Source organism: Burkholderia sp. AU19243 (assembly GCF_018148075.1).
In the GTDB taxonomy this organism is placed as follows: domain Bacteria; phylum Pseudomonadota; class Gammaproteobacteria; order Burkholderiales; family Burkholderiaceae; genus Burkholderia; species Burkholderia latens_A.
Window position 1 is genome coordinate 1 of record NZ_JAGSTV010000010.1, and the last position, 57,523, is coordinate 57,523.

Here is a 57,523-nt window from a genome sequence, read left to right on the forward strand (position 1 = left end):
CCTGTGCGGCCATCACGGCCGGGCTCGTGTAGTTCTCCGACGCGATCAGCTCGATGTGATCTTCCTGGCGGCGGTTTTCCTGCTCGATCGCTGCAAAGAGTTCGGGATCGACGTTCGCGATGGTGCTTTGGGCTCTGTCAAACATACGGTTTCCGTTAAGTGTGTACAGGTTGACCGGTGCGGCCGAGTACATTGCGCTGCTGGCGGGGCCAGCTCGACGTGGCGGAAGAATCCGTATGACGCGAGACAGGACAGCCACCGGCAATGCACGCAACGGCGCACAACGGCTGCCCAGGCGAACGGCAAAAACGGCGCCCCGCGCTTCACGGTGGGATGCTCCACCTTGAACCCGAAGGGTTCTATCGCCAGTCACGCAGGGGTGATGAGCGCGTTAGTTTATTGGATGCGCCATGAATAGGCAACCGCGCGCCAGGCATGTAGAAATAATAAGGGCCAGGCTATACGCTCCCGCTCAGACGCGCTTCGGCGCCTTGCCGCGGTGCGGCAATCTCAGTAGGCTTGCGGGATACTATCCGCCAATTCGTTACCGACCAGGAGCAGCAATGATCGTGTTCGTCACAGGCGCGTCCGCCGGCTTCGGCGCCGCCATCGCCCGCGCGTTTGTCAAGGGCGGCCACCGCGTCGTCGCCACCGCCCGCCGCAAGGATCGTCTCGATGCGCTCGCGGCCGAGCTGGGTGATGCGCTGCTGCCGTTCGAGCTCGACGTGCGCGACCGCGCCGCCGTCGAGGCCGTGCCGGCTGCACTCCCCGCCGAGTTTGCAGCGCTCGACGTGCTCGTCAACAACGCAGGCCTCGCGCTCGGTGTGGAGCCTGCCCAAAAGGCGAGCCTGGACGAATGGCAGACGATGATCGACACGAACTGCTCTGGCCTCGTGACGGTCACGCACACGCTGCTGCCAGGGATGATCGAGCGCGGCCGCGGCCATATCTTCAATCTCGGTTCAGTCGCCGGCACCTATCCGTATCCGGGCGGGAACGTCTACGGCGCAACCAAGGCTTTCGTCAGACAATTCAGTCTGAATCTGCGCGCGGACCTGATCGGCACGCCCGTGCGCGTCACTGATATCGAACCCGGCCTGTGCGGCGGCACGGAATTCTCGAACGTGCGCTACCGCGGCGATGACGCGAAGGCTGCGAACGTATATCAGAACGTCCAGCCGCTCACCGCCGAGGACATCGCCGACACCATCTACTGGATCGCAACGCGTCCCGCGCACGTCAACATCAACACGATCGAGATGATGCCGGTTGCTCAAGCCCCCGCCGGCCTCACGATCCATCGCGGCTGACCCGTCTCGGCAGGCCGCCGGCCCCGCGCCGGCGGCCTGCCGCGTACTACATTCCGTTACGAATCCGTCCGCGGCCTTCCGGTAGAATGCGCGCCATGACTCAGCCTACCCGCTCCCCGGACGCGCCCTGCGGCTTTATCTGGCCGGTTCGCGTGTACTACGAGGATACCGATGCAGGCGGCATCGTCTTCTATGCCAACTACCTGAAGTTCTTCGAACGCGCCCGCACCGAATGGCTGCGCGCGTGCGGCATCGACCAGCGCCGCCTCGCCGACGACACGGGCGCCATCTTCATCGTGCGCAGCACGTCGCTCGACTACCGCGCGCCGGCGCGACTCGACGACGCGCTGACGATCATGAGCCGGCCCGGGCGCATCGGCCGCGCATCGGTGGAATTCACGCAGGAAGCGTGGCGCGGCGACACGCTGCTCGTCGCCGGACACATCCGGCTGGGTTGCGTGGACCAAACCGGCATCCGGCCTGCGGCGATCCCGCCAGCCGTGCTGGAGGCACTACAACGCGGGCCCGTCATCGACGCCGGGCAAACTGTATTGTCAACGAAGCTCGAATGAGCACCGTTTAGACAAAACCTATGAACTTGCCCTCCTGAATCGATACTAAGCAAGGTTCGGCGCCAGGCCACGCCGGCGCGCCGCGCCGCATGCATGCCGCGCGCCTTCGCCGGGCACCCCGAAGGGACGTTACTCAAACTCTATGAACACTTCTCAAGACCTGTCGATCATTTCCCTCGTCCTCAACGCGAGCGTGCTGGCCCAGGCCGTGATGGGGCTGCTGTTGCTGCTGTCGCTGATGTCGTGGACCTTCATCTTCCGCAAGTGGTTTGCGATCCGGCGCGCGCGCGCGCAGACCGAACGCTTCGAGCGGGATTTCTGGTCCGGCGGCGACCTGCAGGCGCTGTATCAGAGCGCGGCCAACAACCGCCACACGATCGGCGCGCTCGAGCGCATCTTCGAATCGGGGATGCGCGAGTTCCTGAAGGCGAAGGAAAAGCGTCTCAGCGATCCCGGTCTCGTGCTCGACGGCGCGCGCCGTGCGATGCGCGCGTCGTTCCAGCGTGAAATGGACGTGCTCGAAGCGAACCTCGCGTTCCTCGCGTCGGTCGGCTCGGTCAGCCCGTACATCGGTCTGTTCGGCACCGTCTGGGGGATCATGAACTCGTTCCGCGGTCTCGCGAACGTGCAGCAGGCGACGCTCGCGAACGTCGCGCCGGGCATCGCCGAGGCGCTCGTCGCCACCGCGATCGGCCTGTTCGCCGCGATTCCGGCGGTAGTCGCGTACAACCGCTACGCGCACGACATCGACCGCCTCGCGATCCGCTTCGAGACCTTCATCGAAGAATTCTCGAACATCCTGCAGCGTCAGGCCCAGTAAGGAGCGCGCCATGGCAGGAAGTCCCATTCGATCCAGCATGCGGGGCGGCCGTTCGCGCCGCGCGATGGCCGACATCAACGTCGTGCCGTACATCGACGTGATGCTGGTGCTGCTCGTGATCTTCATGGTCACGGCCCCGCTCGTCGCGCCGTCGATCATCAATCTGCCGACCGTCGGCAACGCCGCGCCGCAGGAACAGACGCCGCCCGTCGTCGTCAACATCAAGGCCGACCGCACGATGAGCGTCAAGTACAAGAGCGACTCCGGCGCGACGCAGGAAGACACGATGACGAAGGCCGAGCTCGACAGCTTCATCGCTGCGCGGCAGGCCGACCATCCCGACCAGCCGGTCGTGATCGCGGCCGACAAGACCGTGCAGTACGATTCGGTCATGACCGTGATGTCGGATCTGAAGGCGCGCGGCGTCAAGCGCGTCGGCCTCCTCGTCAAATCGCAATGAACCGGCAGCAATCCACGCGCGACCACGCCTACCCGTCTCAGCCCCCTCGCGAGCGCGGCACCTGGCGCGCGTTCGCGCTCGCCGCGCTGATGCACGTGCTGCTCGCACTGTTCCTCTATCACGGCGTGCAGTGGCAGAACAGCACGCCGGCCGGAGCCGAAGCCGAGCTGTGGACCGAGGTGCCCGACGTGCCCGCGCCGCGCCCCGTGGTTACACCCACGCCGCCCGCGAAAGTCGCGCCGCCCGCTCCGCCGGTCCGGGACGAGCAGGCGGACATCGCGCTGCAGCAGAAAAAGCGCCAGCAGGAAGCAGCCGCGCGCGAAGCGCTGCTCGAGCAGCAGCGCCGCGCCCAGCAGTTGAAGCAGCAGGAAGAGGAAGCGCGCCGCGCGCAACTTGCGGCGCAGCAGGCTGCCGCGCTCGCCGCGGAAAAAGCCGCTGAACGCGAAAAGCAGAAGCAGGCCGCGAAACTGAAGCAACAGCAGCTCGCCGAGCAGCAAAAGCTCGAACAGCAGAAGCTCGAGCAGCAAAAACTGCAACAGCAGAAACAGGCGCAGCTGGAAGCACAGCAGGCGGCGAAGGCCAAGGCAGACGCCGCCGCGAAAGCGAAGGCGGAAGCGAAGGCAAAGGCCGAAGCGGCGGCGCGCGCGAAGGCCGATGCGGCAGCGAAGGCGAAGCTCGACCGGGAACGGAATGCGCGCCTCGCTCAGATGCAGGGCCTCGCGGGTGCCGGTGAAGGCGGCGGCCAAGGCCTCGCGAAAAGCGGCACCGGCACGGGTTCCGGCGGCAACGCCGCCTCTCCGGGCTATGCCGACAAGGTACGCCGCCGCGTGAAACCGAACATCGTCTGGGCCGGCGAGCGCGCGGGACTCACGACAATCGTCAAGATCCGCTGTACGCCTTCTGGCGACCTGTTGAGCGTCTCGGTATCGCGACCGAGCGGCAATTCGGGGTGGGATCAGGCGGTGGTCAATGCGATCCAGGCGTCGGTTCCGTTACCGCCCGATACTGACGGTCATACCCCGTCGAGTATTACGATTACCTTCAAGGCGGCGGAGTGAGCGCAAATGCGCTTACACTCCGTGCGTCGCTGCCGGACGGGAACGAATCGGGTATTTTTACTGTCTCTGCGGTTGCGCAGCGATCCAAGTCACATGGGAAGCAGAAGCATGAGTTTGATGACGAAACTAGGTTTCAGGGCACTCGTGGCCTCGTGTCTGATTGCGGCCGGCGGCGCCGCTAATGCGCAGGTCAACGTGCTGATTACCGGCGTCGGTTCGACCCAGTTCCCCATCGCCACCGCGAACTTCGCGAACGAGGCGGGCCTGCCGCAGCAGGTCACGTCGATCGTCCGCGCGGACCTCGCCCGCAGCGGCAAATTCACGAATATCGATGCGGGCAGCACGCCCGTGCCCGAGACCGCATCGGTCGATCTCGGCGCATGGAAGGCCAAGGGCGCGAACGCGTTCGTCGCCGGCAGCGTGAACCGCGAAGCGAACGGCCAGTACAAGGTGAATTTCATCCTGTACGACACCGTGAAGCAGCAAAGCCTCGGCGGCCTGTCGCTGACGGCGAACGACAACACGCTGCGCACGGCCGGCCACAAGATCGCCGACTACATCTACCAGAAGCTGCTCGGCGTGCGCGGCGTGTTCGCGACGCGGCTGTCGTACGTCATCAAGACGGGCAACCGCTACCAGCTGCAGATTTCGGATTCGGACGGCCAGAACGCGCGGATCGCGCTGTCGAGCACGGAGCCGATCATCTCGCCGGCGTGGTCGCCGAGCGGCACGAAGGTCGCGTACGTGTCGTTCGAGCGCAAGAAGCCGATCGTCTACATCCACGATCTGCCGACCGGTCGCCGCTACATGGTCTCCGACCAGAAGGGCAACAACAGCGCGCCGGCGTGGTCGCCGGACAGCAACACGCTGGCCGTCGCGCTGTCGCTGACGGGCAATACACAAATTTATTCGGTCAACGCCAACGGCGGCGGTCTGCGCCGGCTCACGCAAAGCAGCTCGATCGACACCGAGCCGTTCTACTCGCCGGACGGCCGCTGGATCTACTTCACGAGCGATCGCGGCGGCGCGCCGCAGATCTACCGGATGCCCGCGCAAGGCGAAAGCGCCGGCGCGGCGCAACGCGTGACCTTCAACGGCAGCTACAACACCAGCCCCCGCGTCAGCCCGGACGGCAAGCTGCTGGCCTACATCTCCCGCACGGGTGGGGGGTTCAAGCTGTACGTTCAGGATCTGCAAACCGGCGCGGCGAACGCCATCACGAACACCAATCGCGACGAATCGCCGAGCTTCGCGGCAAACGGCCAGTACATTCTGTACGCTACCCAGTCGGGTGGTCGCAACGTGCTGGCAGCAGTGCCCTCCGACGGCAGCGCGCCGCCGCAGATCCTGTCCGTCCAGGGCGGCTCCGTTCGTGAGCCGTCGTGGGGGCCCTTCATGCAATGACCACAAGGAGAGTAACCATGATGTCGAATAAAGCTCGTCTGGCCCTGGCCGTGATGATGATCGGCGCGCTCGCAGCGTGTAAGTCGGGCGTGAAGCTCGACGACAAGGCCAACGCGGGTGCGATGAGCACGCAGCCGAGCGCCGACAACGTCGCGCAAGTGAACGTCGATCCGCTGAACGATCCGAACAGCCCGCTCGCGAAGCGCAGCATCTACTTCGACTTCGACAGCTATTCGGTGAAGGACGAGTACCAGCCGCTGCTGCAGCAACACGCGCAGTATCTGAAGAGCCACCCGCAGCGTCACGTGCTGATCCAGGGCAACACCGACGAACGCGGCACGAGCGAGTACAACCTCGCGCTCGGCCAGAAGCGTGCGGAAGCCGTTCGCCGCGCAATGGCGCTGCTCGGCGTGAACGACTCGCAGATGGAAGCCGTGAGCCTCGGCAAGGAAAAGCCGCAAGCAACGGGTCACGACGAAGCATCGTGGGCGCAGAACCGTCGCGCCGATCTCGTCTACCAACAGTAAGTAACGGAAGAATTGCCGTATGACGCACCGTGTATCCTGGCTGCGCGTGGCCGCAGCATTTTGCGTCGCCGGCGCGGCGTGGTCGGCCGCGCCGGCGCACGCCGGCATGTTCGACGACAATGAGGCGCGCCGCGCCGTGCTCGATCTGCGCAGCAAGAGCGACAACCTGGCCAACCAGTTGTCGGCCGCCCAGCGTACGATCCTCGATCAATCCGGCCGTATCGACCAGCTGAACCAGCAGGTCGCGACACTGCGCGGCGAGAACGAGGATCTGACGAACCGGCTGACGACGCTCGAGCGGCAGCAGAAGGAGTACTACCAGGATCTCGACACGCGGCTCAAGAAGTTCGAGCCGCAACAGGCGACGATCGACGGTGTCGAGGGCACCGTGCAGCCAGGTGAAACGGATGCGCTCAGCGCAGCACAGCAGCAATTCCGCAACGGCAATTTCAAGGCCGCCGCTGCGTCCTTCCGCAGCTTCATCGCGAAGTATCCGCAGAGCCCGTATCAGCCGACCGCGCAGTACTGGCTCGGCAATGCGCAATACGCGCTGCGTGACTACCGCGGCTCGACCGCGACGTGGCAAGCGATCGTGAGCAAGTATCCGCAACATCCGCGCGCGGCCGACGCACTGGTCGCCATCGGGACGAACCAGCTCGAACAAGGCCAGAAAGCGGCCGCCAAGAAGACGTTCGAGCAGGTCGTGTCGCAGTACGCCGGGTCGAACGCGGCGCAAACGGCGCAGGGCAAGATCGAGAGCATCAAATAAATCGTCGTGACGGGTTGTTGACAGTCCAGCGATCCACCGCTATAATTTTTTGCTCTTTGGGTCGTTAGCTCAGTTGGTAGAGCAGCGGACTTTTAATCCGTTGGTCGCGTGTTCGAGTCACGCACGGCCTACCAAGATGTAAAGAAGGGGCTTCCGGGAAACCGGAAGCCCCTTCTTCATTTGCGCGACTCGCCGCATGCGAATGCGTGCGCACGAGCGCTTCCCCCTCTTCCGATGCGTATCCACCGCGTCGCAGACATCGCGGTCGCCGTCCGCGCACCGGCCATCCCTCATTGAATCTCCATCGCAGCGCGATCGCGTCTCGGACAGCGACGACGCAGCCGCCTGGACAACGCCAGAATCCCGGAATGCAAACGACGGCGGCTGGATCGCGGGTGGTTCATTGCTTTTGCCCGCTCTTACTCTCCTGTTGGCTGTCGGCCGGAATCGTTTTCGCTGGAATACGCTTCGCGCACGGTAGCAGCTTTGCCGCGCCGCTCGACGCTCGGGCGTGCTGCCTTACGCGCCACGCTGCGCGCGCCGCCAACGTCCGGGCGTCGTGCCGAGCACGGCGCGAAACGCCTTGCCGAACGCCGCCTCCGACTGATAACCGACCGCCTGCCCGATCTCCGCCTGCCCACGCTGCGTGTCCTGCAGCAGCGTGCACGCGTGCATCATCCGGATCTGCGCGACGAATGCACCGACACTCATTCCGGCCTTGTCGCGAAAATGCCGCGCATACGTCGCGCGCGACATCGCCGACGCCGCGCCGAGCGACTCGACCGTCCACGGCCGCGCCGGCGCTTGCAACACGGCCTGCACCGACGGCCCGAGCCGCGCATCCGCCGCCAGGGCGAGCCAGCCCGCCGGCACGCGCGCATCGCGGCCGTACGCGCGCAATGCGTATGCGAGCAATGCCTGCCCGAGCGCATTCACGATCGCACGCGCACCCGGCTGGGCATTCGATGCCTCGGCGCGCAGCACATTGGTCAGCGGCTGCAGCGACGCGAGCCCCGATGCATCACGGAGCCCGACGTGCAGCACACGCGGCAGCGCGCGCGTCAGCAATTCGCCGGCGCCGCGCGCATAGACGAAGCGACCGCAAAGCACGTCCACGCTCGCATCGACCGATTGCGACGCATCGCGATTCGACTTCACCGGCAGCACCGCGCCGCCGCCCGTGCCCGCCTCGCGCAACGGCATGACCCGTCGCGTTCCACCCTCATTCGCATCGAACAGATCGTGTGCATCGCCACCCGGAAGCAGCACGAAATCGCCTTCGGTCAGCCGCAGCGTGCGCCCGTCCGCGGTACGCAGCCGGCAGGTGCCTGCCAGCAGCAGATGAAATGCCGCCTCGCCGGGCGGCAATCCACCGTGCGGCATCGCGAACGGGCCGTCGAGCAGGCAGCGCACGTCGAGCTCGACGTGGCTACGGCCCAGCGACAACAGTTGACTCAATGCGTCCATGAGACGTTCGCGCTAAAAATTGACACTCTAGCGTATCGAAACCCTCAGCGCGAGCGCTCAGAATAAGTCCTGCATCGCCGGGGATCGCGGCATCCGCCGCCCGACCCACCTCTTCTCGAAAGGACGCATCATGCTGAACTGGAACGAATACCGAAAGGAACTCTCGACCCGCATCGGCGACATCGCGAAGCTGTCGCCCGACACGCTTGCCGGCTACAAGGCGTTGTCGGGCGCCGGTGCGAAGACGGGTCATCTCGACGCGAAGACACGCGAACTGATCGCGCTCGCAGTCGCCGTCACGACGCGCTGCGACGGCTGTATCGCCGTACACACGGCCGAAGCCGCGAAGCATGGCGCGACCAAGGAGGAAGTGGCCGAAGCGCTGGGCGTCGCGATCGCGTTGAATGCGGGCGCGGCGCTCGTCTACTCCGCGCGCGTGATGGATGCGCTCGGCGACTGACGCGCGCATGAAGGATGCGGCGCCCCGCCGCATCCTTCGCCATGTCGTCTGTCGCGGCCAATCGCGCGCGGCCGCCGGCCGCGGCGCGAAGTCGGCTACCATGCGCGAAGATTGACCGCGAAGGAGCGCTCCATGTGCCGCTGGCTCGCTTATACGGGTAACCCGATCCAACTCGAGACCGTACTGTTTCGTGCGAAGCATTCGCTGATCGACCAGAGTCTGCATTCGGAGCTGGGCGCGACAACGACCAACGGCGACGGCTTCGGTATCGGCTGGTACGGACACCCGGACGAACTGCCGTTTCGCTACCGCTCCGTGCATCCGGCGTGGAACGATCGCAACCTGCGCGAAGCCGCGCGCGCGATCCGTTCGCGGATGTTCATCGCGCACATTCGTGCGGCAACCGACACGCCCGTCCAGGAAACCAACTGCCATCCGTTCCGCCACGGCCGCTGGCTGTTCGCGCACAACGGGCTGATCCGCGATTTCCACAAGCTGCGCCGCGACCTGACGATGAAGGTCGACCCGGCGCTGTTCCCGACGCTCGAGGGCTCGACCGACTCCGAGCTGATGTTCCGTCTCGCGCTCACCTACGGCCTCGAGCAGGCGCCGCTGCCCGCGCTCGAGCGGATGGTCGGCGTGATCGAGGAAGCCGCCGTGCGATATCGCGTCGCCGAGCCGCTCAACATGACGATTTGCGCGACCGACGGCGAGCGCATCATCGCGGTGCGTTATTCGAGTGAGCGGCAATCGCGCTCGCTGTTCCACAGCACGTCGTTCAAGCATCTGCACGCGCTCTATCCGCACAATCCGCGTATTGCGGAAGCGGGTGACGACGCGTTCATGGTCGTGTCGGAACCGCTCGTCGATTTGCGCGGCGCGTGGGCGGCAGTGCCTGAAAGCACGGCCATCGTCGCTCATGGGGCCGATGTGCGGCAGCAGGCGTTCGAACCGCGGCACAAATAGGCTTCGTTGCGCACGCATCGAGTTGCGTACGTCGCCGCCGCATCGCCGACGCACGCGATATCGAATCGGGCACGCCATCGCGATTCGCGCGGCGCGGTTGTCGCTGCGCAGCAGTCGAGTTATAAACGTCCGATCGTTCGGAGCCGAACACCTCCATTTTTCGCGCCACTGCGCTCATCTACCGGGGAGAACGCATGATCGACCTTCACACTGCGCAGCAATTCCTGATGACCCGCGGCCTCGACTTCGGCCTGAACCTCGTTGCCGCAATCGTGTTGTGGTTCGTCGGCCGCTGGGCCATCCGCATCGGCACCGGCGTGCTCGGTAGAGTCGTGCGCCGCAGCGGCAAAGTCGATCCGACGCTCGCCGACTACCTGACCTCCGTCGTCAGCGTGTTGCTGACGGTCCTGTTGATCCTCGCGATCCTGCAGATCTTCGGCGTGCAGACCACGTCGTTCGCCGCACTGCTCGCGGGCCTCGGCCTCGCGATCGGCACCGCGTGGGGCGGCCTGCTCGCGCACTTCGCCGCCGGCGTGTTCATGCAGGTGCTGCGTCCGTTCAAGATCGGCGACGTGATCACCGCGGGCGGCGTGACGGGCACCGTGAAAGAGCTCGGCCTGTTCGGCACGACGATCATCACGGCCGACAACGTCGTGACGATCGTCGGCAACAACAAGATCTTCTCGGACAACATCGCGAACTACAGCGCGACGCCGCATCGCCGCGTCGACCTGACCGCGAAGATCGCGAACAGCGTCGACGCGGCCGACGCGATCAACCGCCTGAAGACGCAAATCCAGCTGATCCCGAACGTGATGAAGGTGCCGGCGCCGGACGTCGGCGTGCTGCAATTCACGCCGGAAGGCCCGCTGTTGTTCGTGCGCCCGTCGACGCAGCCGGAGAACTACTGGCAGGTGTACTGCGATACCAACCGCGTGATTCTCGAGACGTTCCGCGAGGCCGGGTATCCGACGCCCGAAACGCCGATTTCGCATCGCAACGCCTGACGCGCGCCGCAAGCCAGCCGAAACGGACAAAAAAAAGCGTGGCAGCCCGGGGCCGCCACGCTCTTTTGCCGAGCCGAAGCAAAGACGCCGGCTCAGCGCCCGCTCGTCTTCTGCGTATTGTCCGAATGCCGCCCGCGCACCAGCTTCCACAGCGCGCCGAGCGCGACCGGTACGATCGCCGCGCCGATCCCCACGAGCACGATCACGTTCAGGTACTGGCGAATGAACGGGATATTGCCGAAGAAGTAGCCGAGCAGCACCAGCAGCAGCACCCAAACCAGCGCGCCGATCACGTTGAACAGCTGAAAGCGCGTGAAGCTCATCGACGACGCGCCGGCCACGAACGGTGCGAAGGTGCGCACGACCGGGATGAAGCGCGCGAGGACGATGGTCTTGCCGCCGTGCTTGTCGTAAAACGAGTGGGTCTTCTCCAGTGCCGCGCGATCGAGAAAGCGCTCGAGCACCGGGATATGGGTATTGAAGACCTTCGGCCCGATCCAGCGGCCGATCAGATAGTTCACGGTATTGCCGGCAATCGCTGCAACGAGCAGCAGTGCGATGAGCGCGCCGACGTTCATGTCGCCGGTCGCCGCGAACGCGCCGCCGATGAACAGCAGCGAATCGCCAGGCAGGAACGGCAGCACGACGAGCCCCGTCTCGCAAAACACGATCAGGAACAACACCAGATACACCCATGCGCCGTACTGCCGGATGAAGTCGCCGAGGAACGCGTCGATATGCAGGACCAGGTTGACGAAATGAAGCAGCGTATCCAAATGCGATTCCTCGAAGGCGAAATGGCCGAAACGGCCGAAGAAGGCGGAAGCGCCCGCCGGACAAGGCGGCACGCGAAACGCAGTCATGATACCGAAAGTCCCTTAAGGCTCCGTGAAAAAACGTAACGGGGCACAGCGCCGGCAGCCCGGCGCCGCCTCGCTATAATTCGGCCATGTCCGAAATCACCGAAACGGCCACGGGCGCCGCGTCCGCCCCCGCTCCGCGCCCGCTGCGCGCGATCCAGCCCCTGCCCGACCAGTTGATCAGCCAGATCGCTGCGGGTGAGGTCGTCGAACGCCCGGCATCGGTCGTCAAGGAGTTGCTGGAGAACGCGATGGACGCCGGCGCGACGACGCTGCGCATCGTGCTCGAGGAAGGCGGCGTCAAGCGGATCTCGATCACCGACGACGGTTGCGGGATTCCGCCCGACGAGCTCCCGCTCGCGCTGATGCGCCACGCGACGAGCAAGATCCGCTCGCTCGAGGAGCTCGAGGCAGTCGCGACGCTGGGTTTTCGCGGCGAAGCGCTCGCGTCGATCGCATCGGTCGCCGAGATGTCGATCACGAGCCGCACGGCCGACGCCGCGCACGCGACGAAGATCGACGCGACCACGGGCGCGCTGTCGCCAGCCGCCGGCGCGGTGGGCACGACGATCGAGGTGCGCGAGCTGTACTTCAACACGCCGGCGCGCCGCAAATTCCTCAAGAGCGAGCAGACCGAGTTCGGCCACTGCCTCGAGATGATCCGTCGCGCGGCGCTCGCACGGCCGGACGTCGCGATCTCGGTCCTGCACAACGGCAAGGCCGTCGAGCACTGGAACGCGACCGAACCCGCGCAGCGCGTCGCGAAAATCCTCGGCGACAGCTTCGCGACCGCGCACCTGCCGCTCGACGAGCAGGCCGGGCCGCTCGCCGTCTACGGCTGCGCCGGCTTGCCGACCGCGAGCCGCGGCCGTGCCGACCAGCAATATTTTTTCGTGAACGGCCGCTTCGTGCGCGACAAACTGCTCACGCACGCTGTACGCGCCGCGTATGAGGACGTGCTGCACGGCGACCGTTACCCGTCGTACGTACTGTTCCTCGACCTGCCGCCCGAGGCGGTCGACGTGAACGTGCATCCGTCGAAAATCGAAGTGCGGTTCCGCGATTCGCGCTCGATCCATCAATACGTATTCCATGCGGTGCAGCGCGCGCTCGCACGCCACGCGGGCGCGTCGCCGGAGACCACCGCGGGCGGCCATGCGGCGCACATCGAGGCCGCGCCCGGCGGCCCGGCTTCGTTCCAGACCACGCCGCTCGGTCAGCGCACCGCGTCCGGCACGGGTGGCAGCGGGTTCTCGCCGGCGGCGTCTTCATCGTCGTCCGGCACCACGTGGATGCGCCAGGCGCGCACGACGCAGGGCACGCTGCCGGTCGCGCAGCCGCTCGCGCTGTACGACGCGCTGTTCGGCCGCAAGGACACGGGTTCGGGCGCGCCGGACGGCACGGCCCGCGTCTCGGGCGATGCAGGCGGTTCGGCCGCCGCGCCGATCGCACCGCTGCCCGGCTTCGGCGGGTCGCCCGTCGTTGCCGCCGCGCACGACGACCAGCCGCTCGGTTTCGCGCTCGGCCAGATTCACGGGATCTACGTGCTCGCGCAGAACGCGCACGGCCTCGTCATCGTCGACATGCACGCGGCGCACGAGCGGATCCTGTACGAACAGTTCAAGAATGCGCTCGCGGACCGAACGGTCGCGGTGCAGTCGCTGCTGCTGCCGGTATCGATGACGGCGACGCCGGTCGAGATCGGTACGGCCGAGGAAGAACGCGAGACGCTCGAATCGCTGGGCTTCGACCTCGCGGTGCTGTCGCCGACGACGCTCGCGATCCGCGCGGTGCCCGCGCTGCTGAAAGATGCGGACTTGCAGTCGCTCGCGCGCGCGGTACTCGCCGATCTCCACGCGTTCGGCGGCTCGCGCGTGCTCACGGAACGGCAGCACGAACTGCTCGGCACGCTCGCGTGCCATCACGCCGTGCGCGCGAACCGGCGCCTGACGCTCGACGAGATGAACGCGCTGCTGCGCCAGATGGAAGCGACCGAACGCGCGGACCAGTGCAATCACGGCCGGCCGACGTGGTATCAGCTCACGCTGAACGACCTCGACCGCCTTTTCATGCGCGGACAATGAGCGCGGCACCGCAGTCTCGTCCGACGACGATCGCCTGTCTGCTCGGCCCCACCGCATCGGGCAAGACGGCAGCCGCGCTCGCGCTGGCCGCGCGCCGTCCGATCGAGATCGTCAGCGTCGATTCGGCGCTCGTCTACCGCGACATGGATATCGGCACCGCGAAGCCGACGCGCGACGAGCGTTCGAGCGCGCCGCACCATCTGATCGACATCATCGACCCGGCCGATGCCTATTCCGCAGCCGAGTTCCGTGCCGATGCGCTGCGCCTGATCGCCGAGATCATCGCGCGCGGCCGCACGCCGTTGCTCGCGGGCGGCACGATGCTGTACTACAAGGCGCTTACGCAGGGCCTCAACGACCTGCCGACCGCCGATCCGGCCGTGCGCGCGGAACTCGACGCCGCCGCCGCACGCGACGGCTGGCCGGCGCTGCATGCACGGCTTGCCGCGGTCGACCCGGCAACGGCCGCGCGGCTCGCGCCGAACGACTCGCAGCGGATTCAGCGCGCGCTCGAAGTATTCATGCTGACCGGGCAGCCGATGTCGGCGCTGCTCGCCGCGCCGCGCATCACCGACGATGCGGCTGCCGCATACCGCTTCGTGCCGGTCGCGCTCGAACCGTCGGACCGCTCGGTGCTGCACGCGCGCATCGCGCAACGCTTCGATGCGATGCTCGACGCAGGCTTCATCGACGAAGTCGAACGGCTGCGCCGCCGCGACGATCTGCACATCGGCCTGCCGTCGATGCGCTGCGTCGGCTATCGCCAGGCGTGGGAATATCTCGACGGCGTCACCGATTACCGGACGATGCGGGACAAGGGTATCTTCGCGACACGCCAGCTGTGCAAGCGGCAGATCACGTGGCTGCGTGCGATGCCGGAGCGAGTCGTCGTCGACTGTGTCGCGCCGGATTCGACCGCGCGCACACTGGACGCACTCGAGCGCGTACTCGACGACCGCGCGCCAACCTGACGCAAACGACGCAGGCCGGGTGCGCCGCATTTCCGGGCGCGCTGCATCACGCCATTCACTCGGGCCGACGCGCGCCATCGACGGTCAGCGCCACGGGCGTGGGCTTCATCGCGGGCCCGCTGATCGGCGTGGGCGGCCCCGCCCGTCGTCACGACGATCTACGCAACCACCTGCGGCACGTGGCCCGCATTCGTGTGGGCCGCCGCCGCGCTGCTCTATCTGCTGGTGCCGCCGCTGCTCGCCGGCGCGCGCGACCCTGGCGCGGCGCGCGCGTCCGTGCAGGCGGCGGCCGGCGCCCCGCACGCCACCGCACTCACTGCACGGGCGTCACGAGATTCGCATCGCGCGTGAGCCGCCAGCGGCCGTCGGTCTTGCGGAAAATCGTCAGCGTATGGCCCGAACGGCGCAGCGTGTCACCATCGGGCGGCGTGACGTCGATCTCGATGAAATTGCGCATGTAGGCCCAGTCACCGGCCACGCGCAATTCGTCGATCCGGTAACGGCCGTCGACTTTCGGCGCGGCGCCGTCGCGTGCCGCATTCGCGTCGCGCGACGCGGCCGCGAACGCTGCCTTGTCGAACGGCGGCTTGCCGGCCACCATGAAGATCGCGTCGTCGGCGATCAGATCGAGCACGGTCGCCAGGTCACCGCGCCGGCTCGACACGAACCAGGTTTCCACCAGCTCCCGGATCGCGCGTTCGTCTTCCGTCATCGTCGTTGCTCCTTCAAGCGGCGCGCTGCGACGCCCGCGGCCACGCCAGAAAAAAAGCCGCCCGGGTCGGCCCCGGGCGGCTTTCGTTACTGCATCCTGCTTGCGGTGCGTCAGACCACGACCGTCTGCGCCTCGCCTTCGCGGCTCGCACGCACGGTGCCGATCTTCCACACCTGTTCGCCGGCGGCCGTCAGGTCGGCGATCGCGGCATCGGCATCGGCCGCCGCGACGATCACGGCCATCCCGATTCCGCAGTTGAACACGCGGTGCATTTCCGCGTCCGCGACGCCGCCGTGCTCCTGCAGCCACTTGAACAGCGGCGGCAGCGGCCATGCGTTCTGGTCGAGCTCGGCGGTCAGGCCTTCGCGCAGCACGCGCGGAATGTTCTCGACGAGGCCGCCGCCGGTGATGTGCGCCATGCCCTTTACGGTCAGCTTTTGCATCAGCGCGAGCAGCGGCTTCACGTAGATGCGCGTCGGGGCCATCAGCGTGTCGGCCAGCGAGCGGCCGTGGAAATCGGCGGACAGATCCGGGTTCGCGCGCTCGATGATCTTGCGCACGAGCGAGAAGCCGTTCGAATGGATGCCGCTCGACGCGAGACCGAGCACCACGTCGCCGGCGGCGATCGTGCTGCCGTCGATGATCTTGCTCTTCTCGACTGCGCCGACCGCGAAGCCGGCCAGGTCGTATTCGCCATCGGGGTACATGCCCGGCATTTCGGCCGTTTCACCGCCGATCAGCGCACAGCCCGACAGTTCGCAGCCATGCGCGATGCCCTTGACGACGGTCGCGGCCGTGTCGACGTCGAGCTTGCCGCACGCGAAGTAGTCGAGGAAGAACAGCGGCTCGGCGCCCTGCACGAGGATGTCGTTCACGCTCATCGCGACCAGGTCCTGGCCGACGGTGTCGTGTTTGTTCAGATGAAACGCCAGCTTGAGCTTGGTGCCGACGCCGTCGGTGCCCGACACGAGCACCGGCTCCTTGTACTTCTTCGGCACTTCGAACAGCGCGCCGAACCCGCCGATGCCGCCGAGCACGCCGTCGCGCAGGGTTTTCTTCGCAAAAGGCTTGATCTTGTCGATGAGCGCGTCGCCCGCGTCGATGTCGACGCCTGCGTCGCGGTAGGACAGACCCTGAGCGTCGGGAGCGGATTTCGGAGGATTCATGGGGGAATGCGAGAAGGTCGGTAAAATGCGATTTTACCCGAAGCCGGCCCGTTGGCCGGAATTCCCAGCACCGAATCGTCAGGGATTGCATCTTGGTCGACACGTCCCCGTTTTCATCGCCCCGCATGCCGCGCCGGAACCCGCGCGCCGCCGTGCGTGCGACCTTGCGTGCAACGACCGGCGCAGTTCCCCGCGCGTGCCCGGCGTACGGCGCGCGTTTCATCAACCGACCCGCATTGTGACTGTTGTGTCCCGTCAACTGACGCTCGATCTCGGCACGCCGCCGCCCGCCACGTTCGACAACTTCATCATGAATGAGGAGAACGACGAGCTGATCTCGCGGCTCCAGAAGCTCGACCTCGCGCTCGCGGCGGGGCCCGTGCCGGACCGGTCGTTCTATATCTGGGGCGAGCCCGGCAGCGGCCGCACCCATCTGCTGCAGGCGCTCGTGAGCGACGCATCGTACGGCTACGCACGCTACCTGACGCCGCAGAGCCCGCTCGGCGCGTTCACGTTCGACCCGCGCATCGGCATCTACGCGATCGACGATTGCGACAAGATGAGCGACGCGCAGCAGGTTGCGCTGTTCAACCTGTTCAACGAGGTGCGCGCGCATCCGTCGAGCGCGTTCGTGGCCGCGGGCCCCGCCGCCCCGCTCGCGCTCGACGTGCGCGAGGATCTGCGCACGCGGCTCGGCTGGGGGCTCGTGTTCCATCTGTCGCCGCCGTCTGACGCCGGCAAGATCGCCGTACTGAAACTGGCGGCCAAGGAGCGCGGGATCGCGCTCACCGACGACATCGCCGCGTATCTGCTGACCCATTTCCGCCGCGACATGCCGAGCCTGATGGCGCTGCTCGACGCGCTCGACCGCTTCTCGCTCGAGCAGAAGCGCGCCGTCACGCTGCCGCTGTTGCGCCGGATGCTGGCCCGCCCCGGCGACGACACCGCACCGCCGGGCACAGGCCCGAACCGCTTCGAGTAAAATGCGCTTCCATGACTAATCTGGCACTCTTTGACCTCGATCACACGCTGATCCCGACCGATAGCGACCACGAATGGGGCCGCTTCATGGTGAAGCTCGGCATCGTCGATGCGGAAAGCTTCTCGCGTCAGAACGATCAGTTCTTCGCCGACTACAAGGCCGGCAAGCTCGACATCCACGCATACCTGTGCGCGATGCTCACACCGCTCGCGAAGTATTCGCGCGCGCAGCTGGCCGAATGGCACGAGCAGTACATGCACGAGGTGATCCGCCCTGCGATGACGCCCGCCGCGCTCGAACTCGTGCGCAAGCACATCGATGCCGGCGACCTGTGCTGCGTCGTGACGGCCACCAACGAATTCATCACGCGTCCGATCGCAACCGCGTTCGGCGTCGACACGCTGATCGCGTGCGAGGTCGAAACGACCGACGGGCATCCCGATTCGCCGTACACGGGCCGGCCGACCGGCACGCCGAGCTACCGCGAAGGCAAGATCGTGCGCACCGAAGCATGGCTCGCCTCGCTCGGCAAGCGCTGGGAAGACTTCGAGCACAGCTACTTCTACAGCGACTCGCACAACGACATCCCGTTGCTCGAGAAAGTCACCGACCCGATCGCGACCAACCCCGACGACACGCTGCGCGCGCATGCAAGCGCCCGCGGCTGGCGCATCCTCGATCTCTTCTGAACGTCGTGATCAAAAAATTCATTCGCAAGCTGCTCGGCCAGGACGGCGCCGAACAAACGTCGCCCGCCGAGGCGCCCGCGGCCGCAGCGTCCGCTGCCTCGCGCCCCGCGAAGGGTAGCCGCGGCGGCGCCGCCGCAAAACCGCGCGGCAATCACGAACCGACCGTCGTGCCCGCCAGCGTGCACCGGATCGATCCGTCGCTGATCTCGAAGAACGCGGTGCGCGTGACCGACACGCTGCAGCAGGCGGGCTTCCGTGCGTTCATCGTCGGCGGCGCCGTGCGCGACCTGCTGCTCGGGATCGCGCCGAAGGACTTCGACGTCGCGACCGACGCGACGCCGACCGAAGTGCAGCGCCTGTTCCGCCGCGCGCGCCTGATCGGCCGCCGCTTCCAGATCGTGCACGTGCAGTTCGGCCAGGAATTGATCGAGGTGTCGACGTTCCGCGCACTGGTCGACGCGCCGCCCGATGCGGGCGAGGCCGAGCCGCCGAAGCGCCTGAAGCGCGACGAGCTCGACCGCCGCACACACGCGGTGGATGCGAGCGGCCGCGTGCTGCGCGACAACGTGTGGGGCGAGCAGCATGAAGACGCCGCGCGCCGCGACTTCACGATCAACGCGATGTACTACGACCCGTCGACACAAACGGTGCTCGACTACCACGACGGGATGGCCGACGTGCGTGCACGGCTGTTGCGGATGATCGGCGATCCGGCCACCCGCTATCGCGAGGATCCGGTGCGGATGCTGCGCGTCGTGCGCTTCGCGGCGAAGCTCGGCTTCGAGATCGAACCACATACACGCGAGCCGATCAACGCTCTCGCCGACCTGATCAACAACGTGCCGGCCGCGCGCCTGTTCGACGAAATGCTGAAGCTGCTGCTGTCGGGCCACGCACTGGCGTGCCTGCAGCGGCTGCGCAAGGAAGGGCTGCACCACGGGCTGCTGCCGCTGCTCGACGTCGTGCTCGAGCAGCCGCAGGGCGAGAAGTTCATCACGCTCGCGCTGAACAACACCGACGCGCGCGTGCGCGCCGGCAAGCCGGTGTCGCCGGGCTTCCTGTTCGCGACGCTGCTGTGGCACGACATGCGTCAGCGCTTCGAACAGTACACGGCCGAAGGCGAATTCCCGGTGCCGGCGCTCCATCGCGCGATGGACGACGTGCTCGACATGCAGACGGAGAAGCTGGCGATCCACAAGCGCTACTCGGCCGACATGCGCGAGATCTGGGGCCTGCAGTTGCGCCTCGAGAAACGCTCGGGCCGCAGCGCGATGCGGCTGCTGGAACACCAAAGATTTAGAGCGGGGTATGATTTCCTCCTGTTACGCTGCGAATCCGGCGAGCTTGAAGCAGCTGTCGGCCAGTGGTGGACGGATTTCATCGAAGGCGACGCAGCCGCGCGCGAGGCACTCCTCACGCAGGGCGGCTCGAAGGAAAAATCGCCCCGCAAGCGGCGCCGCCGCGGCGGCGCGCGAAACCGCAAACCGGGCGACGGCGCCGCCGAGCAGGCGCCGGACACCGTGGACGGTTCCGACGACTGACGCGCTCGCCGGCGAACGACGTAGGAAGTGATGCCATGACGGTTGCATATATCGGACTGGGAGCGAATCTCGGCGATGCGCGCCAGACCCTGAAGGACGCGGTGGTGTGCCTCGCGCAGCAGCGCACCATCTCGATCCTCGGCAAGTCGAGCCTGTATCGCACGGCGCCCTTCGAAGCGGGCGGCGACGATTACTACAACTGCGTCGTCAAGCTCGACACGACGCTGTCGGCCCGCGAGCTGCTCGCGCTCTGCCAGAAGATCGAACATCACTTCGGGCGCGAGCGCCCGTATCGCAATGCACCGCGCACGCTCGACCTCGACATCCTGCTGTTCGGCACGGATTCGATCGACGAACCCGACCTGATCGTCCCGCATCCACGCCTCACCGATCGCGCGTTCGCGCTCGTGCCGCTCGTCGAAATCGAGCCGGCGCTCGACATCCCCGCTCGCGGCCGCGCCGACGCATTCCTCGCGGCCGTCGCCGATCAGCGCGTCGAGAAGGTGCAGACCTGCCAATGCCCGATGCAGAAGGCACTTGCCGCCGGCGCCGACGCCGACAAAAACCGCTGCCGATGAACGCCACCCCGCTGACCGTTACCGCGCCCGACCTGCGCGCCCCGCATCGCTACCTGGTGATCGAAGGACCGATCGGCGTCGGCAAGACGACGCTCGCGCGCCTGCTCGCCGAACGCTGGTCGATGCAGACATTGCTTGAACGCCCGCAGGACAATCCGTTCCTCGAACGCTTCTACCGCGACACTGCACGCTATGCGCTGCCCGCGCAGCTGTCGTTCGCGCTGCAGCGCGCCCAGCAGGCGCGCGAACTGATCGGCGCGCTCGACACCGGGCGGCCCGTCGTTGCGGACTTCATGCCGCAGAAGAACGACATCTTCGCGCGGCTGAACCTGCCGGAAGACGAATGGCAGCTGTACCGGTCGATCGCGGCGCACGTCGACGTGCCGCAGGCGCCCGCGCCCGACCTCGTCGTCTATCTGCAGGCGAGCCCCGAGGTGCTGTTCTCGCGCATCCAGAAACGCGGGCTGCCGATGGAGCTGCAGATCAGCGACACGTATCTGCGCTCGCTCGTCGACGCGTACAACGAATTCTTCTATCACTACGACCGCACGCCGGTGCTGACGGTCGCAGCGGAACACCTGAACCCGCTGGATTCCCCCGAAGATCTTGCGCTGCTGATCGAGCGCATCGACACGATGCGCGGCCGCAAGGAATTCTTCGTCAAGGGCGAGACGACGCGCTGACGCGTCCTCGCCCGTCGTTTTCACCCTCGAACCGGATTTCCCCCATGACCTATCTCCAGGAATCGAGCCGGCCTGCCGTCACGGTGCCGAAGCTGCAGGCAATGCGCGAGGCCGGCGAGAAGATCGCGATGCTCACCTGCTACGACGCGAGCTTTTCCGCGCTGCTCGATCGCGCCGGCACCGACGTGCTGCTGATCGGCGATTCGCTCGGCAACGTGCTGCAGGGCCACACGACCACGCTGCCGGTGTCGCTCGACGACATCGCGTACCACACCGCATGCGTCGCGCGAGTGCAGCCGCGCGCGCTCGTCGTCGCCGACCTGCCGTTCGGCACGTACGGTACGCCGGCCGACGCATTCGCGAACGCGGTGAAGTTGATGCGCGCAGGCGCGCAGATGGTCAAGCTCGAAGGCGGCGAATGGCTCGCCGACACGATCCGCTTCCTCGTCGAACGCTCGGTGCCGGTATGCGCGCACCTCGGCCTCACGCCGCAGTCGGTGCATGCGTTCGGCGGTTTCAAGGTGCAGGGCCGCACGGAGGCCGGCGCCGCGCAATTGCTGCGCGATGCGCGAGCGATCGAGGACGCGGGCGCGCAGCTCGTGGTGCTCGAAGCGGTGCCGACACTCGTCGCGTCGGAAGTCACGCACATGCTGAAGATCCCGACGATCGGCATCGGCGCGGGTCTCGAATGCTCGGGCCAGGTGCTGGTGCTGCACGACATGCTGGGCATCTTCCCCGGCAAGCGTCCGCGTTTCGTGAAGGATTTCATGCAGGGCCAGCCGAACATCCAGGCCGCCGTCGAGGCATACGTGAGCGCAGTGAAAGACGGCTCGTTCCCGGGACCGGAACACTCGTTCTGATTGTCGGACGACGGCGCGGCTCGATGCGAAGGCATGAGTCGCTTCCTGTTCGGCAACTCCCGATTACCGGCCAAGTCGCGCGTATTGCGACACGATCGCTATCGTTGCCCGCCCGCTCGGGCACTGCCGCGCGAAACGGCACGGTCCGTCACGACGCGAAGCGGACGCCGCCGAAGATGATCGACCGGAAATGCAAACCGCCGGCGCGCTGACTCCGCGCACGTGGAAGCGACGCGTCGGTCGGCGCCATAACGCCGATGCGTGCCCGATCGTCAAACGCCGAAGACCGCTGGTCAAACGCAGGCCGCAAGCGCGGCGTAGCGGCAACTACGATCCCGCTCTGCCGGATCCGCGAATCAGCTGCGCCGCCATCGGCCCGCGCAACGCGTTGCAGATCATCAGTTCCTGCGCGTTCAGCACTTCATCGAGCGTCAGCACGCGCTCTACCGCGCCCAGTGCCCGATCGTCGAGCAGCACGGCGCGCATCACCCCGGGCAGCACGCCGCACGACAGCGGCGGCGTCGCCCATACACCATCCACTTTCACGAACACGTTCGAGCGGCCGCCTTCGGTTACCTCGCCGCGCTCGTTCACGAACAGCATGTCGAAGCCGCCGAGCGCTTCGGCCGCCTGCCATGCACGGTCGTATTCCGCGCGGCGCGTGGTCTTGTGAAGCAGCAGCGCGTCGTCCGAACGCATCGGCGCGAAGCCGTGCTCCAGCGCGAGCAGCACGCCAACCGGCCCCGCGGGCAGCGGCTTCAGCGGCGCCGCAACGACGTCCATCGTGCCGTCCTTCGCGAGCGACAGCTTCATCCGGTAAGCACCGTCGCCGTCCAGCGCCGCGCAATGCACGTCGATCGTGCTGCGCAACGCGTCGGCGTCGAAGCGGAAACCGAACGCGTCCGCGCTGCGCTGTAGCCGCGCGAGATGGCGGTCGAGATGGCGGATGCGTTCGGCGCACGTCGCGTACGTGGTCTCGAACAGCTGGAAGCCGGGGTCGGCATCGGTCAGGAATCGCGCCTTCAATTCGCACTCCGCGTATTCGTCAGCGGCGACACTGTCGAGCACGATGCCCGCACCGACGCCCATCGTGCCGCGCCATTGGACCGCAACAGCCGGTGCCGCGTCGCGCGCGCAGGTCGTTGCGCCCGCATCGACGCCCGCCGCATCGAGCGTCAGCGTCCGGATCGCGACCGACAGGCAGAAATCGCCGCATCCGGCCGACGTGCCGGCCGCCGTCCTCACCGCATCCGTCGGTGAAGGGGACGAAACGTCCGGCGGCGCATCGAGCCAGCCGATCGCGCCCGTATAGAGCCCGCGCGGCGTCGACTCGATCGCGTCGATCAGCTCCATCGTCTTGTGCTTCGGCGCGCCGGTAATCGATCCGCACGGAAACAGCGCGCGCAGCATCTGCGCGAACGTCGTCCCGTCGCGCCAGCCGGCCTCGACCGTCGACGTCATCTGCCACACCGATGCATACGGCTCGACGGAAAACAGCGCCGGCACCCTCACCGTGCCGGTCCGCGCGATCCGCGACACGTCGTTGCGCAACAGGTCGACGATCATCACGTTTTCCGCGCGGTTCTTCGGATCGTTCGCGAGGAACGCGGCGGCCGCCGCGTCCTCACCCGGCTCGGCCGAGCGCGGCGCGGTGCCCTTCATCGGCCGCGCGCGCAGTACGTCGCCGTGCTTCTCTACGAACAGTTCCGGCGAGCAGGACACGACCCATGCGCCCCCGGGCAGCGCGATCAGCGCGCCATAACGCACGGGCTGACGCGCGCGCAGCCGCCGGTACAGCGCGAGCGGCGTGCCGAACATGTCGAAGTTGAGCCGGTACGTGTAATTGATCTGATACGAATCGCCGACCCGCAGCGCGTCCTGCACCGCGGCGATCGCCGCGTCGAACGCATCGCGCGACACGCTCTTCGCGACGTGCGCGACGCCCGCGACCGACGGCGGGCCGCCGCCGTCCTGCGTTGCGAGCCACGCGTCGACGTCGTCGCGCGACAGGCGTTCGCAACGCGCATACAGCAAAAAGCGCAGCGGGGCATAGCCCGGCTGCGCTCTGTCGAGATTGCGTCCGAATTCGTAATCGCCGACGACGACCGCGTGCAACCCGTCGCGCAGATCCTGCGCCACCGCGGCATCGATTGCGTCGAGCCGTGCCGGATCCGTGCACACGCGTTCGCGCACGAAACCGGAATACAAACGACTCGACCGCGCGGACGCGGTCGAGTCGCAATCGTCCAAGAGCGCGAAGGACGCGCTCTCGTTACCGTCAGTCATGCCGTTGTTACTCGAAGAAGCTCTTCACCCGGTCGAACCAGCTCTTGCTCTGCGGGCTGTGACGCGCGCCGCCTTCGGCCAGCGACTTCTCGAACTGCTTGAGCAGATCGCGCTGCTGGTCGGTCAGCTTCACGGGCGTCTCGACCTGCACGTGGACGTACAGATCGCCCGCGATGCTCGAACGCAGCCCCTTGATGCCCTTGCCGCGCAGCCGGAACGTCTTGCCCGACTGCGTGCCTTCCGGAACCGGGAACGATGCACGGCCGGCCAGCGTCGGCACCTCGATCTCGCCGCCGAGTGCGGCGGTCGTGAACGGGATCGGCATCTGGCAGTGAAGATCGTCGCCGTCGCGCTCGAACACCGAGTGCGGCTTGATGTGGATCTCGACGTACAGGTCGCCGGGCGGCCCGCCGTTGATACCCGGCTCGCCGTTGCCGGCAGAGCGGATCCGCATCCCGTCGTCGATGCCGGCCGGGATCTTCACTTCGAGCGTCTTGGTTTCCTTCACCTTGCCCGAGCCGTGGCAGTGCGCGCACGGTTCCGGGATGTAGGTGCCGGTGCCGTGACACTTCGGGCAGGTCTGCTGGATGCTGAAGAAGCCCTGCGACATGCGCACCGTGCCCTGGCCATGACAGGTGGGGCAGGTTTCGGGCTTCGTGCCCGGCTTCGCGCCGGATCCGTGACAGACTTCGCACGACACCCAGCTCGGCACGCGGATCTGCGTGTCGTAGCCGTGCGCGGCCTGCTCCAGCGTGATTTCCATGCTGTAGCGCAAGTCGGCGCCGCGATACACCTGCGGGCCGCCGCGGCCGCCGCGCGCGGCACCACCCGCCGCCTGGCCGAAGATGTCGCCGAAAATGTCGCCGAACGCGTCCGCGAAGCCGCCGAAACCTTGTGCGCCCGCACCACCCATGTTCGGATCGACGCCCGCGTGGCCGTACTGGTCGTACGCTGCCCGCTTCTGGCTGTCCGACAGCATTTCATAGGCTTCCTTCGCCTCCTTGAAATGCTCTTCCGCATCCTTGTTGTCCGGATTGCGGTCAGGGTGATACTTCATCGCAAGCTTGCGATATGCCTTCTTGATTTCGTCGTCGCTCGCATTCTTCGCGACGCCCAGAACCTCGTAGTAATCCCGTTTCGCCATATCGATTCACTGTGCCGTCGCGCGTCGAGCACGCGGCGGCTCCTTTCGCCCGCAGTAAAGTCTCTCGACTCGTGTGGCGCTGCGCCGTCCGCGGACGGCTCGCGCAGCACCCGCCAAAAAACAAATGTGCCCGGAGGGCCGCGAAGCCCGCCAGGCGTGGAGTCGATCCGGCCATCCGGAAGGAAAGACAGACCGCTGTTCAGCCGCGCCGCGCGCGATTCGCGCGCGGCGTGCGGTGCCATGGCAACGCGGCTTAGTCCTTCTTCACTTCCTTGAACTCGGCGTCGACGACGTCGTCGGCTGCCTGCTGAGCGCCGCCCGCGTGCGCGGCGCCTTCAGCTGCACCCGCCGCGCCGGCCGCACCGGCCTGCTGCGCCTGCATGTCGGCGTACATCTTTTCGCCGAGCTTCTGCGAAGCCTTGCCGAGCTCCTCGACCTTCGCGTCGATCGCCGCCTTGTCGGCCGACGTATCCTTCAGGACGTCCTCGAGCGACTTCAGCGCCGCTTCGATCTTCTCCTTCTCGCCCGCGTCCAGCTTGTCGCCGTACTCGGTGAGCGCCTTCTTCGTGCTGTGGACCAGCGCGTCGCCCTGGTTGCGCGAATCGGCCAGCTCGCGCAGCTTGTGGTCTTCCGCTGCGTTCGCTTCCGCGTCCTTGATCATCTTGTCGATTTCGGCATCGGACAGGCCCGAGTTCGCCTTGATCGTGATCTTGTTTTCCTTGCCGGTCGCCTTGTCCTTCGCGCCGACGTGCAGGATGCCGTTCGCGTCGATGTCGAAGGTCACTTCGATCTGCGGCACGCCGCGCGGTGCGGGCGGAATGCCTTCGAGGTTGAACTCGCCGAGCAGCTTGTTGCCTGCCGCCATTTCGCGTTCGCCCTGGAACACCTTGATCGTCACGGCCGACTGGTTGTCGTCCGCCGTCGAGTACACCTGCGAGTGCTTCGTCGGGATCGTCGTGTTCTTGCTGATCATCTTCGTCATCACGCCGCCGAGCGTCTCGATGCCCAGCGACAGCGGGGTCACGTCAAGCAGCAGCACGTCCTTGCGGTCGCCCGACAACACCTGGCCCTGGATCGCCGCGCCGACTGCGACGGCTTCGTCCGGGTTCACGTCACGGCGCGGATCCTTGCCGAAGAACTCCTTCACCTTCTCCTGCACCTTCGGCATGCGGGTCTGACCGCCGACCAGGATCACGTCGTCGATGTCCGACACCTTGACGCCGGCATCCTTGATCGCGATGCGGCACGGTTCGATCGTGCGCTCGACGAGGTCTTCGACCAGCGCTTCCAGCTTCGCGCGGGTGATCTTCAGGTTCAAGTGCTTCGGACCCGATGCGTCGGCCGTGATGTAAGGCAGGTTGATCTCGGTCTGCTGGCTCGACGACAGCTCGATCTTCGCCTTTTCAGCGGCTTCCTTCAGGCGTTGCAGCGCGAGCACGTCCTTCGACAGGTCGACGCCCTGCTCCTTCTTGAATTCGCCGATGATGTAATCGATGATGCGCTGGTCGAAGTCCTCGCCGCCGAGGAACGTGTCGCCGTTGGTCGACAGCACTTCGAACTGCATTTCGCCGTCGACGTCCGCGATCTCGATGATCGACACGTCGAACGTGCCGCCGCCGAGGTCGTACACGGCAATCTTGCGGTCGCCCTTCTCGGCCTTGTCGAGGCCGAATGCGAGCGCGGCCGCGGTCGGTTCGTTGATGATCCGCTTGACTTCGAGGCCCGCGATGCGGCCGGCGTCCTTGGTCGCCTGGCGCTGGCTGTCGTTGAAGTACGCCGGCACCGTGATCACGGCTTCCGTGACCGGCTCGCCGAGGTAGTCTTCTGCCGTCTTCTTCATCTTGCGCAGCACTTCAGCCGAAACCTGCGGCGGCGCGAGCTTCTCGCCGTGCGCTTCGACCCATGCGTCGCCGTTGTCCGCCTTGATGATCGCGTACGGCATCAGGCCGATGTCCTTCTGGACTTCCTTCTCTTCGAAGCGGCGGCCGATCAGGCGCTTCACCGCGAACAGCGTGTTCTTCGGGTTGGTCACGGACTGACGCTTGGCCGGCGCGCCGACGAGCACTTCGTTATCGTCCATGTACGCGATGATCGACGGCGTCGTACGCGCACCTTCCGAGTTCTCGATGACCTTGACCTGGTTGCCTTCCATGATGGCGACGCACGAGTTCGTGGTGCCGAGGTCAATACCGATGATCTTTCCCATTTTTTCCTAATCTCCAGAAATGCCTGTTTGCTGCGCGAAACCCCGTGTTTTTGGGCAGTTTCGCGCGCCAGAATTCAACTCTGTTCCCGAAATGCGTCCGGCCGAAGCGTTTTCAAGACCCGCCAGGCGATGCGGATATTAAATTTTTTCAATCGCCGCCGGTAGCCGGATCGTATGGACCGCTATCCGCGGACGCGCCTGGGCCAGCCGTCGCGATCTTCGCGCGCGCCGCCGCCGCTGCCGCCTGGAACTGTTCGAGGCCATGCCAGCCGGTCGCGCGGCCCAGCCGCTTGCCGCGGTGGAAGAAAAACCACGTCGGCACGCCGTGCAGCCCGAAGCGGCGCCCCAGCGCGTGGTGTTCGTATACGTTGCAGTGGAACCACTTCAGGTCCAGCGCGCGGATTGCGTCGGGCCGCGCGAGCATCGCTTTCTTCGCGATCTCGCAATTGAAGCAGTCCACGCCCCAGAAAAACACCACGGCGAGCGCATCGCCGGCGCTGGCGATGCCGGCGTCGAACGTGTCGGTCGCGAGCGCCTGCATGTCGAACGCATCGAACGCGGCCGGATCGACGCCGGCGGGAAGCATCGCGGCGACCTTACTTCGGCTGCGCGACCGTGACGAGCGCCGGGCGCAGCACGCGGTCGGCGATCATGTAGCCCTTTTGCAGCACGGTCACGACGGTATTCGGCTCCTGCTCGGCCGGCACCATCGAAATCGCCTGGTGCTGGTGCGGATCGAACTTCTCGCCCACCGGGTTGATCGCGACGACGCGACCCTTCTCGAGCGCGCTCGTCAGCTGGCGCAGCGTCAGCTCGACGCCTTCGCGCACCTTCGCGATGTCGCCGGACGTATCGCTTACCGCCGCCTCGAGGCTATCCAGCACGGGCAGCAGGTGCTCTGCGAAGCTCTCGATGGCGAACTTGTGCGCTTTCGACACGTCTTCCTGCGCGCGGCGGCGGACGTTCTCGGTCTCGGCCTTCGCCCGCAGGTAGCTCTCCTGCAGCTCGGCGACCTTGGCTTGAGCCTCCGCGAGCGCCGCGTCGGCGGCTTCGGCGGCGGGAGCGGCGCCCTGCGCCGCCTGTTGCTCGCTGCCGATGTCTTCGGCCGATTGGGTAGCCGGGTTCTCTTGCGTGTTTTCCATGTCGCTGAAAGTCGATTAGAGGTTGAAGCCAAATCGGCAACCGCCCGGCCATATGACCGGCGGCACCGCACATTGTTAGTGCAAATAAGGGCGAAAACTGCGATTTCAAGAGGGTTATTCGCCGGCATTCCGCAATGCCGCGAAACAACCGCACTGCCCGCGGCCCGATTGCGCGCATTTGCCGCCGATCGGGACGAAACGCCCGGTAACAACGCTTACCTGGCAAGTACTAGCTCCGCACAGGGGGCTGCACTACACTCCACTCAAGCGTCGGAAAAGCGTGTTTACCCGTAGCTTTCCGCCGCCCGACATCCACCTGGCGCCGCATTCACCGTCTTCGAGGCGAGTACCGTGAAATTGACCTTTGCCATATCGGTGGTCGCGCTGGTACTGATTGCCGGCACCACCACCATCTGCCTGTCGGGAGCCGTCACCGACCGCACGACCGAATACGGAAGCGCGCGGGCGACGTTCGACCAGATGTTCAGTTCCCACCAGAAAATCTGTCGATGATGCGCCTGTCGCGCTTGGTCGGCCGGCCGTGCAGCCCGGCCGCCGGTTCCCGATAGGTACGGCGCCGCTCCAGTTCGGCGAGCCGCGCGGCGCGCCCCGCTTCCGTTTCCTCGTAAAGCGTCTGCGCGACGCTCGCGGGCCCGCGCACGTCGCAGATGCCCAGCACGGCAATGTGCCAGACGATACCGTCGATCGCAATCTCGACCTCGTCGCCCACGCGCACGTCCTTTGCGGGCTTGACCGCCGCGCCGCCGATCTTCACGTGGCCCTTGTCGACCGCATCGGACGCGAGCGAACGCGTCTTGAAGAAGCGCGCCGCCCACAACCATTTGTCGATGCGCAGCTTCGCGCCGGGCTCGGTCGAAATCCTGTAGTTCATCGCGTTCAACTCACCGTTTCAGGCTGTGCGGCTTTCACCGGCCAGCCCTGGAGATTCTCCGCGACGATCTCGCCGAGCGCCGCGATCCACGCCGGCGCGCCATTCAGGCACGGAATCCGGTGGAACGACTGGCCGCCGCCGGCGATGAATTCGTCGCGCACCTCCATCCCGATCTCCTCGATCGTCTCCAGACAATCGGCCGTAAAACCGGGACAGAACACATCCGCGCGCCGCACGCCCGCCTCGCCGAGTTCGCGCAGCGTCGGCGCCGTGTACGGCTGCAGCCACTCGGCCTTGCCGAAACGCGACTGGAACGTCACGCGGCATTCGAGCGACGACAGCCCGAGCGCGGCCATCAGCAGCGAGCCCGTCTGCTGGCACTGGTCGTGATATGGGTCGCCGAGGTCGAGGGTGCGTTTCGGCACGCCGTGAAAGCTCAGCACGAGCTTGTCGCCGGCTGCGAAATCGGGCCGGCCATGCTGCGCCCAGTACTGGCGCACCTGTTCGGCGAGCGCGTGGATGTAGGCCGGGTGATCGGCGTAGTGCCGCACCGTGCGCACTTCCGGCTGGTTGCGCATCCGCGCGAGCGCGGCGAACGCGGCATCGAACGCGGTCGCGGTGGTCGACGCCGAGTATTGCGGATACATCGGCATCAACAGCACGCGCTCGACGCCCGCGCGCTTGAACTGCGCGAGCGCGTGCGGGATGTTCGGGCTGCCGTAGCGCATCGCGTAATCGACCTGAACGTGGTAATCGTTCGATGCAAGCAGATGGCGCACGCCTTCGGTCTGGCGCTCGGTGTACACGCGCAGCGGCGAGCCCTCCTGCATCCAGACGGCCGCGTATTTCTTCGCGGACGCGCGGCCGCGCAGCGGCAGGATGAGTGTGCGCAACAGCACCTGCCAGACGACCTGCGGAATCTCGACGACGCGCGGGTCCGACAGAAATTCGGCCAGATAGCGCCGCACCGCGCGCGGTGTCGGGGCGTCGGGCGTGCCGAGGTTGATCAGCAGCACGCCGATACGGTGGGCAGCAGCGACGCTCGAAGGCGGCTCAAGATCGAAACGCATGGGCAGGAACGTGCTCGGAGCACGCAGTCGGACGGCCCTCAATTATAGCGGGCCGTGTCGATGGGGGCGGCTGGCCGTTCGGCCGGCTGGCGGCGCACGCGGTGCCGCGGCACGATGGCGGCACGGTGTCGGCGCCCGGTGCGGCGCGTTACTGCTGGCTCAGCGTGAGCGACAGCAGCCGGGCGGTGATGTCGACGATCGGAATCACGCGGTTGTAAGCCATCCGGGTCGGGCCGATCACGCCGAGCGTGCCGACGATCTTGCCGTTCACCTCGTACGGCGCGGTCACGACGCTCATCTCCTCGATCGGCACGAGCGTCGATTCGCCGCCGATGAAGATCTGCACGCCCTGGGCGTGGCTCGACACGTCGAGCAATTGCAGGAGGCCCGTCTTTTGGTCGAACACGTCGAACAGCTTGCGCAGCCGCGCCATGTCGGACGAGAGGTCCGCCACCTCGAGGAGGTTGCGCTCGCCGGAAATGAGCACCGTATCTTCGGTGTCGGGCACCTCGGTGCTGGCCGTCACGGCCGCATGCATCAGCGTGGTCATGTCGCCGCGCAGCTGGTCGATCTCGTCGCGCAGGCGGCGGCGCACCTCGTCGAACGACAGCCCGGCGAAGTGCGCATTGATGTAGTTCGACGCCTCGGTCAGCTGCGACGGCGAATAGTCGCGCGGCGTCGCGAGCATCCGGTTCTGCACGTCGCCCTCGGGCGTGACGATGATCAACAGGATGCGCTTGTCCGACAAGCGCATGAACTCGATCTGCTTGAACACGTGACTGCGGCGCGGCGTCAGCACGACGCCCGCGAACTGCGACAGGTTCGACAGCACGCTCGCGGCGGCCGCCACCACCCGCTGCTGCGGCTCGCCCGTCTGCAGCGTGCTCTGTACCTGCCGTGCGACGGCCTCGGCGTCGATCGGCGCCTCGACCGTCAGCATCGTGTCGACGAACAGCCGATACCCGCGCGGCGTCGGCACGCGGCCCGCCGAAGTGTGCGGACTCGACACGAGGCCGAGCTCCTCCAGGTCGGACATCACGTTGCGGATCGTCGCCGGGCTCAGTTCCAGCCCGGAGTAACGGGACAACGTGCGCGAGCCGACCGGCTGACCGTCGGCGATATACCGCTCGATCAGGGTTTTCAGGAGGGTTCGTGCGCGAGGATCTAGCATGGTGGAAAATTTTAGCGCAACCGCGCGAGCACGGCGAGTGGCTGCGGCCACAGTCGGGCGGGCCGACCGATCCGGCCCCGTGCGCGCACAGCCGGTTCTTTTCGTCCACGAGCTATGGTGTAATGCCGGCATGAAAACCGGTAATCAGTTCAATACTGTCGCGCTCGTCGGCCGGAGCAACACGCCTGGCATCGCCGAGCCGCTCGCCACGCTGGCTGGCTGCATCGCGAAGCTGGGCTTCGAGGTCGTATTCGAAGCCGATACCGCGCGCGAAATCGGCATCTCCGGCTATCCGGCACTGACGCCGGCGGAAATCGGCGCGCGCGCGGACGTGGCGGTCGTGCTCGGGGGCGACGGCACAATGCTCGGCATCGGCCGCCAGCTCGCGCCGTACAAGACCCCGCTGATCGGGATCAACCACGGGCGGCTCGGTTTCATCACCGACATCGCGGCGGCCGACATGCAGGCACTGGTGCCGGTGATCCTGTCCGGCAAGTTCGAGCGCGAGGAGCGCTCGCTGCTGGAGGCCCGGATCGTGCGCGACGGCGAACCGATCTACCACGCGCTCGCGTTCAACGACGTCGTCGTGAACCGCAGCGGCTTTTCCGGGATGGTCGAGCTGCGCGCGTCGGTCGACGGCCGCTACATGTACAACCAGCGTTCGGACGGCCTGATCGTCGCGACGCCGACGGGCTCGACCGCGTACGCGCTGTCGTCGGCCGGCCCGATCCTGCATCCGCAGCTCCAGGGCATCGTACTGGTGCCGATCGCGCCGCACGCACTGTCGAACCGGCCGATCGTGCTGCCCGACGATTCGAAGATCGCGATCCAGATCGTCGGCGGCCGCGACGTCAACGTGAATTTCGACATGCAGTCGTTCACCGCGCTCGAGCTGAACGACACGATCGAGGTGCGCCGCTCGAAGCACACGGTGCCCTTCCTGCACCCGGTCGGCTACAGCTACTACGCGACGTTGCGCAACAAGCTGCACTGGAACGAGCACGCATCGAACGAAGACGACAAGGCGTCCTGACGCACTACCGCCCGACACCATGCTCCGCCACCTCTCGATTCGCGACTTCGTCATCGTCGCCGCGCTCGATCTCGAATTCGACAGCGGCTTCACCGTCTTTTCCGGCGAAACCGGCGCCGGCAAATCGATCCTGATCGACGCGCTGGCGCTCGCGCTCGGCGAACGCGCCGACGCGAGCGTCGTGCGCGCCGGCTGCGGTCGCGCCGACATCGCCGCCGAATTCACGCCGCACGACCGCGTCGCACGCTGGCTCGACGACCATGCATTCGACGCCGAGGACACCGTGATGCTGCGCCGCGTGATCGACGCGAACGGCCGCTCGCGCGCGTTCATCAACGGCACCAGCGCAACGCTCGCGCAGCTGCGCGAACTCGGCGAGATGCTCGTCGACATCCACGGCCAGCACGCGCACCAGCTGCTGATGCGGCCCGATGCGCAGCGCGAGCTGTTCGACACGCACGCGGGGCTCGTCGCCGATGCCGCGAACGTCGCGCGCGCGTGGCGCGTGTGGCGCGACGCGACGCAGGCGATCGACGCCGCAAAGGCGCACGAGCGCGAGCTGCAGCTCGAACGGGAGAAGCTCGCGTGGCAACTCGCCGAGCTCGACAAGCTCGCGCCGCAGCCCGGCGAATGGGACGAAATCGGCAGCGAGCACAAGCGGCTGTCGCACTCGGCGAATCTGATCGCCGGCGTGCAGGGTGCGCTCAATGCGCTGTCCGAGGCCGACGACGCGATGCTGCCGCAGTTGGGCGCGATCGTGTCGAAACTGCGCAGCCTGGCCGACTATGACTCCGGGCTCGGCGATGCGCTCGCGTCGCTCGAACCGGCCGAGATCCAGCTGCAGGAAGCCGTCTATTCGCTGTCGCACTACGCGCAGCGCCTCGATCTCGATCCGGCCCGGCTCGCCCAGGTCGAAGCGCGTCTCGACGCCCTGCATTCGACCGCCCGCAAGTTCCGCCTGCCGCCCGACACCCTGCACGAGGAACACGCAGCACGCCGCGCCCAGCTCGCCGCGCTCGACGCGGCCGCCGATCTCGGCGCGCTGGAAGCCGCGCAGGCGAAGGCATGGGAAGCGTATCTCGCCGACGCGAAACACCTGTCGAAGGCGCGCGCGCAGGCCGCGAAAGCGCTCGGCACGGCCGTCACGGCCGGCATGCAAGAGCTGTCGATGGCCGGCGGCAGTTTCGAAGTCGCGCTCGTGCCGCTTGCCGACGGCGGTCCGCACGGGCTCGAACAAGTCGAATTCCGCGTCGCCGGGCACCCGGGCGTGCCGCTGAGGCCGCTCGCGAAAGTCGCGTCGGGCGGCGAACTGGCCCGGATCAGCCTCGCGCTTGCAGTGATCGCGAGCGCGGCCAGCCCGACGCCGACGCTGATTTTCGACGAAGTCGACACGGGTATCGGCGGTGGCGTCGCCGAAGTCGTCGGCCGCCTGCTGCACCAGCTCGGGCGCGACCGCCAGGTGCTGTGCGTGACGCATCTGCCGCAGGTCGCGGCGCGCGGCGACCATCACTTCCAGGTCGCGAAAGGCTCCGACGACCGCGGCGGCACCGTATCGTCGGTCATCGCGCTCGACAAGGCGAGCCGCGTCGAGGAAGTCGCGCGGATGCTCGGCGGCCTCGAAATCACGGCCACCACCCGCAAGCACGCGAAGGAAATGCTCGCGGCCTGACACGCGCGCAGCGCGGGCCGTATCCAGCGCGACCGGCGCGTGCACCGGTCTTTTTCGGCCGGCCGGCCGCCGGGGGAGACCACACCCGCCCCGTCCGCCAACGTGGCCGCCGGCGTCGAACGCGCGACTCAAACGCCCGTTTCGCGCGCCCCGAACACGCGTTCCCACAGCGCGGTCACGGCCGCCCGCTCGTCGGCCACCAGCGCCGGATCGACCCGCGCCTTCTCCATCCCGTCGAGTCGCAGCTTGTGCTGCAGTTTCCGGTACGTGCGGTACGCGGCGCCCACCCGCTCGGCCTCGTCCTCCTCCATCAGACCGAACCGTGCGACCTCGCGCAAGAGCGCGATGTTGCCGGTGTTGCGGATCAGCTCGGCATCGCTCGATGCATGCAGGAGCACCCAGTACTGGACGATGAACTCGATGTCGACCATCCCGCCGCGATCGTGCTTCAGGTCGAACAGCTCGGTGTGGTTCGGGTGGCCCGCGAACACCTTGCCGCGCATGTCGACGATTTCGTTCGCGAGCACGGCCGCGTCGCGCGGCGTCGTCAAAACCTGCTGGCGGATCGCCTCGAAGTCCGCGCCGATCTGCGGGTCGCCGGCGCTGTAGCGCGCGCGCGTCAGCGCCTGGTGCTCCCACACCCACGCGGTATTCGCCGCATCGCCCTCGCGCAGCTGGTATCGGCGGAACGCGTCGAGATCGGTCACGAGCAATCCGGCCTCGCCGTTCGGCCGCAGCCGCAGGTCGATGTCGAACAGCGCGCCCGCGCCGGTCGCGGTCGTGAGCCATGTGATCAGCCGGCGCGTAAACGTCGTATAGACGTCCGCGGAGCGCTCGTCGGGGTCGTCGTACAGAAAGATCAGGTCCAGATCCGACGCGTAGCCGAGCTCCTTGCCGCCGAGCTTGCCGTACGCGATCACCGCGAATTTCGGCACGTCGCGGTGACGCTTCGCGAGCTGCGACCAGACCACTTCGATCGTCACGTCGAGCACCGCGTCGGCGAGTTCGGACAGGCGGTCGCTCACGTGCTCGACCGACAGTTGCCCCGCCAGGTCGATCAGCAGGATGCGGAACACCTCCGCGTGCTGCGCATGCCGCAGCAAGTCCATCTGCTGCTCGGGGCCGTCGGCTGCGGCCAGGCGCGCACGCAGCGCATCCTTGAATGCGGGCCAGTCGAACGGGCTCGCGATCGCTTCGTCGTCGAGCAGTTCGTCGAGCAGCTGCGGATGGCGGATCAGGTAGCCGCCGCCCCAGCGCGTCGCGCCGAGCACCGACAGTACACGATCGAGCGCGGCCGGATACTCGGTCAGCAGCGCCAGATAGACGCCGCGCCGGCTGACCGTCTCGAGCAGGTCGAACAACCGCACGATCGTTTCGTCGCGGCGCGCCGCGTCGATGCCCGGCGCGGCCTCGAGCGCGCGCTGCGCGACGCTGTCGAAACGCTGCCGGCTCTTTTCGGGCAGCCCCGCGTAGCGCGACGATTGCCAGATCGCGCGCAGCCGCGCGAGCACGGCAGCCGGATCGGCGAAGCCGAGGCCGTCGAGGCGCGCGAGCAGCGCGTCGTCTTCGCCGTCGTCGGCGAGCGCGCCGCTCCAGATCCACGCGGCGGCCGTGTCCTCGCCGGCCGCGCACGGGCCGCCGTTCACCTTGTCCGCGAAGATTTGATCGAACTGCGCCTCCACGAACGTGCGATGGCCATCGAGCACCGCCATCAGCGCCGCGTAGTCGGCATAGCCGAGCGACGCGGCCAGCACCGCGCGCTCGCCTGGATCGACCGGCATCGCGTGCGTCTGCGCGTCGTCGCGGTACTGCAGCCGGTGCTCGAGCGTGCGCAGGAAGTTGTACGCGTCGGTGAGCCGTTCGCGCACGTCGTCGCCGATCAGCGCGCGCGCCTGCGCGTGGCGCAGCACCGCAAGCGTCGGCCGCACGCGGAATCCCGCATCCTGGCCGCCCCGGATCAGCTGGAACACCTGCGCACTGAATTCGATCTCGCGGATCCCGCCGCGCCCGAGCTTGATGTCGTCGGCCTTGTCGGGCCGCATCGACGCGCGGCGCGCGGCTTCCTGGCGGATCTGCTGGTGCAGCGAACGGATCGCCCCGATTACGCCGAAGTCGAGATAGCGGCGGTAGACGAACGGCTTCACGATTGCCTGGAGCTGCGCTTCGAGCCGCCGCGCGGCGTCGCTGTCACCCTCCGACACGAGCCGCCCCTTGATCCACGCGTAGCGCTCCCACTCGCGCCCCTGCACGTAGAAATATTCCTCGAGCATCCCGAGGCTGCAGACGAGCGGCCCCGAATCGCCGTTCGGGCGCAGCCGCATGTCGACGCGGAACACGTAACCGTCGGCCGTGACCTCGGACAGCACGCCGATCAGGCGTCGGCCGAGCCGCGTGAAGTATTCCTGGGTGGACAGCGGCGAGCGGGCGCCGCCGGCCGTCTCGCCGTCGTCCTCGTAGACGAAGATCAGGTCAATATCTGACGACACGTTCAGCTCGCGGCCACCGAGCTTGCCCATCCCGACCACGCCGAGCACGACGCGCTGGCCGTCGGCGCCGCGCGGCTCGCCGTACATCGCGTCGAGTTCGGCCGACAGCAGCGCGAGCGAGCGCTGCACGGCCACTTCGGCGAGATCCGTCATCGCGCCCGTCACTTCGGCGACATCCGCGACGCCGCGCAAGTCGCGCTCCGCGACCGCACCGAACACTTCGACCCGCAGCTGCCGCAGCGCGCGCTTGAGCTGCTCGTCGCCCGGTGCGGCCGTGCCGGCCGGCGGCGCGAGCAGTTCGGTCAGGCGCGCGTCGAGCTGCGCGCGGGACAGCGGCGCACCGGCCCACGCGGCGATCCGGTCGGACAGCGCCGGACGCGCGGCGGCCGCGCGGGCGAGGTAGCGGGAGTAGGACAGGCTGAGCAGGGAGGAAGCGTCGGTCATCGAAAAGCGGGCCTGGCGGTAAGGGCCGCCGCCGCGGGACGACGCTGCGCGCGCCCCGCCGCCGGCAGGCCCTTGGACTCGGCACGGCAGCGGGGGGCGCGGGTGCGCCGCCGCGCCAACCGCGCGCCGGAAAGCCCGTGCCGTGCTGCCCAACGGCCGCCGGCACGAACCCCTGTGATACATTTCAACGTCAGTCTGCAAAACTACCATATCGCCGCCCTTCCGCCGCATGTCCGACCGTCAGGAATCCGCCGTAGCTGCGCCCGAAGCGGGACCTCCGAAGCACGATCATCCGGTCCTGCGTCGCGTGTTCAGGGTGACGCTGGCAGTCGGGATCGGCGCGTACTTCGTCGCGTCCGGCGCCTTCCTCGGGCTGCGCTACGTGTTGCTGCCCCGCATCGACGAATACCGCCCGCGCATCGAGCGCGCGGTGTCCGACAAGCTGCACGCGCAGTTGTCGATCGGCAAGCTGTCTCCTCACTGGTCCGGCATGCAGCCGGGCGTCGAAGTCGCCAACCTCACCATTCGCGGCCGCGACGGCCAGATCGCGCTGTCGGTCCCGCACGCGACGGCCGCGCTGTCATGGATGTCGCTGCTGCGGCTGTCGCCCGCGCTGTCGAGCCTGATCGTCGACCGCCCGGACCTCGTCGTCGCGCGTGCGGCCGACGGCTCGCTGAGCATCGCGGGCGTCGGCGTCGCGACGACCCACGGCGGCAACGACACATTCGGCACGTGGCTGCTGAAGCAGGAAGCGATCGTGCTGCGCAACGGCACGCTGCGCTGGCGCGACGCGCAGCACGACGCGCCGGAGCTCGCACTGTCGGGCATCCGCCTCGCGGTGCTCAACCACGGCCGCGAGCACAAGGCTGCGCTGCAGGCACCGGCGAACGGCACGCTGCTGCTCGGGCCGCTCGATTTCCGCGCGCGCTTCAGGCACAAGGCGCTCGCGCCGGTCGGCAAGCCGACGAACTGGACCGGCGACGCGTATCTGTCGACCGGCCCTGTCGATCTGCAGACGCTCGGCCGCTACGTGGACTTGCCGCTCACGGTCCATGCAGGCCGCATCGACAACGCGATCTGGGCGACCTTCGAGGATGGCCATCTGCGCTCCGCGGGCGGCGACCTGCAGGGCGCCGACGTCGTGCTGCGCGTGCGGCCGACCCAGCCGCGCCTCGACGTCCCGACGGTCGGCTTCGGCTGGGACATGGCGCTGAACGCCGGCCGCGACTATACGCTGCATCTGACGCGCTTCAACGCGGAGCTCGGTCAGCCGCCGCTGCCGGATGGCACGCCGCTCGCCCGTTCGCTCGCGCTGTCGACGCTGACGGCCCGCTACCGTGTGCCGGCCGCCGACCAGGGGCAGTTGCTGAGCGTGGTCGGCGACCGCGTCGACCTCGGCATCCTCAGCGAATTCATCCGCGGGCTGCCGCTGCCGGCCCGGCTGCGCAACGAACTGATCAAGCTCGACCCGCGCGGGATGGTGTCGAACTATCACATCGAAGTCGAACGTGCGAAGCCGGCGCGGCCCGAACTCGCCGACGAGGAGCGGCGCATGGGCGCCGCGCCGATCGTCCGCTACCGCTTCCTCGGCGATCTGCAGGGCATCAGCGTCGCCGCGCAGGAGCCGCCGCCGGGGCTGTCGCCGCGCGGTCACCCGCGGGCCGGGTGGCCGGGCGTCGAGAATTTGTGGGGCCGCATCGATGCGACCGAGACCGGCGGCAGCGCGCACTTCGACACGGTCAACGCGGCCGTCACGGTGCCCGGCGAATTCGACGAGCCGCGCCTGACTTTCGACCGGCTTCGCGGCAACGCGAAATGGGCGATCACGCCCGCGCCCGGCGACAAGCACGCGCGCGTCGACGTGACGCTGCCCGACCTGTTCGTCTCGAATCCCGACGCCGAAATCGCGGTGTCGGGCTCGTACACGAACCCGGGCCACGGCCGCGGCTCGCTCGACCTGCGCGCGGATTTCACGCGCGCATCGGTGGCGCGCATTCCGCGCTACCTGCCGACCGGGATGTCCGAGCACCTGCGCGATTATCTGGGCCATGCGCTGCAAGACGGCCAGGTGACCAAAGGCGCGTCGATCGTCGCGCGCGGCCCGCTCGAAAAATTCCCGTTCGAACACGAGCCGGACGCCGGCGTGTTCCATATCGTCGCGCCGTTCACCGGCGGGCGCTTCGAGCCGACGCCCTATCCGCCGCGCAAGCTCGCGAACGGCACGCCGAGCGTGTGGCCGGCGCTCGACGGGATCGACGGCGTGTTCGAGCTCGCGCAGAACAAGCTGCGCTTCGACATCGCGCGTGCGCACTACAAGCGCGTCGCGCTGACGAAGGTCACCGGCCGCATCGACGACCTCGGCAATCCGTCGAAGTCGCCGCTCGTCATCGACGGCCATGCGCAAGGCCCGCTCGCCGATCTGATCGACTACGCGGACAACAGCTCGCTCGGCACGATGAGCCAGCACATCGGCCAGCGGATCGACGCGCAGGGGCCGGCGGCGCTCGCGCTCAAGATCACGATCCCGCAGCACGTTCCGCATCCGCACACGCACGTCGAAGGCGCGCTCGCGTTCGGCGGCAACACGCTGTCGACCGACGGCGTGCCGCCGGTGTCCGCGCTGCGCGGCAGCGTGCGCTTCACCGAAGCCGGCGCGTCGCTGCACGACCTGTCGGCGCGCTTCCTCGGCGGCCCGGTGCGCGCGAGCGGCAGCTTCCAGTCGCACGGCCCGTACGCGGTGAACGTAGACGGCAAGCTCGCGGTCGATGCCGCACGCGGCCTGAATCTGCGCGGCGCGGCCGCGGCACTGCTCGAACACGTGGTCGGCGACGCGCCGTACCAGATCGCCGTGCGCGGCGCGCCGGGCCGCCTGCCACAGGTCACCGCACGCTCGGACCTGACGGGCGTCGCGCTGAACTTCCCCGCCCCGTTCGCGAAACCGGCCGGCACGCCGATGCCGTTCCGCTTCACGCTGGAGCCGGCCGCGCAGGCCGACGGCAAGCGGCTCGAACATGCCGACCTGACGCTCGGTCCCGTATCCGCGACCTACCTGCTCGACGCGACGCGCGGCCAGCCGCTGCGCGCGGTGCGCGGCGCGCTGGGCATCCACCGGATGCCCGACCTGCCGCAAGACGGCGTGAGTGCGGCCGTCGACGTCGACGAACTGGACGCCGACGCGTGGCTCGCGCTGGCCCGCACGCTGCAGCCCAACACGCCGCGCGCGCCGGAGCCGCAGGCCACGCCGCGCATCGACGTCGCAAGCTTCACGCCGAAGCGCTTCGCGCTCCACTTCGGCACGCTGAAGCTGCTCAAGCGCAACTGGGAAAACGTGATCATCGGCGCATCGCACGTCGACGAGCTGTGGCAGGCGAACATCGCGTCGAACCAGGTGTCGGGCTACCTGTCGTGGGCGCCGGGCGGCGGCCACAACGGCGCGGGCGTACTGAACGCACGTCTCGCCAAGCTCGTGATCCCGCAAAGCGCGCAGCACGATCTGGTCGGCCGCGCGATGAACCTGCCGACGCCGACCGACCGCCCGATACCGTCGGTCGACCTGATCGTCGACCAGGTCGTCGCGCGCGATCACGACATCGGCCGGCTCGTCGTCAATGCACGCAACATCGACGAGGACGGCGCACCGGTGTGGCAGCTCGACAAGCTCGAACTCGCGAATCCGGCCGCGAAGCTGACGGCAACCGGCAACTGGCGCACGTCGCGCCGCGCACTCGCGCGCGGCGTCGACGAAAACGACGCGCCGCGCCGCAGCGTGTTCGACTTCAAGCTCGACGTCGGCAACGCGGGCGCGCTGCTCGACCGGGTCGGCCTGCCGCGCACGCTCGCGGACGGCCACGGCACGGTGACCGGCAAGGTCGGCTGGCGGGGCGGTCCGACCGCGGTCGATCTGCCGTCGCTCGCCGGGCAGGTCGCGCTCGACCTCGAGCACGGACAGATCCTGAAGGTCGATCCCGGCGCCGCGAAGCTGCTCGGCGTGCTGAGCCTGCAGAGCCTCGCGCGTTTCCTCACGCTGAATTTCCGCGACGTGGTCGGCAAGGGGCTGCCGTTCGACAAGATCACGGGCACGAGCCGGATCTCGAACGGAATCGCGCGCACCGACGACTTTGCGATGACGACCCCGCCCGCGAACGTGACGGTGCGCGGCGCAGTCGACCTCGGCACCGAGACGCAGGACCTGCACGCGCACGTCGCGCCGAAGATCGGCGCCGGCACCGCGGCGATCGCGGCTGCGATCGTCAACCCGCTGCTCGGCATCGGCGTGCTGGCCGCAAACTACGCGCTGTCGGAGACGCTGTCGCATGCATTCGCGCTCGACTATGCGATCACCGGCTCGTGGGCCCATCCGCACATCGAGCGGGTGCGGGGCGATCAGGGTAAGATGAATCACGGTCCGGCCGATGCGGCGAGCCATTGATGCGCACGGCGCCGGGCCGCACCCTATTTATCACGCAACCGATCCTGCGATGACCGATCACACCCGTTCCGCCACGCCTTTTCGGGTGGCCGCGCTGCAGATGGTGAGCACGCCGGACGTCGCGCGCAATCTCGCCGAAGCCGGCCGCCTGATCGCGGAAGCGGCCGGCGACGGCGCCCAGCTCGTGCTGCTGCCCGAGTATTTCTGCTTCATGGGCCACCGGGACACCGACAAGCTCGCGCTTGCCGAACCCTATCGCGACGGCCCGATCCAGCGGTTTCTGGCGGACGCCGCGCAGCGTCACGGCATCTGGGTCATCGGCGGCACGCTGCCGTTGAAGGCGCCGGAACCCGATCGCGTGCTGAACACGACGCTCGTGTTCGACCCGTCCGGCCGCGAGGCCGCTCGCTACGACAAGATCCATCTGTTCAACTTCGAGAAAGGCGACGAATCGTTCGACGAGGCGCGCACGATCCGCGCGGGCAACACCGTCGTTGCATTCGACGCGCCGTTCGGGAAGGTCGGCCTGTCGGTCTGTTACGATCTGCGCTTTCCGGAGCTGTATCGCAGGATGGGCGACTGCGCGCTGATCGTCGTGCCGTCGGCGTTTACGTACACGACCGGCCGCGCGCATTGGGAAATGCTGCTGCGCGCGCGGGCCGTCGAGAACCAGTGTTACGTGCTCGCGGCCGCGCAAGGCGGCAAGCACGAGAACGGCCGGCGCACCTGGGGCCACAGCATGCTGATCGACCCGTGGGGCGAAATCGTCGCGGTCCGCGACGAAGGCGCGAGCGTCGTGATCGGCGCGCTCGATCCGCAGCGCATCGCCGACGTGCGCCAGAGCCTGCCCGCGTGGCGGCACCGCGTGCTGACCTGAGCGCCACCCGCGCGGACGCTTGAAACGCCGCCCGGCCAACCCATCTGCCCAGAACGCACCCGACAACTTTTTGAGACCCTCGATACCCGCATGAACATCATCGAACCCGGCATCCGCAACCTTGCGCTGGCGAAGGACATCCTCCTCACGCCGTACGGCCTCGACGAAAGCCTGCTCACGCGCACGATCGCCGACATCTTCACGCATCGCGTCGACTACGCGGACCTGTACTTCCAGGCGACCCGCAGCGAAGCGTGGAGCCTCGAGGAAGGCATCGTGAAGTCGGGCAGCTTCAGCATCGACCAGGGCGTCGGCGTGCGCGCGGTCGCGGGCGACCGCACCGCGTTCGCGTACTCGGACGACCTGTCGCCGGAAGCGATCGCGCAGGCCGCCGCCGCCACGAAGGCGATCGCGGCGGCCGGCGGCGGCCGCCAGAAGATCAAGGCGGCGAAGTCGCTGACGGGCATCTCGGGCCGCGACCTGTACCTGCCGTCCGATCCGCTCGCGTCGCTCGACGCAACCGCGAAGGTCAAGCTGCTCGAGCGCATCGAGCAGATGGCGCGCGGGCGCGACCCGCGCGTCACGCAAGTGATGGCCGGTCTCGCCGGCGAATACGACGTCGTGCTGGTCGCACGCAGCGACGGCGCGCTGGCCGCCGACATCCGCCCGCTCGTGCGCGTGTCGGTCACGGTGATCGCCGAGCAGAACGGCCGCCGCGAGATCGGCTCCGGCGGCGGCGGCGGCCGCTTCGACTACGGTTACTTCACGGACGAAGTGCTGTCGCGCTACGTCGACGATGCAGTGCACGCGGCGCTCGTGAACCTCGACGCGCGGGCCGCGCCAGCCGGCGCGATGACCGTCGTGCTCGGGCCGGGCTGGCCGGGCGTGCTGCTGCACGAGGCGATCGGCCATGGCCTCGAGGGCGACTTCAACCGCAAGGGTTCGTCGGCGTTCGCCGGCCGGATCGGCGAGCAGGTCGCCGCGAAGGGTGTGACGGTCGTCGACGACGGCACGCTGCCGAATCGCCGTGGGTCGCTCAACATCGACGACGAAGGCAATCCGACGCAGTGCACGACGCTGATCGAGGACGGCATCCTGAAGGGCTATATCCAGGACACGCTGAATGCGCGCCTGATGAAGATGCCCGTCACCGGCAACGCGCGGCGCGAGTCGTACGCGGCGCTGCCGATGCCGCGCATGACGAACACGTACATGCTCAACGGCGACAAGGATCCGCAGGAAATCATCTCGTCGGTGAAGAACGGCCTGTACGCGGTGAACTTCGGCGGCGGCCAGGTCGACATCACGAACGGCAAGTTCGTGTTCTCGGCGTCCGAGGCGTACATGATCGAGAACGGCAAGGTCACGTACCCGGTGAAGGGCGCGACGCTGATCGGCAGCGGCCCGGAATCGCTGAAATACGTGAGCATGATCGGCAACGACATGTCGCTCGACTCGGGCGTCGGCGTGTGCGGCAAGGAAGGCCAGAGCGTGCCGGTCGGCGTCGGCCAGCCGACTCTGCGGATCGACAAGATGACCGTCGGCGGTACGGCATAACCGCATCCCTGCGCAGACAATCCGCGTATTTTTCTTGAAACGCGCGGATTGTCCGCATTTTCGGGTGCCCCCGGTTGCCAGCCGCGCGGGGACCGGGTATAAATTCCGAATCGACTTTTTTGACGAACCGAATCTCCGTCATGTCCGCCAAGTTTTATTTTTACTTTTTTTGGTATCTCAGACCGCTGGCGGATCGAGAGGGTTGATGGCGCGTGAAGCGCAACCGAAATTCCCGAAAAAACCGCCGGCGAACCCGGCGGTTTTTTTTCGCCCTTCGCCAGACGGTCGCCGCCGCGGCGGTCCCGCGGCCCCGATCGACACCACTGAATTGCCTGAATTGATGAATCTGCCGCACGCGCACTGACCGAACGGCGCCCCGGAAAATTAGGAGAAACAGCATGCCCCCGCACAACACCGACGACGTCCGCATTCGCGAGCTCAAGGAACTGACGCCGCCCGCCCATCTGATTCGCGAATTCGCGTGTTCGGAGGCCGCGTCCGAGCTGATCTACAACTCGCGCCAGGCAATGCACCGGATCCTGCACGGGATGGACGACCGGCTGATCGTCGTGATCGGGCCGTGCTCGATCCACGATACGAAGGCGGCGATCGAATACGCGGGCCGGCTCGTGAAGGAGCGCGAGCGCTTCAAGGGGGAACTGGAAGTCGTGATGCGCGTGTACTTCGAGAAGCCGCGCACCACCGTCGGCTGGAAGGGGCTCATCAACGATCCGCATCTGGACAACAGCTTCAAGATCAACGAAGGCCTGCGCACCGCGCGCGAGCTGCTGCTGCAGATCAACGAAATGGGGCTGCCGGCCGCGACCGAATACCTCGACATGATCAGCCCGCAGTACATCGCCGACCTGATCTCGTGGGGCGCGATCGGCGCGCGCACGACCGAGTCGCAGGTGCATCGCGAACTGGCGTCGGGGCTGTCGTGCCCGGTCGGCTTCAAGAACGGCACCGACGGCAACGTGAAGATCGCGGTCGACGCGATCAAGGCCGCGTCGCAGCCGCACCATTTCCTGTCGGTGACCAAGGGCGGCCACTCGGCGATCGTGTCGACTGCAGGCAACGAGGACTGCCACGTGATCCTGCGCGGCGGCAAGACGCCGAACTATGACGCGGACAGCGTGAACGCCGCGTGCGCGGACATCGGCAAGGCCGGCCTCGCCGCGCGCCTGATGATCGATGCGAGCCACGCGAACAGCTCGAAGAAGCACGAAAACCAGATTCCGGTGTGCGCGGACATCGGCCGCCAGGTCGCGGCCGGCGACGAGCGCATCGTCGGCGTGATGATCGAGTCGCACCTCGTCGAGGGGCGCCAGGACCTGAAGGAAGGCTGCCCGCTGACCTACGGCCAGAGCATCACCGACGCGTGCATCGCGTGGGACGACAGCGTGAAGGTGCTCGAAGGCCTCGCGGAAGCCGTGAAGGCGCGCCGCGTCGCGCGCGGCAGCGGCAACTGAATGACGCCAAAGCGCCGAGCCGAGGGTGCGGCGCTACCCGGCAACGCTGCGGGTGCGCACCCGAAGCCGGCCGCCCGGCCACGCAAATGAAACGCCCGGCTCGCGCCGGGCGTCTCTCACCGCGTGTTTGCGTCGGCCGAAACCGGCCGCCGGATCGTCACTCGAGCGCGCCCGAACCGAAGATCTCGGTGTTCACGCGCTCCGGCGCGACGCCGAGGGCGACGAGCGCGTCGCGTTGCGCCTTCATGAACGCGATCGGTCCGCAGATGTAATAGTCGGCATCCGGCACCAGCGCGTATTGCTTCACGCGCTCCGGCGTCAGGCGCCCTTCGAGATCGTGATCGACACCGGCCCGGTCGTTCGGGCCGACCAGCTCGTACAGCACCGTACGCTTCACGTTCGCGTGCTCGCGCGCTGCGTCGTTCAGCCAGTCGCGGAACGCGTGCACCGCGCCCGACCGGCATGCGTGGATGAAGCGAACCTCACGCTTGCTGCCTTCGGCGATCAGCGTCGACGCCATCGACATCATCGGCGTGATGCCGACGCCGCCGGAAATCAGCACGACCGGCGTATCGGCATCGCGCTTCAGCGAGAAGTCGCCCATCGGCGCGGTCGCCTCGACGATCGCGCCCTCTTCCACCCCGTCGTGCATCAGCGTCGACACCTTGCCGGCCGGGATCGCTTCGGCGTTGCCCGCTTCGCGCTTCACCGAGATACGCAGCCACTTGCCGTGCGGCGCATCGGACAGGCTGTACTGGCGCGGCTGGTCGACGCCGAGATCGCCGACGAAACGCTTCACCGAGATGTACTGGCCCGGCTCGAATTTCGGTGCTTCGCCGCCGTCGGCGGGCGTCAGATAGAACGACGTGATCTCGTCGCTTTCGCGCACCTTGCGGGCGACCCTGAACGGGCGGAAGCCGCTCCATGCGGCGCCCGCGTACAGATCGGTCTCGGCGCCGATCAGGATCTGCGCGAGCTGGCCGTAAGCGACGCGCCATGCTTCGAGCGTATCCGCGTCGACCGCATCGCCGAGCACCTCGACAATCGACGCGAGCAGGTTCTCGCCGACGATCGGGTAATGCTCCGGACGGATGTTGAGGCTCGCATGCTTGTGCGCGATCCGCGATACGGCGCCGCCCAGCGCGCCGAGATTGTCGATGTTCGCCGCGTACGCATAGACGGCCTTCGCGAGCGTTTCCGGCTGGCTGCCGGTCTTCTGGTGCGTCTGGTTGAACAGGTTCTTCAGTTCCGGATGACGCGCGAACATCCGCTGATAGAAATGCTTCGTGATCGTCGTGCCGTGCTCGGCCAGGACGGGGGCGGTGGCCTTCACACGGGCCATCTGGTCAGCGGTGATGTGGGTCATGTTCGTTCTCCGTTAAACATGCGGATACGATACATCTTTAAAAACCGGCAACCCCCCGGACAAATTGTCGCAGCGCGGAAAACGCAACGCCGGGCATCAGCGAACGCGCCCGCGCTCCCACAGCACGTCCGCGCCGCCGTCCGCACGGTTCAGCACGCGCGCCAGCACGAACAGCAGGTCCGACAGCCGGTTCACGTAGCGCCCCGGTGCATCGTTGAGCGTGTCGGTGCGCCCGAGCGCGACGATCGAGCGCTCCGCGCGGCGGCACACCGTCCGGCACACGTGCGCAAGCGACGCCGCCCGTGAGCCGGCCGGCAGGATGAACTCCTTCAGCGGCGGCAACGTCGCGTTGTAGTCGGCGAGCCACCGGTCGAGACGCGCGAGGTGCGTGTCGTCGAGCACGGCGTGGCCGGGGATGCACAGCTCGCCGCCGAGATCGAACAGGTCGTGCTGGATCGTGACGAGCGCGGTGCGCACGTCGTCCGGCAACGACTCGGCGAGCAACACGCCGAGATTCGAGTTCAGCTCGTCGACGTCGCCGATCGCGGCGATACGTGCGTCGTCCTTGCCGATGCGCCGGCCGTCGCCCAGGCCGGTGGTGCCGTCGTCGCCGGTGCGCGTGGCGATCTTGCTCAAGCGGTTGCCCATGCGGATGTCCCTGTCGTGCGCGGCCGCGAAGCGGCCCGGTTGCGTTCGAACGCGATTATCGCAGCCCGCGCGGGGCGCCGCAGCAGGCGTTGCAGCGTAGAATGAGCCGAAAGTTCGACAAGCAGCCGTCAGGAGACATTCGTGAATCACCCCGACACGCCGGCCGCCACACGCCGCCCCCTGCCCCCCGCGATGCTCGATGCGCTGCGCGCCGCCTTCGGCGAGCGCGTGTCGACCGCCGACGCCGTGCGCGCCCATCATGGGCGCGACGAATCGCCGTTCGATCCGCAACTGCCCGACGCCGTCGTGTTCGCACACAGTGCCGACGAAGTCCGCGAAGTCGTGACACTGTGCGCGCTCTACGGCGTACCGCTGATCCCGTACGGCGCCGGCTCGTCGCTCGAAGGCCATCTGCTCGCGGTGCGAGGCGGCGTATCGCTCGACCTGTCCGAAATGAACCGCGTGCTGTCGATCAACGCGGAAGACCTGACCGTTACCGTTGAACCGGGCATCACGCGCAAGGCGCTCAACGAAGCGCTGCGCGACACCGGCCTGTTTTTCCCGATCGATCCGGGCGCCGACGCCAGCATCGGCGGGATGACGGCGACCCGTGCATCCGGCACCAACGCGGTGCGCTACGGAACGATGCGCGAGAACGTGCTTGGCCTGACCGCCGTGCTTGCCGACGGCCGCGTCGTGAAAACGGGTTCGCGCGCTCGCAAGTCGTCGGCCGGCTACGACCTCACGCGGCTGTTCGTCGGCTCCGAGGGCACGCTCGGCGTGATCACCGAAATCACGCTGCGCCTGCATCCGCTTCCCGAAGCCGTGTCGGCTGCGATCTGCACGTTCCCGTCGATGGGCGACGCGGTGCGCACCGTGATCGAGACGATCCAGATCGGCGTGCCGATCGCGCGCGTCGAATTCGTCGACTCGCTCGCCGTGCGTTCGATCAACCGGCACTCGAATCTGACGCTCACCGAAGCGCCGACGCTGTTCTTCGAATTCCACGGCACCGAAGCCGGCGTGAAGGAGCAGGCCGAACTCGTGCAGGCGCTCGCGGGCCAGAACAACGGCCAGGGCTTCGAATGGGCGACCCGTCCCGAGGATCGCACGCGGCTCTGGGCCGCGCGCCACAACGCTTATTTCGCGATGCTGCAGCTGAAACCGGGCTGCCGCGCGGTGACGACCGACGTATGCGTGCCGATCTCGCAACTCGCGGCGTGCGTCGAGGAAACCGAAGTCGATCTGCGCGCGTCGTCGCTGCCCTGCCCGATCGTCGGCCACGTCGGCGACGGCAACTTCCACGTCGCGATCCTGATCGACCCCGACAAACCCGAGGAAATCGCCGAAGCCGAACGCATCAACGACCGGATCGTCGAGCGCGCGCTGCGTCTCGGCGGCACCTGCACCGGCGAACACGGCGTCGGACTGCACAAGATGCGCTTCCTGCCGAAGGAGCACGGCGACAGCGCCATCGACACGATGCGCGCAATCAAGCTCGCGCTCGACCCGCGCAACCTGATGAATCCCGGCAAGATCTTCACGTGCTGACCCGGCGGCGCGATAACGCGCCGCACGCAGGAGACCGAATGAACGCTTCCGTCGAACTGTCGAGCGCGACGCGCGCGCAGCGCCAGCGCGAAGTCGTGCAGGCGCTGATGGCCGTGCTGCCGACGCACTGCCTGTTGTACCGCGACGAAGACACCGCACCGTACGAATGCGACGGCCTGTCCGCGTACCGGCGTCTGCCGCTCGCGGTCGCGCTGCCCGAAACCGAGTCCCAGGTGCAGCGGGTCGTGCAGATCTGCCGCCGCATGGAAGTGCCGATCGTGCCGCGCGGCGCAGGCACGAGCCTGTCCGGCGGCGCGCTGCCGATCGCGAACGGCGTCGTGCTGTCGCTCGCGCGCTTCACGCGCATCGTCGAGGTCGACCCGTACGCGCGCACGGCGACCGTACAGCCTGGCGTGCGCAATCTCGCGATTTCGGAAGCTGCCGCGCCTTACGGCCTCTACTACGCGCCCGATCCTTCGTCGCAGATCGCGTGCACGATCGGCGGCAACGTCGCGGAGAATTCAGGCGGCGTCCACTGCCTGAAGTACGGGTTGACCGTGCACAACGTGATGCGCGTGCGCGCGGTCACGATGGACGGCGAGATCGTCGAATTCGGCTCGCTCGGCCTCGATACGCCGGGCCTCGACCTGCTCGCGGTGATGATCGGCAGCGAAGGAATGTTCGCGATCGTCACCGAGGTCACGGTGAAGCTGATCCCGAAACCGCAAACCGCGCAGCTCGTGATGGCGAGCTTCGACGACGTCGTGAAAGGCGGCGAGGCGGTCGCGGCGATCATCGCGTCGGGCATCATCCCGGCCGGGCTCGAGATGATGGACAAGCCGGCCACGCAGGCCGTCGAGGCGTTCACGCACGCCGGCTACGACCTCGACGCGAAGGCGATCCTGCTGTGCGAATCGGACGGCACGCCGGAAGAGGTCGCGGAGGAAATCGTGCGGATGACGGCCGTGCTGCGCGAACATGGCGCAACGCGCATCCAGGTGTCGCGCAACGAAAGCGAGCGCCTGCGCTTCTGGTCCGGCCGCAAGAACGCGTTCCCGGCGGCCGGCCGCATTTCGGCCGACTATTACTGCATGGACGGCACCGTGCCGCGCCGCGCGATCGGTCCGCTGCTCGCGCGCATCGAGCAGCTCGAGACGCGCTACGGGTTGCGCTGCATCAACGTGTTCCATGCCGGCGACGGCAACATGCATCCGCTGATTCTCTACAACGCGAACGATCCGGACGAACTGCACCGCGCCGAGCAGTTCGGCGCGGAAATCCTCGAATGCTGCGTGGAATTCGGCGGCAGCGTGACGGGCGAGCACGGTGTAGGAATCGAAAAACTGAATTCGATGTGCGTGCAGTTCTCGCCGCAGGAGCGCGACGCGTTCTTCGCGGTCAAGCGTGCGTTCGATCCGGCCGGGCTCCTCAATCCGGACAAGGGGATCCCGACCCGCGCACGCTGCGCCGAATACGGCCGCCAGCACGTGCGCGGCGGCTTGCTGCCGCACCCCGAGCTGCCGCGCTTCTGAACGACGCAGGAGGCGCGGACCGCCGCCGCGCGGCGCCGTGCACGCGGCGGCGCGTGCATGCCTTGCGATACGAGGCTTAGGGATAGTCGCGATGTGCAATCGCGCCACCCCGGTACAATCGACCGGACAACAACGAGGCAGCAACAGAACATGGAAGAGGACGACATCGTCGCCGGATGGGCCGAGCGCATCCGCGCCGCCAGTGCCGACGGCCGGCCGCTGCGGATCCGCGGCGGCGGCACGAAGGACTGGTACGGGCAGGCGCTGGACGGCGAAATACTCGACACGCGCGTGTTTCAGGGCGTCGTGTCGTACGACCCGGCCGAACTCGTCGTCACGGTCCGCGCGGGCACGCCGCTCGCGCAGCTCGAAACCGTTCTCGCCGAATGCGGCCAGATGCTGCCGTTCGAGCCGCCGCACTTCGGACGCGCCGCCACCGTCGGCGGCTGCATCGCGGCCGGCCTTGCGGGCCCGCGCCGCGCGACGTGCGGCGCGCCGCGCGACTTCGTGCTGGGCGTCACGCTGATGAACGGGCGCGGCGAAGTGCTGCGCTTCGGCGGCCAGGTCGTGAAGAACGTGGCGGGCTACGACGTATCGCGGCTGATGGCCGGCGCGCTCGGCACGCTCGGGCTGATGCTCGACCTGTCGATCAAGGTGCTGCCGGTGCCCGTCGCCGAAGTCACGCTGAAGTTCGAGATGACCGCGACGGACGCGGTGCGCAAGCTCAACGAATGGGGCGGCCATCCGCTGCCCGTCAGCGCGAGCGGGTGGCGCAACGGCACGCTCGTGCTGCGGCTGTCGGGCGCCGAGGCCGCGGTGAAATCGGCGAAGACGCTGCTCGGCGGCGAAGTCGTCGATGCGGTCGAGGCCGAGCGTTTCTGGGCCGGCCTGCGCGAGCACACCGACCCGTTCTTCAACGGCATCCCGCCCGGCTACGCGCTGTGGCGCCTGTCGCTGCCGTCGATCACCGAACCGATGCACCTGCCCGGCACGCAGCTGATGGAATGGGGCGGCGCGCAGCGCTGGTGGATCACGGACGCCGACGCGCAGACGGTACGGATGAGCGCGAAGCAGGCCGGCGGCCATGCGACGCTGTTCCGCGCGGGCGACACGTACGACCGCAGCGCCGGCGTGTTCACGCCGCTGCCCGCGCCGCTGATGAAGATTCACCGCGGGCTGAAGAGCGCGTTCGATCCCGCGCGCATTTTCAATCGCGGCCGGCTTTACCCCGATATCTGAGGTCTGGATGCAAACGAACCTCGCCGATTTCATCCGCAACACGCCCGACGGCGACGAGGCCGACGCGATCCTGCGCAAGTGCGTGCATTGTGGCTTCTGCACCGCGACGTGCCCGACCTACCAGTTGCTCGGCGACGAACTCGACGGCCCCCGCGGCCGCATCTACCTGATCAAGCAGATGGTCGAAGGCGCGCCCGTCACGCGCAGCACGCAGCAGCACCTCGATCGCTGCCTCACGTGCCGCAGTTGCGAGACGACCTGCCCATCCGGCGTCCAGTACGGCCGGCTCGTCGAGATCGGTCGCAAGCACGTCGAGGCGCAGGTGGAACGCCCCGCGCAGCAGCGGCTCATGCGCCGCGTGCTCGCGAGCGTCGTGCCGAATGCGGCGCTGTTCTCGCCGATGATGCGGCTCGGCCAGCACGTGCGGCCGCTGCTGCCAAAACGGCTGCGCGACAAGGTGCCGCCGCGCACGCGACTGCTCGAATGGCCGCAGCGCACGCATCCGCGCAAGATGCTGATGCTCGGCGGCTGCGTGCAGCCGTCGATGCTGCCGAACATCAATATCGCGACCGCGCGGGTGCTGGACGCGCTCGGCGTCGAGACGATCGTAGCGCCCGATGCGGGCTGCTGCGGCGCGATCCGGCTGCATCTGAACTATCACGACGAAGCGCTCGCCGATGCGCGCCGCAACATCGACGCATGGTGGCCGCACGTCGAACAAGGCGCCGAAGCGATCGTGATGAACGCGTCGGGTTGCGGCGCGACGGTGCTCGAATATGCGCACCTGCTGCGCGACGACCCGGCCTATGCGGAAAAGGCGCAGCGCATCGTCGCGTTGACGCGCGACATCTCCGACGTGCTGCTCGCGTTCGAGGCGGAGATCGCGACGCTCGCGCGGCGGCGTGCGATCCATACCGTCGCGTACCATCCGCCGTGCACGCTGCAGCACGGCCAGCAGTCGCGCGGCAAGGTCGAGCGCCTGCTCGAGACGCTCGGCATCGATGTGCGACTGCCGGCCGACAGCCATCTGTGCTGCGGGTCGGCCGGCACCTATTCGCTGACGCAACCGTCGCTGTCGTACCGGCTGCGCAAGCAGAAGCTGCTGAAGCTGCACGCGCTCGAACCGCAGATGATCGTGTCCGGCAACGTCGGCTGCATCGCGCATCTGCAGAGCGGCACGCAAACCCCGGTCGCACACTGGGTCCAGCTCGTCGAGCATCTGCTGTACGGCTGATGCGGGCAAGCAGCCCCGCGCGGCGCTCCGTCCGTATAATGAGCGCATCGCGATGCGGGGCGCGCCGTGCCGCGTCTGCCACAGCCTCCGCCGCCGTAGTCGCTTCCCGTGCCTGTTTCCGTGCCCGTCATGTCCGATTTCGTCACCCGTCTCGACTCCGTCCACCGCCGCATCGCGGACGCCGCCCGCGCGGCCGGCCGCGACCCCGCCACCGTCTCGCTGCTCGCCGTATCAAAGACGTTTCCCGCCGACGACGTGCGCGCCGCGCATGCGGCCGGACAACGCGCATTCGGCGAAAACTACGTGCAGGAGTCGGTCGACAAGATCGATGCGCTCGCCGATCTGCGTGCCGAGCTCGAATGGCATTTCATCGGGCCGCTGCAATCGAACAAGACGCGCGCGGTCGCCGAGCGGTTCGACTGGGTCCATTCGGTCGACCGGCTGAAGATCGCGCAGCGCCTGTCGGAACAACGCCCCGCGCACCTGCCGCCGCTGAATGTGTGCGTGCAGGTGAACATCAGCGGCGAGGCCTCGAAGAGCGGCGTCGCGCCGGCCGACGTGGCGGCGGTCGCGCGCGCAGTCGCCGAGCTGCCGCCGCTGCGCCTGCGCGGGCTGATGGCCATTCCCGAACCGGCCGACGGTCTCGACGCGCAGCGCGCGCCGCATCGCGCACTGCGTGCGCTGTTCGACGCATTGCGCGCCGAAGGACTGCCGCTCGACACGTTGTCGATGGGCATGTCCGCCGATCTGGAAGCCGCAGTGCTCGAAGGCGCGACGATCGTGCGCGTCGGCACCGCGATCTTCGGCGCACGCGACTATTCGCACTGAGCGCCACCCGCCTGGCGCGTTCCCGTTCACTCACTTGCTCAATCGGACATCATGAAAATCGCATTCATCGGCGGCGGCAACATGGCCGCAGCCCTCATCGGCGGCCTCGTCAAGCGTGGGGTCGCCGCTGACGGCCTGTACGCGATCGACGTCAACGACGACGTCCGCGCGCGCGCCGCACAACAATTCGGCATTCGCACCGGCGCGGCCGTCGACGCAACGCTCGCCGACTACGACGCAATCGTGCTCGCGGTGAAGCCGCAGGTGCTGAAGGACGTCGCGCAGGCGCTTGCGCCGCATCTGAAATCGCAACTCGTGATCAGCATCGCGGCCGGCATCCGCGGCACCGACCTCGCACGCTGGCTCGGTGACTACGCGCGCGTCGTGCGCACGATGCCGAACACGCCGGCGCTCGTCGGGATGGGCGTGACGGGCCTCGCCGCGCTGCCGGGCGTCGATGCGGCCGGCCGCGAACTCGCATCGAACGTGCTCGGCGCGGTCGGTGAAATCGTCTGGTTCGACGATGAGGCACAGCTCGATGCGGTCACCGCAATTTCGGGCAGCGGCCCCGCATACGTGTTCTATTTCATCGAAGCGCTGCAGGAAGCCGCGCGCCGCCTCGGGATGAACGACGAGCAAGGCCGCGCGCTCGCGGTCGCGACGTTCGCGGGCGCCGCGCAGCTCGCCGCGCAATCCGGCGAACCGGCAAGCGTGCTGCGCGAGCGCGTGACGTCGAAGGGCGGCACGACGGCCGCGGCGCTTGCGTCGTTCGACGCGCAGGGCGTGAAGGAAGCGATCGTGCGCGGCGCGCTCGCGGCCGAAGCGCGGGCGAAGGAAATGGGCGACGAACTCGGCCGCGCGTAAGCGCTCCGAAGACTACGGTGCCGCCCCGCACCGGCGACAAAAAAGCGGCCTCGGCCGCTTTTTGTTTTGCATCGCGCACCGGCGGCGGCGCGTGCGGCTTCAGCTGCCGGCGGCCCCCGCCAGCAGGTAATGCGCCGCAATCCCCGCGAACAGTGCACCGCCGAGCCAGTTGTTGTGCCGGAACGCCGCGAAGCACGGCATCCGCTCGCGGTCCTTGATCAGCGTGTAGTGATACAGCGCGCAGCCAGCCGCCGTCGCCCACCCTGCCCAGTACGCGACGCCAAAGCCGAGCGTCACGCCGATCCATACGTAGATGCCGAGCGTCATCGCGTAGCACAGCATGACGGCCGCCACGTCGAAGCGGCCGAACGTCAGCGCGGACGTGCGAATGCCGATCTTGATGTCGTCGTCGCGATCGACCATCGCATATTCGGTGTCGTACGCAACCGACCAGAAGATGTTCGCGACCAGCATCACCCACGCGAGCACCGGCACCGTGTCCAGCACGGCCGCGAATGCCATTGGAATGCCGAAGCCGAAGGCGATGCCGAGATACGCCTGCGGAATCGCGAAGAAACGCTTCATGAACGGATACGAGCCCGCGACGAACAGCGCGACGACCGACAGCTCCTTCGTCAGCGTATTGAGCGGCAGGATCAGCAGGAACGCGATGAACGACAGCACCACCGCGATCGCGACCGCTTCCCATGCGTGGATCTTCCCAGACGTCAGCGGCCGGTCGGCCGTGCGCTTCACGTGACGGTCGAAATCGCGGTCGGCGTAGTCGTTCATCGCGCAGCCGGCCGAGCGCATCAGCAGCGTGCCCAGCACGAAGATTACGAGTAGCGGCCAGCGCGGATGGCCGTCGGACGCGATCCACAGCGCGTTGAGCGTCGGCCACAACAGCAGCAGGCTGCCGATCGGCTTGTCCATCCGGACGAGCCGCAGATACAGGGGAAAGCGGGCAAGCATGGCAAAGCACCGGGGAGAGAATCCCGGCATTTTAGAGCCGAGCAGCGGTCCGCGTCATGTCGAGCCGTGCCGCGGCCCCGCGCGGCGGCCGCCGAGGCCCGCCACGGGCGGACGGACGGCCGGTGTGCTTCGATCAAGGGACAGATGCCGAGCCCGACGCCGGCCGGCCTGCGGCCGCTCCGGCCTCCAGGGCCCACGCGACGGCGGAGCGCCGGACGATGGCCGGCCGCGCGCGGCGCGACCGGCCGCACCGGATTTACGCGAGCAGCGACCGCAGCATCCATGCGGTCTTTTCGTGCGTCTGCAGGCGCTGCGTCAGCAGGTCGGCGGTCGGCTCGTCGCTCGCCGCATCGGCGATCGGGAAGATTTCGCGCGCGGTGCGCACGACCGTCTCGTGCCCTTCGACGAGCTGGCGGATCATTTCTTCGGCCGCCGGCACGCCGTTGGCCTCCGGCACCGACGACAGCTTCGCGAAATCCGCGAACGTGCCCGGCGCGACGACGCCGAGCGTGCGGATGCGCTCGGCGACCGAGTCGACCGCGAGCCACAGTTCGTTGTACTGCTCTTCGAACATCAGGTGCAGCGTATTGAACATCGGACCCGTGACGTTCCAGTGGAAGTTGTGGGTCTTCAGGTACAGCGAAAACGTATCGGCGAGCAGGCGCGACAGGCCGTCCGCGATCTTCTTGCGGTCCTTGTCGCTAATGCCGATGTTGATCTGCGTGGCGTTGCCTTTCTTGGCCATCTTCGGGACTCCCATTCGAAATGTTGAACCGGCGAAAATGCGTCGAGCAATCCGTATGCCGTTTCACGCGGCATCCGTTCGCGACTTGCAAGTCTAGCGCGACGAGCGAATCCGTGCGCTCAACCGCCCGCGACGAGCGGGGCGAGCGCATGCAGCCCCTGCGCGACCAGCTCTGCCGCGCCGCCGATGACGATCGCAAAGCCGACGATGCGGCGTACCAGCTCGGCGGGCGTATGCGCAGCGCGGATGTTCAGCATCATTTGCGTCATGATCGTGCCTCCTTCGACAACATTCTGAATCGGAAGAAAGACGGCCGGTCGTGCGACCGGCCGTTTCTCGTTGCTACGTGACCGTTATCGCGTCACGGCGTTCACGCGAGGTCGAAGCGGTCGAGGTTCATCACCTTGTTCCAGGCCGCGACGAAATCGCGCACGAACTTCTCGTTCGCATCCGCGCTGCCGTACACCTCGGCCAACGCACGCAGTTGCGAGTGCGAGCCGAAGATCAGGTCGACCCGCGTGCCGGTCCACTTGACCTCGCCCGTCGTGCGGTCGCGTCCTTCGAACACGTCGTTCGCGGCCGACACGGGCTTCCACTCCGTGCGCATGTCGAGCAGGTTCGCGAAGAAGTCGTTCGACAGCGTGCCCGGACGATCGGTGAACACCCCGTGCTTCGAGCCGCCGACGTTCGCGCCGAGCACACGCAGGCCGCCGACCAGTA

At 67.4% G+C, this 57,523-nt stretch carries 51 protein-coding genes, 1 tRNA gene, 1 pseudogene and 1 riboswitch (1 of these 54 cut by a window edge); of the genes and pseudogenes, 33 read left to right on the forward strand and 20 right to left on the reverse strand.

Annotation, left to right across the window (positions count from 1 at the left end; all coding sequences use genetic code 11):
- Positions 1–145 (reverse strand): annotated as a pseudogene (gene glyA / locus KDW55_RS19045) (serine hydroxymethyltransferase); the annotation flags it as partial.
- Positions 146–282: 137 nt separating this feature from the next.
- Positions 283–383: riboswitch (ZMP/ZTP riboswitch) on the reverse strand.
- 180 nt (positions 384–563) lie between these two features.
- Here glyA and KDW55_RS19050 point away from each other — a divergent pair.
- From KDW55_RS19050 to KDW55_RS19090, 9 genes are all read left to right on the forward strand, one after another.
- Positions 564–1,310: an SDR family NAD(P)-dependent oxidoreductase gene (locus tag KDW55_RS19050; protein ID WP_209821718.1), complete on the forward strand. Its 747-nt coding sequence runs from the start codon at positions 564–566 to the stop codon at positions 1,308–1,310.
- Positions 1,311–1,396: 86 nt separating this feature from the next.
- The gene (gene ybgC / locus KDW55_RS19055) at positions 1,397–1,882 is read left to right on the forward strand and encodes a tol-pal system-associated acyl-CoA thioesterase (RefSeq protein ID WP_040143496.1); all 486 of its coding nucleotides are present in this window, start codon (positions 1,397–1,399) and stop codon (positions 1,880–1,882) included.
- Positions 1,883–2,024: 142 nt separating this feature from the next.
- Positions 2,025–2,702 carry a protein TolQ gene (gene tolQ / locus KDW55_RS19060; protein WP_034182824.1) on the forward strand — a complete coding sequence of 226 codons (678 nt, stop codon included), beginning with the start codon at positions 2,025–2,027 and terminating at the stop codon, positions 2,700–2,702.
- 10 nt (positions 2,703–2,712) lie between these two features.
- Positions 2,713–3,162 (forward strand): protein TolR, encoded by a 450-nt coding sequence (gene tolR, locus KDW55_RS19065; RefSeq protein ID WP_040143495.1) that lies wholly within the window; start codon positions 2,713–2,715, stop codon positions 3,160–3,162.
- On the forward strand, positions 3,159–4,220 hold the full coding sequence (gene tolA / locus KDW55_RS19070) for a cell envelope integrity protein TolA (protein WP_212160928.1): 1,062 nt from the start codon (positions 3,159–3,161) through the stop codon (positions 4,218–4,220). Before tolR ends, tolA begins: the two co-directional genes overlap by 4 nt.
- 108 nt (positions 4,221–4,328) lie before the next feature.
- Complete coding sequence (gene tolB / locus KDW55_RS19075; RefSeq protein ID WP_059547769.1) at positions 4,329–5,624, forward strand: Tol-Pal system beta propeller repeat protein TolB; 1,296 nt, start codon at positions 4,329–4,331, stop codon at positions 5,622–5,624.
- Between the two features lie 17 nt (positions 5,625–5,641).
- Positions 5,642–6,151: a peptidoglycan-associated lipoprotein Pal gene (pal, locus tag KDW55_RS19080; protein ID WP_040143492.1), complete on the forward strand. Its 510-nt coding sequence runs from the start codon at positions 5,642–5,644 to the stop codon at positions 6,149–6,151.
- A gap of 19 nt (positions 6,152–6,170) precedes the next feature.
- Positions 6,171–6,920, forward strand: a complete 750-nt coding sequence (gene ybgF / locus KDW55_RS19085) for a tol-pal system protein YbgF (protein ID WP_040143491.1) — start codon at positions 6,171–6,173, stop codon at positions 6,918–6,920.
- A gap of 58 nt (positions 6,921–6,978) precedes the next feature.
- Positions 6,979–7,054 (forward strand) — tRNA-Lys (locus KDW55_RS19090).
- Positions 7,055–7,439: 385 nt separating this feature from the next.
- Here the strand turns inward: KDW55_RS19090 and KDW55_RS19095 are convergent.
- Positions 7,440–8,387: an AraC family transcriptional regulator gene (locus KDW55_RS19095; RefSeq protein ID WP_040143490.1), complete on the reverse strand. Its 948-nt coding sequence runs from the start codon at positions 8,385–8,387 to the stop codon at positions 7,440–7,442.
- 130 nt (positions 8,388–8,517) lie between these two features.
- Here KDW55_RS19095 and KDW55_RS19100 point away from each other — a divergent pair, with 130 nt between their 5' ends.
- The 3 genes from KDW55_RS19100 to KDW55_RS19110 all read left to right on the forward strand — a co-directional run bounded on the left by KDW55_RS19100 (position 8,518) and on the right by KDW55_RS19110 (position 10,820).
- Positions 8,518–8,847 carry a carboxymuconolactone decarboxylase family protein gene (locus KDW55_RS19100; protein WP_006484989.1) on the forward strand — a complete coding sequence of 110 codons (330 nt, stop codon included), beginning with the start codon at positions 8,518–8,520 and terminating at the stop codon, positions 8,845–8,847.
- A gap of 132 nt (positions 8,848–8,979) precedes the next feature.
- Entirely contained in the window at positions 8,980–9,813 is an 834-nt protein-coding gene (locus KDW55_RS19105; RefSeq protein ID WP_212160927.1) for a class II glutamine amidotransferase, read from the forward strand.
- A 194-nt stretch (positions 9,814–10,007) separates the two neighbouring features.
- Positions 10,008–10,820, forward strand: coding sequence for a mechanosensitive ion channel family protein (locus tag KDW55_RS19110; RefSeq protein ID WP_040143488.1), 813 nt, complete (start codon positions 10,008–10,010; stop codon positions 10,818–10,820).
- Between the two features lie 92 nt (positions 10,821–10,912).
- Here the strand turns inward: KDW55_RS19110 and KDW55_RS19115 are convergent, their stop codons facing one another.
- The gene (locus KDW55_RS19115; protein ID WP_040144882.1) at positions 10,913–11,596 is read right to left on the reverse strand and encodes a DedA family protein; all 684 of its coding nucleotides are present in this window, start codon (positions 11,594–11,596) and stop codon (positions 10,913–10,915) included.
- 173 nt (positions 11,597–11,769) lie between these two features.
- Between KDW55_RS19115 and mutL the strand changes: the two genes are divergently transcribed.
- Together mutL and miaA are read left to right on the forward strand one after the other, a co-directional pair.
- Positions 11,770–13,764 (forward strand): DNA mismatch repair endonuclease MutL, encoded by a 1,995-nt coding sequence (mutL, locus tag KDW55_RS19120; RefSeq protein WP_212160925.1) that lies wholly within the window; start codon positions 11,770–11,772, stop codon positions 13,762–13,764.
- A complete protein-coding gene (miaA, locus tag KDW55_RS19125) occupies positions 13,761–14,735 on the forward strand; it encodes a tRNA (adenosine(37)-N6)-dimethylallyltransferase MiaA (protein ID WP_212160924.1) in 975 nt (324 codons plus the stop codon). The genes mutL and miaA overlap by 4 nt, the downstream gene beginning before the upstream one ends.
- A 313-nt stretch (positions 14,736–15,048) precedes the next feature.
- Here miaA and KDW55_RS19135 read toward each other — a convergent pair whose 3' ends face one another.
- On the reverse strand, positions 15,049–15,447 hold the full coding sequence (locus tag KDW55_RS19135; RefSeq protein WP_069240998.1) for an SgcJ/EcaC family oxidoreductase: 399 nt from the start codon (positions 15,445–15,447) through the stop codon (positions 15,049–15,051).
- A gap of 110 nt (positions 15,448–15,557) precedes the next feature.
- Positions 15,558–16,613: a phosphoribosylformylglycinamidine cyclo-ligase gene (gene purM / locus KDW55_RS19140; protein WP_059547776.1), complete on the reverse strand. Its 1,056-nt coding sequence runs from the start codon at positions 16,611–16,613 to the stop codon at positions 15,558–15,560.
- 247 nt (positions 16,614–16,860) lie between these two features.
- Between purM and hda the strand changes: the two genes are divergently transcribed.
- The 6 genes from hda to panB are packed head-to-tail and all read left to right on the forward strand — an operon-like array spanning position 16,861 to position 21,946.
- The gene (hda, locus tag KDW55_RS19145) at positions 16,861–17,595 is read left to right on the forward strand and encodes a DnaA regulatory inactivator Hda (protein ID WP_040143483.1); all 735 of its coding nucleotides are present in this window, start codon (positions 16,861–16,863) and stop codon (positions 17,593–17,595) included.
- A gap of 11 nt (positions 17,596–17,606) precedes the next feature.
- Positions 17,607–18,284, forward strand: a complete 678-nt coding sequence (locus KDW55_RS19150; RefSeq protein ID WP_040143482.1) for an HAD family hydrolase — start codon at positions 17,607–17,609, stop codon at positions 18,282–18,284.
- Between the two features lie 5 nt (positions 18,285–18,289).
- Positions 18,290–19,825 (forward strand): polynucleotide adenylyltransferase PcnB, encoded by a 1,536-nt coding sequence (pcnB, locus tag KDW55_RS19155; protein WP_212160923.1) that lies wholly within the window; start codon positions 18,290–18,292, stop codon positions 19,823–19,825.
- A 35-nt stretch (positions 19,826–19,860) separates the two neighbouring features.
- A complete protein-coding gene (gene folK / locus KDW55_RS19160) occupies positions 19,861–20,403 on the forward strand; it encodes a 2-amino-4-hydroxy-6-hydroxymethyldihydropteridine diphosphokinase (protein WP_040143481.1) in 543 nt (180 codons plus the stop codon).
- Positions 20,400–21,086: a deoxynucleoside kinase gene (locus KDW55_RS19165; RefSeq protein ID WP_040143480.1), complete on the forward strand. Its 687-nt coding sequence runs from the start codon at positions 20,400–20,402 to the stop codon at positions 21,084–21,086. Before folK ends, KDW55_RS19165 begins: the two co-directional genes overlap by 4 nt.
- Positions 21,087–21,130: 44 nt before the next feature.
- Positions 21,131–21,946, forward strand: coding sequence for a 3-methyl-2-oxobutanoate hydroxymethyltransferase (gene panB / locus KDW55_RS19170; protein ID WP_040143479.1), 816 nt, complete (start codon positions 21,131–21,133; stop codon positions 21,944–21,946).
- Positions 21,947–22,273: 327 nt separating this feature from the next.
- Here the strand turns inward: panB and KDW55_RS19175 are convergent, their stop codons facing one another.
- From KDW55_RS19175 to grpE, 5 genes are all read right to left on the reverse strand, one after another.
- Complete coding sequence (locus tag KDW55_RS19175; protein ID WP_212160922.1) at positions 22,274–24,232, reverse strand: bifunctional anthranilate synthase component I family protein/class IV aminotransferase; 1,959 nt, start codon at positions 24,230–24,232, stop codon at positions 22,274–22,276.
- A 7-nt stretch (positions 24,233–24,239) separates the two neighbouring features.
- Positions 24,240–25,376: a molecular chaperone DnaJ gene (dnaJ, locus tag KDW55_RS19180; RefSeq protein ID WP_040143477.1), complete on the reverse strand. Its 1,137-nt coding sequence runs from the start codon at positions 25,374–25,376 to the stop codon at positions 24,240–24,242.
- Between the two features lie 253 nt (positions 25,377–25,629).
- Entirely contained in the window at positions 25,630–27,582 is a 1,953-nt protein-coding gene (gene dnaK, locus KDW55_RS19185) for a molecular chaperone DnaK (RefSeq protein ID WP_151064479.1), read from the reverse strand.
- A gap of 148 nt (positions 27,583–27,730) precedes the next feature.
- Entirely contained in the window at positions 27,731–28,168 is a 438-nt protein-coding gene (locus KDW55_RS19190; protein ID WP_212160920.1) for a thioredoxin family protein, read from the reverse strand.
- A gap of 10 nt (positions 28,169–28,178) precedes the next feature.
- Positions 28,179–28,724 carry a nucleotide exchange factor GrpE gene (gene grpE, locus KDW55_RS19195; protein WP_040143474.1) on the reverse strand — a complete coding sequence of 182 codons (546 nt, stop codon included), beginning with the start codon at positions 28,722–28,724 and terminating at the stop codon, positions 28,179–28,181.
- Between the two features lie 351 nt (positions 28,725–29,075).
- Here grpE and KDW55_RS19200 point away from each other — a divergent pair, with 351 nt between their 5' ends.
- Positions 29,076–29,237: a hypothetical protein gene (locus tag KDW55_RS19200; protein WP_006476841.1), complete on the forward strand. Its 162-nt coding sequence runs from the start codon at positions 29,076–29,078 to the stop codon at positions 29,235–29,237.
- Here KDW55_RS19200 and KDW55_RS19205 read toward each other — a convergent pair.
- From KDW55_RS19205 to hrcA, 3 genes are all read right to left on the reverse strand, one after another.
- Entirely contained in the window at positions 29,209–29,616 is a 408-nt protein-coding gene (locus tag KDW55_RS19205; protein WP_209824958.1) for an RNA-binding S4 domain-containing protein, read from the reverse strand. The genes KDW55_RS19200 and KDW55_RS19205 overlap by 29 nt on opposite strands.
- Positions 29,617–29,621: 5 nt before the next feature.
- The gene (gene hemH, locus KDW55_RS19210) at positions 29,622–30,686 is read right to left on the reverse strand and encodes a ferrochelatase (RefSeq protein WP_040143472.1); all 1,065 of its coding nucleotides are present in this window, start codon (positions 30,684–30,686) and stop codon (positions 29,622–29,624) included.
- Between the two features lie 148 nt (positions 30,687–30,834).
- Positions 30,835–31,857 (reverse strand): heat-inducible transcriptional repressor HrcA, encoded by a 1,023-nt coding sequence (gene hrcA, locus KDW55_RS19215; RefSeq protein WP_040143471.1) that lies wholly within the window; start codon positions 31,855–31,857, stop codon positions 30,835–30,837.
- Positions 31,858–31,987: 130 nt separating this feature from the next.
- Here hrcA and KDW55_RS19220 point away from each other — a divergent pair, with 130 nt between their 5' ends.
- Together KDW55_RS19220 and recN are read left to right on the forward strand one after the other, a co-directional pair.
- On the forward strand, positions 31,988–32,890 hold the full coding sequence (locus KDW55_RS19220) for an NAD kinase (RefSeq protein ID WP_040143470.1): 903 nt from the start codon (positions 31,988–31,990) through the stop codon (positions 32,888–32,890).
- A gap of 19 nt (positions 32,891–32,909) precedes the next feature.
- Positions 32,910–34,559 carry a DNA repair protein RecN gene (recN, locus tag KDW55_RS19225; RefSeq protein WP_209824956.1) on the forward strand — a complete coding sequence of 550 codons (1,650 nt, stop codon included), beginning with the start codon at positions 32,910–32,912 and terminating at the stop codon, positions 34,557–34,559.
- Positions 34,560–34,687: 128 nt separating this feature from the next.
- On the opposite strand, the gene glnE is transcribed toward recN, so the two are convergent.
- On the reverse strand, positions 34,688–37,489 hold the full coding sequence (gene glnE, locus KDW55_RS19230; RefSeq protein WP_209824955.1) for a bifunctional [glutamate--ammonia ligase]-adenylyl-L-tyrosine phosphorylase/[glutamate--ammonia-ligase] adenylyltransferase: 2,802 nt from the start codon (positions 37,487–37,489) through the stop codon (positions 34,688–34,690).
- Between the two features lie 229 nt (positions 37,490–37,718).
- Here glnE and KDW55_RS19235 point away from each other — a divergent pair, with 229 nt between their 5' ends.
- From KDW55_RS19235 to aroG, 4 genes are all read left to right on the forward strand, one after another.
- A complete protein-coding gene (locus KDW55_RS19235) occupies positions 37,719–41,918 on the forward strand; it encodes a YhdP family protein (RefSeq protein ID WP_209824953.1) in 4,200 nt (1,399 codons plus the stop codon).
- A 49-nt stretch (positions 41,919–41,967) separates the two neighbouring features.
- Positions 41,968–42,795, forward strand: coding sequence for a carbon-nitrogen hydrolase family protein (locus KDW55_RS19240; RefSeq protein WP_059547793.1), 828 nt, complete (start codon positions 41,968–41,970; stop codon positions 42,793–42,795).
- Positions 42,796–42,885: 90 nt separating this feature from the next.
- On the forward strand, positions 42,886–44,352 hold the full coding sequence (tldD, locus tag KDW55_RS19245; protein ID WP_212160919.1) for a metalloprotease TldD: 1,467 nt from the start codon (positions 42,886–42,888) through the stop codon (positions 44,350–44,352).
- Positions 44,353–44,750: 398 nt separating this feature from the next.
- Positions 44,751–45,824: a 3-deoxy-7-phosphoheptulonate synthase AroG gene (aroG, locus tag KDW55_RS19250; RefSeq protein WP_059547795.1), complete on the forward strand. Its 1,074-nt coding sequence runs from the start codon at positions 44,751–44,753 to the stop codon at positions 45,822–45,824.
- Between the two features lie 157 nt (positions 45,825–45,981).
- On the opposite strand, the gene hmpA is transcribed toward aroG, so the two are convergent.
- A complete protein-coding gene (gene hmpA / locus KDW55_RS19255; protein WP_212160918.1) occupies positions 45,982–47,190 on the reverse strand; it encodes an NO-inducible flavohemoprotein in 1,209 nt (402 codons plus the stop codon).
- A gap of 96 nt (positions 47,191–47,286) precedes the next feature.
- A complete protein-coding gene (locus KDW55_RS19260; protein ID WP_212160917.1) occupies positions 47,287–47,838 on the reverse strand; it encodes a cob(I)yrinic acid a,c-diamide adenosyltransferase in 552 nt (183 codons plus the stop codon).
- A 141-nt stretch (positions 47,839–47,979) separates the two neighbouring features.
- Between KDW55_RS19260 and KDW55_RS19265 the strand changes: the two genes are divergently transcribed.
- The 6 genes from KDW55_RS19265 (at position 47,980) to proC (ending at position 55,086) form a co-directional block, all read left to right on the forward strand.
- Entirely contained in the window at positions 47,980–49,389 is a 1,410-nt protein-coding gene (locus tag KDW55_RS19265) for an FAD-linked oxidase C-terminal domain-containing protein (protein WP_040143461.1), read from the forward strand.
- Between the two features lie 38 nt (positions 49,390–49,427).
- Entirely contained in the window at positions 49,428–50,921 is a 1,494-nt protein-coding gene (locus KDW55_RS19270) for an FAD-linked oxidase C-terminal domain-containing protein (RefSeq protein WP_040143460.1), read from the forward strand.
- Between the two features lie 150 nt (positions 50,922–51,071).
- A complete protein-coding gene (gene glcE / locus KDW55_RS19275) occupies positions 51,072–52,160 on the forward strand; it encodes a glycolate oxidase subunit GlcE (protein WP_069240985.1) in 1,089 nt (362 codons plus the stop codon).
- Between the two features lie 7 nt (positions 52,161–52,167).
- Positions 52,168–53,394 (forward strand): glycolate oxidase subunit GlcF, encoded by a 1,227-nt coding sequence (glcF, locus tag KDW55_RS19280; protein WP_059547805.1) that lies wholly within the window; start codon positions 52,168–52,170, stop codon positions 53,392–53,394.
- Positions 53,395–53,523: 129 nt separating this feature from the next.
- On the forward strand, positions 53,524–54,222 hold the full coding sequence (locus tag KDW55_RS19285) for a YggS family pyridoxal phosphate-dependent enzyme (RefSeq protein WP_212160915.1): 699 nt from the start codon (positions 53,524–53,526) through the stop codon (positions 54,220–54,222).
- 51 nt (positions 54,223–54,273) lie between these two features.
- Positions 54,274–55,086: a pyrroline-5-carboxylate reductase gene (proC, locus tag KDW55_RS19290; RefSeq protein WP_069240984.1), complete on the forward strand. Its 813-nt coding sequence runs from the start codon at positions 54,274–54,276 to the stop codon at positions 55,084–55,086.
- 99 nt (positions 55,087–55,185) lie between these two features.
- On the opposite strand, the gene ubiA is transcribed toward proC, so the two are convergent.
- From ubiA to katG, 4 genes are all read right to left on the reverse strand, one after another.
- A complete protein-coding gene (gene ubiA / locus KDW55_RS19295; protein ID WP_040143455.1) occupies positions 55,186–56,058 on the reverse strand; it encodes a 4-hydroxybenzoate octaprenyltransferase in 873 nt (290 codons plus the stop codon).
- Positions 56,059–56,314: 256 nt separating this feature from the next.
- Positions 56,315–56,803 (reverse strand): non-specific DNA-binding protein DpsA, encoded by a 489-nt coding sequence (dpsA, locus tag KDW55_RS19300; protein WP_040143454.1) that lies wholly within the window; start codon positions 56,801–56,803, stop codon positions 56,315–56,317.
- 119 nt (positions 56,804–56,922) lie between these two features.
- A complete protein-coding gene (locus KDW55_RS19305) occupies positions 56,923–57,072 on the reverse strand; it encodes a hypothetical protein (protein ID WP_167432634.1) in 150 nt (49 codons plus the stop codon).
- A 101-nt stretch (positions 57,073–57,173) separates the two neighbouring features.
- A protein-coding gene (katG, locus tag KDW55_RS19310) for a catalase/peroxidase HPI (RefSeq protein ID WP_040143453.1) crosses the window boundary here: on the reverse strand, positions 57,174–57,523 show its end. The gene runs 1,837 nt beyond the window's last position; the window shows 350 of its 2,187 coding nt (coding positions 1,838–2,187); the start codon falls outside the window, past its right edge; the stop codon is at positions 57,174–57,176.

Coding starts and splice junctions, on each gene's coding strand:
- KDW55_RS19050 (WP_209821718.1), top strand. CDS start 564: ATGATCGTGTTCGTCACAGGCGCGTCCGCCGGCTTCGGCGCCGCCATC.
- ybgC (WP_040143496.1), top strand. CDS start 1,397: ATGCGCGCCATGACTCAGCCTACCCGCTCCCCGGACGCGCCCTGCGGC.
- tolQ (WP_034182824.1), top strand. CDS start 2,025: ATGAACACTTCTCAAGACCTGTCGATCATTTCCCTCGTCCTCAACGCG.
- tolR (WP_040143495.1), top strand. CDS start 2,713: ATGGCAGGAAGTCCCATTCGATCCAGCATGCGGGGCGGCCGTTCGCGC.
- tolA (WP_212160928.1), top strand. CDS start 3,159: ATGAACCGGCAGCAATCCACGCGCGACCACGCCTACCCGTCTCAGCCC.
- tolB (WP_059547769.1), top strand. CDS start 4,329: ATGAGTTTGATGACGAAACTAGGTTTCAGGGCACTCGTGGCCTCGTGT.
- pal (WP_040143492.1), top strand. CDS start 5,642: ATGATGTCGAATAAAGCTCGTCTGGCCCTGGCCGTGATGATGATCGGC.
- ybgF (WP_040143491.1), top strand. CDS start 6,171: ATGACGCACCGTGTATCCTGGCTGCGCGTGGCCGCAGCATTTTGCGTC.
- KDW55_RS19095 (WP_040143490.1), bottom strand. CDS start 8,387: ATGGACGCATTGAGTCAACTGTTGTCGCTGGGCCGTAGCCACGTCGAG.
- KDW55_RS19100 (WP_006484989.1), top strand. CDS start 8,518: ATGCTGAACTGGAACGAATACCGAAAGGAACTCTCGACCCGCATCGGC.
- KDW55_RS19105 (WP_212160927.1), top strand. CDS start 8,980: ATGTGCCGCTGGCTCGCTTATACGGGTAACCCGATCCAACTCGAGACC.
- KDW55_RS19110 (WP_040143488.1), top strand. CDS start 10,008: ATGATCGACCTTCACACTGCGCAGCAATTCCTGATGACCCGCGGCCTC.
- mutL (WP_212160925.1), top strand. CDS start 11,770: ATGTCCGAAATCACCGAAACGGCCACGGGCGCCGCGTCCGCCCCCGCT.
- miaA (WP_212160924.1), top strand. CDS start 13,761: ATGAGCGCGGCACCGCAGTCTCGTCCGACGACGATCGCCTGTCTGCTC.
- KDW55_RS19135 (WP_069240998.1), bottom strand. CDS start 15,447: ATGACGGAAGACGAACGCGCGATCCGGGAGCTGGTGGAAACCTGGTTC.
- purM (WP_059547776.1), bottom strand. CDS start 16,613: ATGAATCCTCCGAAATCCGCTCCCGACGCTCAGGGTCTGTCCTACCGC.
- KDW55_RS19150 (WP_040143482.1), top strand. CDS start 17,607: ATGACTAATCTGGCACTCTTTGACCTCGATCACACGCTGATCCCGACC.
- folK (WP_040143481.1), top strand. CDS start 19,861: ATGACGGTTGCATATATCGGACTGGGAGCGAATCTCGGCGATGCGCGC.
- KDW55_RS19165 (WP_040143480.1), top strand. CDS start 20,400: ATGAACGCCACCCCGCTGACCGTTACCGCGCCCGACCTGCGCGCCCCG.
- panB (WP_040143479.1), top strand. CDS start 21,131: ATGACCTATCTCCAGGAATCGAGCCGGCCTGCCGTCACGGTGCCGAAG.
- KDW55_RS19175 (WP_212160922.1), bottom strand. CDS start 24,232: ATGACTGACGGTAACGAGAGCGCGTCCTTCGCGCTCTTGGACGATTGC.
- dnaJ (WP_040143477.1), bottom strand. CDS start 25,376: ATGGCGAAACGGGATTACTACGAGGTTCTGGGCGTCGCGAAGAATGCG.
- dnaK (WP_151064479.1), bottom strand. CDS start 27,582: ATGGGAAAGATCATCGGTATTGACCTCGGCACCACGAACTCGTGCGTC.
- KDW55_RS19190 (WP_212160920.1), bottom strand. CDS start 28,168: ATGCTTCCCGCCGGCGTCGATCCGGCCGCGTTCGATGCGTTCGACATG.
- grpE (WP_040143474.1), bottom strand. CDS start 28,724: ATGGAAAACACGCAAGAGAACCCGGCTACCCAATCGGCCGAAGACATC.
- KDW55_RS19205 (WP_209824958.1), bottom strand. CDS start 29,616: ATGAACTACAGGATTTCGACCGAGCCCGGCGCGAAGCTGCGCATCGAC.
- hemH (WP_040143472.1), bottom strand. CDS start 30,686: ATGCGTTTCGATCTTGAGCCGCCTTCGAGCGTCGCTGCTGCCCACCGT.
- hrcA (WP_040143471.1), bottom strand. CDS start 31,857: ATGCTAGATCCTCGCGCACGAACCCTCCTGAAAACCCTGATCGAGCGG.
- KDW55_RS19220 (WP_040143470.1), top strand. CDS start 31,988: ATGAAAACCGGTAATCAGTTCAATACTGTCGCGCTCGTCGGCCGGAGC.
- recN (WP_209824956.1), top strand. CDS start 32,910: ATGCTCCGCCACCTCTCGATTCGCGACTTCGTCATCGTCGCCGCGCTC.
- glnE (WP_209824955.1), bottom strand. CDS start 37,489: ATGACCGACGCTTCCTCCCTGCTCAGCCTGTCCTACTCCCGCTACCTC.
- KDW55_RS19235 (WP_209824953.1), top strand. CDS start 37,719: ATGTCCGACCGTCAGGAATCCGCCGTAGCTGCGCCCGAAGCGGGACCT.
- KDW55_RS19240 (WP_059547793.1), top strand. CDS start 41,968: ATGACCGATCACACCCGTTCCGCCACGCCTTTTCGGGTGGCCGCGCTG.
- tldD (WP_212160919.1), top strand. CDS start 42,886: ATGAACATCATCGAACCCGGCATCCGCAACCTTGCGCTGGCGAAGGAC.
- aroG (WP_059547795.1), top strand. CDS start 44,751: ATGCCCCCGCACAACACCGACGACGTCCGCATTCGCGAGCTCAAGGAA.
- hmpA (WP_212160918.1), bottom strand. CDS start 47,190: ATGACCCACATCACCGCTGACCAGATGGCCCGTGTGAAGGCCACCGCC.
- KDW55_RS19260 (WP_212160917.1), bottom strand. CDS start 47,838: ATGGGCAACCGCTTGAGCAAGATCGCCACGCGCACCGGCGACGACGGC.
- KDW55_RS19270 (WP_040143460.1), top strand. CDS start 49,428: ATGAACGCTTCCGTCGAACTGTCGAGCGCGACGCGCGCGCAGCGCCAG.
- glcE (WP_069240985.1), top strand. CDS start 51,072: ATGGAAGAGGACGACATCGTCGCCGGATGGGCCGAGCGCATCCGCGCC.
- glcF (WP_059547805.1), top strand. CDS start 52,168: ATGCAAACGAACCTCGCCGATTTCATCCGCAACACGCCCGACGGCGAC.
- KDW55_RS19285 (WP_212160915.1), top strand. CDS start 53,524: ATGTCCGATTTCGTCACCCGTCTCGACTCCGTCCACCGCCGCATCGCG.
- proC (WP_069240984.1), top strand. CDS start 54,274: ATGAAAATCGCATTCATCGGCGGCGGCAACATGGCCGCAGCCCTCATC.
- ubiA (WP_040143455.1), bottom strand. CDS start 56,058: ATGCTTGCCCGCTTTCCCCTGTATCTGCGGCTCGTCCGGATGGACAAG.
- dpsA (WP_040143454.1), bottom strand. CDS start 56,803: ATGGCCAAGAAAGGCAACGCCACGCAGATCAACATCGGCATTAGCGAC.
- KDW55_RS19305 (WP_167432634.1), bottom strand. CDS start 57,072: ATGACGCAAATGATGCTGAACATCCGCGCTGCGCATACGCCCGCCGAG.